The organism is Catellatospora sichuanensis (assembly GCF_007483665.1).
Taxonomy (GTDB): Bacteria; Actinomycetota; Actinomycetes; order Mycobacteriales; family Micromonosporaceae; genus Catellatospora; species Catellatospora sichuanensis.
Genome location: NZ_VIQO01000002.1, coordinates 457,608 through 515,278, shown reverse-complemented (window position 1 = coordinate 515,278; position 57,671 = coordinate 457,608). Strand labels below are relative to the sequence as shown.

The window sequence follows — 57,671 nt, the reverse complement described above, 5'->3', positions numbered from 1 at the left end:
TCCTGTCGATCCTCAACCACGACTGCGCGATCGCCGCGGCCGCGGCCCGCATGGTCACCGCGGCCCGGGGCCGCCCGCTGATCGAGATGGGCTCACGTCGGGCGCACGAGGAGGCCGCCGTGGCCTCGGCCCGCGCCGCCTACCTGGCCGGCTTCGCCTCGACCTCGAACCTCGCCGCGGGCATGCGCTACGGCATCCCCACCGCGGGCACCGCCGCGCACGCCTTCACGCTGCTGCACGACGACGAGAAGGCCGCGTTCGCCTCGCAGGTCGCGGCGCTGGGTGAGCAGACCACGCTGCTGGTCGACACGTACGACATCAGCCAGGGCATCCGCAACGCGATCGCGGTCGCCGGACCCGGCCTGCGTGCGGTGCGCATCGACTCGGGCGACCTGTCGGTGCTGGCCGCGCAGTCGCGCGCGCTGCTCGACGAGCTGGGCGCGCCGGACGTGAAGATCGTCGTCAGCGGCGACCTGGACGAGTACGCCATCGCCGCGCTGGCCGCCGAGCCGGTCGACGTGTACGGGGCGGGCACCGCGGTGGTGACGGGCTCCGGCGCGCCGACCGCGGGCCTGGTCTACAAGCTGGTCGAAGTGGACGGCCGCCCGGTGGTGAAGCGCTCCGAGAACAAGGCCACGGTGGGCGGGCGCAAGACGGCGTACCGCCGGCACAAGCCGACCGGCACCGCGGTCGAGGAGATCGTGCTGTCACAGCAGGCCACACCCCCGGCACAGCCCGGCGACCGGCTGCTGCAGCGCCCGTTCGTGCGCGGCGGCGAGTTCGTCGCGGACCTGCCGACCCTGGCCGACAGCCGGGCCCATCTGCGGGACTGTCTGATCACGATTCCATGGGAGGGCCTGAAGCTGTCCGCGGGCGACCCCGCGGTGCCGGTGACGGTGACCACCGCCACGTGATCGTTGCGGGACGGGCGTGACCGGAGCAGCATGATGAACGGTGCACAGGCACCACCGTTCGTCTTCCGGGGAGGCGGCCATGGCCCGCGCACTGATCATCGTCGACGTGCAGAACGACTTCTGCGAGGGCGGCTCGCTGCCCGTGGCGGGCGGCGCCGCGGTGGCCGCCGCGGTCTCGGCGCACCTGGCGCAGGACGAGGGCGCGACGCCGCGCCGCTGGGACCACATCGTCGCCACCAAGGACCACCACCAGGACCCGGGCGCGCACTTCGGCAACCCGCCGGACTACGCCAGCAGCTGGCCGGTGCACTGCGTCGCGGACACCTTCGGCGAGCAGTTCCACCCCGCGCTGGACACGGACCGGATCGAGGCGATCTTCCTCAAGGGCGAGTACGCCGCGGCGTACTCCGGGTTCGAGGGGCAGAGCAGCGGCATCGGGCTGGCGGCCTGGCTGCGGATGCGTGACGTGACCGAGGTGGACGTGGTGGGCATCGCCACCGACCACTGCGTACGGGCGACCGCGCTGGACGCGGCCCGCGAGGGTTTCGCGACCACGGTGCTGCTCGACCTGACCGCCGGCGTCGCTCCGGAATCGACGGAGCTCGCGCTGACCGCACTCCGCGAGTCCGGTGTGGAGATCACCAACGCGGCCTGAAACCGCTGGTCAGAGGTCCTTAAGGGATGTTTTAGGTAAACGCTCTTCCATTTTAAGGAAAGTTAACTTAATGTTTGGCCGCATCGGGGGGATAGGTGTCAATCATTAAGGGAGAGCCATGCTCAGAACACGGGCCCGCCTGATAGCCGCCACCGCAGCCATGGTCGTCGCCGGTTCCATCGGCGCCGTCACCATGGCGAACGCGGCCGGCACCGTCACCGCCTCCTACACCCAGACCTCCAACTGGGGAAGCGGCGCCGAGGGCAAGTACACGATCACCAACGGCACCAGCGCGGCGGCCACGTGGACCCTCGTGTTCACGCTGCCCTCGGGCACGACCGTCAGCTCCTTCTGGGACGCCAACCTGACCGGCACGGGCCAGACCCGCACCGCGACCGGCACCTGGAACGCCACCATCCCCGCCGGCGGCAGCGCGTCGTTCGGCTTCGTCACGGCGGGCTCCGGCAAGCCGACCGTCTGCACCATCAACGGCGCGAACTGCGCCACCGGCGCCAGCCCGTCGGTCGTCCCGACCACGCCCGGCACCAGCCCGAGCAGCTCGCCGTCGGCCCGGCCCAGCACCTCGCCGAGCACCTCGCCGCCGGCCAGCCCGTCGAGCAGCCCGACCAACCCGACCCCGGGCAAGAAGGTCATCGGCTACTTCACGAACTGGGCGCAGTACCAGCGCGCCTACCACGTGAAGAACATCGTGAGCAGCGGCTCGGCCGCGAAGCTGACGCACATCAACTACGCGTTCGGCAACGTGACCAACGGCCAGTGCGTGATCGGTGACTCGTACACCGACTACGACCGGGCCTACTCCGCGGCCGAGAGCGTCGACGGCGTCGCCGACACCTGGGACGCGGGCGCGCTGCGCGGCAACTTCAACCAGCTGCGCAAGATGAAGAAGCAGTTCCCGAACATCAAGATCGTATGGTCGTTCGGCGGCTGGACCTGGTCCGGCGGCTTCACCCAGGCCGCGGCGAACCCGACCGCGTTCGCCAACTCCTGCTACAACCTGGTCGAGGACCCGCGCTGGGCCGACGTGTTCGACGGCATCGACATCGACTGGGAGTACCCGAACGCCTGCGGCCTGTCCTGTGACAGCAGCGGCCCGCTGGCCTTCCGCAACGTGATGCAGGCCCTGCGCAACCGCTTCGGCGCGAGCAACCTGGTCACCGCCGCGATCACCGCGGACGGCAGCAACGGCGGCAAGATCGACGCCACCGACTACGCCGCCGCCGCGCAGTACGTCGACTGGTACATGCCGATGACGTACGACTTCTTCGGCGCGTTCGCCGCGCAGGGCCCGACCGCCCCGCACTCGCCGCTGAACTGCTACGCGGGCATCCCGCAGGCGGGCTTCTGCACCGAGGCGGCCATCGCGAAGCTGAAGAGCAAGGGCATTCCGTCCAGCAAGCTGCTCATCGGCATCGGCTTCTACGGCCGCGGCTGGACCGGCGTCACCCAGGCCGCCCCCGGCGGCTCGGCCACCGGCGCGGCCCCGGGCACCTACGAGGCCGGCAACGAGGACTACCACAAGCTGAAGACCTCGTGCCCGGCCAACGGCACCGTCGGCGGCACCGCCTACTGCTTCAGCGGCGGGCAGTGGTGGAGCTACGACACCCCGGCCACGATCCAGGGCAAGATGACCTGGGCCAAGAACCAGAGCCTGGCCGGCGCGTTCTTCTGGGAGCTGTTCGGCGACACGTCCAACGGTGAGCTCATCACCGCGATCAAGAACGGCCTTGCCTGATCCAGCAGGGCTGGGCGGCCCGCCGGAACCTCGGGGTTCCGGCGGGCCGCCGCCTTTTCCGCCCCCGGTGCTGCTGACCCGCGGGGTGCCGGAGGCGTCCGGTCCGCTGCGGGCGGTGACGGAGATAACCCGGGCCCGACCGTTGATCGCTACCGCGGTGTCGGGGGACTCGGGCAGGATGGCCGCGGAGGTAAAGACCGCAATGACCATCGAGCCTTACCGCAAGATCCTCGGACTCCCCGGCGTACGCGCGCTGATGCTGGTGGGGTTGGTGGCTCGGGTCCCGGTCATCGCCGCCGGCATCGTGCTGACGCTGCACGTCGTCAACACCATGCACCTCGGCTACGCCCAGGCCGGGCTCGTCGGCACCGCCTCCACCCTCGGCACCGCGATCGGCTCCCCGCTGGCCGGGCGTCTGATCGACCGGCACGGCCTGCGGCCGGTGCTCATCGTCACCACCGCCGCCCAGGCGCTGTTCTGGAGCATCGCCCCGCAGCTCAGCTATCACACCCTGCTGATCGGCGCGCTGGTCGCGGGCGTGCTCAGCCTGCCCGTGTTCAGCCTGGTCCGGCAGTGCATCGCCGCGCTCATCCCGGCCGACCAGCGCCGTCCCGGATTCGCCCTCGACTCCATGGCCGTCGAGATGTCGTACATGCTCGCCCCCGCGGCCGCCGTCGCCGCGGTCACCGCCTTCGGCAGCCGCCCCACCATGTACGCCGTCGGCATCGGCGTGGTCGGCGCGGGCCTCGCGCTGATCACTCTCGACCCGCCGACCCGGTCGGTCGCCGAGCAGGCGAACCCGCAGGCCGCGGTGCCTCGCCGACAGTGGCTGCGCCCGCGCCTGTTCGCACTGCTGTCGATCACCGCGGTACTGACGTTCGTGCTCACCGCCACCGACCTGACGCTCATCGCCACGCTCAAGGGCAGCGGCCAGGAAACCTGGATCGGCCTGGTCATCGCCGTGTGGTGCGGATACTCCCTGCTCGGCGGCTTCGTCTACGGTGCGCTGCACCGCAGCATCTCGCCCCTGCTGCTGGCCGCCGCCATGGGCGCGCTGACCATTCCGGTCGGCCTCGTCGGCGGCGGTTGGTGGTGGCTGCTGCTCGCGCTGATCCCGTCCGGCGTGCTGGCCGCGCCGTCACTGTCGGCCACCATCGACACGATGAGCCAGTGGGTGCCCTCCGCCGCCCGCGGTGAGGCGATGGGCCTGCACGGCACCGCGCTGACCGTCGGCGTCGCGGCGGGCGCGCCGTTCGCCGGAAGCATCATCGACGCGCACGGCCCCGGCTGGGCGTTCGCCGCCACCGGTGCCGCCGGCCTGCTGCTGACCGCCATCGCGCTCCCCTTCTGGCGCCTGGCGGGCGCGGGCAACCGCACGGCCGGAACGGCCCCGGTGGAGACGGCTTCGGCCGATCCGGTCGCGGAGGCGGCCTGGGACGGCGCGGTCATCGCCGACGCCGCGATCTCCGGAGCAGGCTCGACGGTGCCCGCGGCCGCCGACGCCACGACCACGGACGCCGCCCGCGCGACCGCCGCCCACCGCTGACCCGCCCGCGCGGGTCAGCCAGGTGGCGGCTGGCAGCGGGGGCACCAGTAGGTGATGCGCTCGCCGTCGCCGTCCTTGCTGATCGGGCCGTTGCAGCGGCGGCAGGGCTGGGCGCGGCGGCCGTACACATAGCTGGTCTCGCCGCGGCGCAGCGAGCCGGTGGTGGACTGGGTCCAGCGGCCCCGGTTGGCCGCCAGCAGCCGCTGGCCCAGCGTCACCATGCCGGGCAGGTCCGGCACGTCGCCGACCGGCGTCCACGGCCACACGCCGCGCAAGAACAGCAGCTCGCACTTGTAGAGGTTGCCGATCCCGGCGAGATTTCGCTGGTCGAGCAGCGCCTCGGCGGCCGGCCGCGCGGGGTCGGCGGACAGCCGGCGCACCGCCTCGTCGGGGTCCCAGTCCGGCCCCAGCAGGTCAGGGCCGAGGTGGCCGACCAGCTCCGGCTCCCGGGCGGTCGGCACGAGCTTGAGGTCGTGCAGGTGGTAGCCGACGGCGACCGACCTCGCGGTACGCAGCACGACCCGGATCAGATGCGCGGGCCGTCCCGTCCAGCGCTCGCCCGGGGCGTACACCCGCCAGGCGCCCTCCATCCGCAGGTGCGAGTGCAGGCTCAGCGCGCGGTCCTGCGGCGAGACCAGCCGCAGCAGCAGGTGCTTGCCCCGGCTCAGCGACTCGGCCACCCGGTAGCCCGCCAGGTCGACGGTGGCGAGCTGCGGCACCCGAAAGTCCGATCCGGTCAGCTCCGCGCCCGCCAGCCCGTCCCGCAGCACCTTGGCGGTGTTCCAGACGGTGTCCCCTTCCGGCATGGCTCCATCCTGCCCCACCGCCCCCGCCGCACCCCGCCGAGCCGCGGTGATCATGAGGTTAGGTGCACGACACGCCGTCGAACCTGCCCATAAGTTCATGATCACCGCGAAAGGAAGGGGCCCGGTCCGCGAAGCGGATCGGGCCCCTGACAGGCGGTGGAGGTCAGACCTCGTGGTCGCCGCCGTGGCGGCCGTGGGAGTAGCTGGGGGCCTCGATGACGGGGGCCTTGGTGCCGGTGCTGATGGCCAGGTGCGGGAACTTGGCGTCGAACGCGGGGCGCTCCGAGCGGATCCGCGGCATGCGGTCGAAGTTGCGCAGCGGCGGCGGGCAGCTGGTCGCCCACTCCAGCGAGTTGCCGTGGCCCCACGGGTCGTCGACGGTCACCAGCGGGCCGGTGCGGTACGACTTCCACACGTTGTAGAGGAACGGCAGCGTGGAGGCGCCCAGGATGAACGCGCCGATGGTGGAGAACGCGTTCAGGAACGTGAAGCCGTCCGACGGCAGGTAGTCGGCGTACCGGCGGGGCATGCCCTCGGCGCCCAGCCAGTGCTGCACCAGGAAGGTCCAGTTGAAGCCGATCACGGTCAGCCAGAAGTGGACCTTGCCGAGCTTCTCGTCGAGCATCCGGCCGAACATCTTCGGGAACCAGAAGTAGATGCCGGAGTACACGGCGAACACGATGGTGCCGAAGAGCACGTAGTGGAAGTGCGCGACGACGAAGTACGAGTCCGAGACGTGGAAGTCGATCGGCGGGCTGGCCAGCAGCACGCCCGACAGGCCGCCGAAGAGGAAGATCGCGAGGAAGCCGATCGCGAACAGCATCGGTGTCTCGAACGTGATCTGCCCTCGCCACATGGTGCCGATCCAGTTGAAGAACTTCATACCGGTGGGCACGGCGATCAGGAAGCTCAGGAACGAGAAGAACGGCAGCAGCACCTGGCCGGTGGCGAACATGTGGTGCGCCCACACGCTCATCGACAGGGCGGCGATCAGCAGGGTCGCGGCGACCAGACCGGTGTAACCGAAGATCGGCTTGCGGCTGAAGACCGGGATGACCTCGGAGATGATGCCGAAGAACGGCAACGCGACGATGTACACCTCGGGGTGGCCGAAGAACCAGAAGAGGTGCTGCCACAGCATGGGCCCGCCGGTGGCCGGGTCGAACACGTGCGCACCGAGGCGGCGGTCGGCCAGCAGGGCCAGCAGCGCGGCGGCCAGCAGCGGGAAGACCATGATCACGAGCAGGCTGGTGACCAGGATGTTCCACGTCATGATCGACATACGGAACATCGTCATGCCGGGCGCGCGCAGGGTGAGGATCGTCGTGATCATGTTGACCGCGCCGAGGATGGTGCCCAGACCCGACAGCACCAGGCCGGCGATCCACATGTCCGCGCCGACGCCGGGCGAGTTGATCGCGTCGTTCAGCGGCGCGTACGCGAACCAGCCGAAGTCGGCGGCGCCACCCGGCGTGATGAAGCCGGCGGTCGCCAGGCTCGCGCCGAACAGGTAGAGCCAGTACGCGAAGGAGTTCAGTCGCGGGAACGACACGTCCGGCGCGCCGATCTGGATCGGCACCACGAAGTTCGCGAACGCGAACACGATCGGCGTCGCGAAGAACAGCAGCATGATCGTGCCGTGCATGGTGAACAGCTGGTTGTACTGCTCCGGGGAGAGGTACTGCATCCCCGGCTGGGCCAGCTCCGCGCGCATGAACAGCGCCATCAGGCCGCCGATCAGGAAGAACACGAAGGCGGTGACCATGTACATGATCCCGATCTGCTTCGCATCCGTGGTGCGCAGCAGGCGCGCGATCGCGGAACCCTTGACCTGCTTGCGCACGGGGTAGGGCCGGGTCGCGATCGGCTGCGGTGCGACGGTGGTCACGTCTGGCCTCCTGTAGCTGGCCCGGCTGCTCGCGGCGCCCCATTCTCGCGCCGCCACCCGGATTGATCATTCGAGGCGTACCTCGGAGGCAGAATAATCCTTCGCAGGCGGCCCCGGAGCACGGGGTGCACCAGGCGCGCCGGACCATCTATCCGGATGGCCCGGCGCTGTGACGCCGGGCCATCCGCGATGGACGGTCCGCAGCTCAGCGAGTTCCGGCCGACAGGCCCACGTTGAACGCGATCGCGCCGGCCGCGACGGCGCCCAGGGCCAGCAGGATCACGCCCCAGGCGATGAGCCGGTCGGCGGCGTTGATGCGGTGCAGCCAGCGCGAGAACCTGTTGCCGTTGGTGGTGGCGGTCCCGCCCAGGGGGTCCGTCCCGACCGGGGTGCCGGCCGGGTCGGGGGTGAGCGTCTTGACCACGGTGACCGTGGCTCCGGCCAGGACGAGCAGGGTGCCCAGCACGGCCAGCAGGCCGGCGATCCATTCCTTCATGATCATCCTCCCCAGCAGGGATGTCGCCGGTCGGGGTGCCGGCGAACGACTCAGGTTAGACCTGCTCCGCACTCGGCGATGCACCGCGGACGTGAGATCGTTTGAGGTATGGCGAAGAAGCCCCCACGCGACGATGTCGGTGACCGGAATCTCACTGTGCGCGGCCCCAAGGCCGCGGCGGCGGGTCTGCCGGGGGTGGGGCACGGCCTGGCCGCCGCGGTGAACCAGATGGGCGTCCGCCGTACCGCGCTCACGCTGCTCAAGGTGAACCAGGCCGGCGGCTTCGACTGCCCCGGCTGCGCCTGGCCGGAGCCCTCGCCCGAGCACCGCCCGCACGCCGAGTTCTGCGAGAACGGGGCCAAGGCGGTGGCCGAGGAGGCCACCCTGCGCCGGATCACGCCCGAGTTCTTCGCCGCCCACTCCGTGGCCGAGCTGGCCGAGCGCAGCGACTACTGGCTGGGCCAGCAGGGCCGGCTGACCACCCCGATGGTCAAGCACCCGGGCGCGACGCACTTCCGGCCGCTCGGCTGGGAGCAGGCGTTCGCGCTGGCCGCCGAGCACCTCAAGGCGATCGAGCCGGACCAGGCGCTGTTCTACACCTCGGGGCGCACCTCGAACGAGGCCGCGTTCCTGTACCAGCTGTTCGCGCGGGCGTACGGGACCAACAACCTGCCCGACTGCAGCAACATGTGCCACGAGTCGTCGGGCGTGGCGCTGGGCGCGACCATCGGCATGGGCAAGGGCTCGGTCACCCTCGACGACGTCCACGACGCGAAGCTGATCGTGGTGGTCGGCCAGAACCCGGGCACCAACCACCCGCGCATGCTCACCGCGCTGGAGAAGGCCAAGCAGCGCGGCGCGAAGATCATCTCGATCAACCCGCTGCCCGAGGCCGGGCTGATGCGCTTCAAGAACCCGCAGAAGGTCGGCGGCCTCATGGGCTCCGGCACCGCGCTGGCCGACCTGCACCTGCCGGTCCGGGTCGGCGGCGACCTGGCCCTGTTCCAGGCGATCGGGGCGCTGCTGGTGGAGTGGGGAGCCGTCGATGAGGCGTTCGTCACGGCGTACACCTCAGGGTTCGAGGGTTATGCCGCCGCGGTGCGCGAGGTGGACGCCGAGCTGGTGGCCCGCGCGACCGGCCTGACCGCCGACGAGATCGAGGCCGCGGCGCGCCTGTTCGCCGCGTCCGAGGCGACCGTGGTCTGCTGGGCCATGGGCCTCACCCAGGGACGGGACGCGGTGGCCACCATCCAGGAAGTCGTCAACGTGCAGCTGCTGCGCGGCATGATCGGCAAGCCCGGCGCGGGCCTGTGCCCGGTGCGCGGGCACTCCAACGTGCAGGGCGACCGCACCATGGGCATCTGGCACGAGCCGCCGACCTGGCTCGCCGGGCTGGGCGACCGGCTGGGCCTGGCGATGCCCACCCGGCGCGGGCACGACACGGTCGAGGCGATCCGGGCCATGCGCGACGGGCACGCGAAGGTGTTCGTGGCGGTCGGCGGCAACTTCGCCGCGGCCAGCCCCGACACCGACGTCACCGAGGCCGCGCTGCGCCGGTGCACGCTCACCGCGCACGTGTCCACCAAGCTCAACCGCTCGCACGTGGTCACCGCGGACGAGCAGACCGTGCTGATCCTGCCCTGCCTGGGCCGCACCGAGCGGGACATCCAGGCCGCCGGGGACCAGTTCGTCACCGTCGAGGACTCCATGTCGAACGTGCACGCCTCGCAGGGCCGCCTCGACCCGGCCTCGCCCATGCTGCGCTCCGAGGTCGCCATCGTGTGCGGGCTGGCCCGCGCGGTGCTGCCGGACTCGACGATCCCGTGGGAGTCGTACGCGCAGGACTACCGCGCGATCCGGGCGCTGATCGAGCAGACCGTGCCCGGGTTCGACGACTTCGAGGCGAAGGTGCGCACCAAGGCCGGGTTCACCCTGCCGCACCCGCCCCGCGACAGCCGCAGCTTCCCCACCCCGGACGGCAGAGCGCGGTTCACCGTCAGCCCGCTCGAGGTGCTGACCGTGCCCGCCGGCCGCCTGCTGCTGCAGACGGTACGCAGCCACGACCAGTACAACACCACCATCTACGGCCTCGACGACCGTTACCGCGGCGTCAAGGCGGGCCGCCGGGTGGTCTTCGTCAACCCCGACGACCTGGCCGAGCTCGGCATCGCCGACGGGTCGACCGTCGACCTCGTCTCCGAGTGGGCCGACGGGGAACGGCGCGCGCCGCGGTTCCGGGTCATCGGATACCCGACCGTGCGCGGCTGCGCGGCCGCCTACTTCCCCGAGGCGAACGTGCTGGTGCCGCTGGACTCCACCGCGACCGGGTCGAACACGCCGACCTCGAAGCAGATCATCGTGCGGCTGCAGCCCGTCTGATGGGCCGAGCCAGCGACCGCAGGCAGGTGACCCGCATCGACCTCGGCGGGTCCGCCGCCGTACGCCGTGCCGACACCCTGGCCGCCGAGGAACCCCTGGAGATCCGCGTCGGCCACCGCACCGGCCCCCGCCCGCCCCTCGCCGTCACCATGCGCACCCCCGGCGACGAACTGGACCTCGCCCTCGGCTTCCTCCTCACCGAGGGCGTCGTCACCGCCCCCGCCGACGTCCTCACCGCGCAACTCTGCGCCGGCCAGAGCGAGCCGTCGAACACCTACAACGTCGTCGACGTGGTGCTCGCCGACCACGTGCCGCCGCCGGCCGCCGGGACCGAGCGCAACTTCTACACCACGTCCTCGTGCGGGGTGTGCGGCAAGGCCAGCATCGACGCCATCCGGACCCGCTCGCCGCACGACGTGAGCGCCGATCCGGTCACCGTCGACGCCCGGACCCTGACCCTGCTGCCGGACCGGTTGCGGGCCGCCCAGCGCACCTTCGAGCGCACCGGCGGGCTGCACGCGGCGGGCCTGTTCACGGCCGCGGGCGAGCTGGTCGCGATACGCGAGGACGTCGGCCGGCACAACGCGGTCGACAAGCTCGTCGGCGCTCAGCTGCGGGCCGGGCTGCTGCCACTGGCCGGGCACGTGCTGCTGGTGTCGGGCCGGGCCAGCTTCGAGCTGACCCAGAAGGCCTGGATGGCGGGCATCAGCGTGCTGGCTGCCGTGTCCGCGCCCAGCACGCTCGCCGTCGACCTCGCCGCCGAGGCGGGCATGACCCTGGTCGGCTTCCTGCGCGGCCAGACCATGAACGTGTACGCAGGCCCGCAGCGCATCGTGCCCTGATCAGGCTAGGGGCGGAGAGCGTGGGAGTGGTGGTAGTCGCCGTCGGGCGCGACGCGCCAGCTGTGCAGGGGGCCGTCGGCGACGAGGGCGGTGGTGGCGGTGAGGCGGCACAGGCGGGTGGCGAGTTCGAGCTCGCTGACCCCGGTCGCGCGGGCCAGGGAGTCGCCGGCGCTGAGCTCGCAGCCGTAGTCCGGGTCGCCCGCGTCGGGGTTGATCCACACCGTGGCGCGCACGTCGGCGGCGCCCATCAGGTCCTCGGCGGTGCCGGTGAAGACATCCGCCGGGTCCAGCCCGTACGCCTCGTGCAGCGCCTGCCGCAGCGCGGGCACCGGCGTCCCGGACGCGAAGGACACGCTGTAACTCGCCCGGCCGTCCTGCGCGGCCTGCCACACCTGGTCGATCGCCCTTCGCAGGTACGCCGCGACACCCTCGGGCTGCATGTTCAGCTCCCCGATCGCCTCCTCCGTGAACGGCACCCGCACCACGTCGTACGTGCCCTTGACCGGGTCGCCGAACTCCTCGCCATAGCGGTTCGCGGCGTCCATCGAGACCAGCCGGCACGCGAATAGGTGCTGGCGCTGCCAGAGGCCGTCCTCGCGCTGCGTGTCGACGAAGGTCAGCGGCACCGGTGCGGTGACCACCGCCCGCAGCTCCTCGTCGAGCTCACGGTAGAGCGCGGCGAGCAGGTTGGCGTCGTGCTTGTCCACGCCGCCGCCGGGCGTCGCCCAGTAGCGCCGCGGCACGCCGGGGCGGGTCCGTTCGAAGAGGATCATGTCGTCGCCGTCGAGAAGTACGGCGCGCACACGATGACGGTCGGGCACGGCAACCATGTCACCAGCCTCGTCGCCCGTGACGCCTTTGTCGACCGGAAGGCCGATTCCGCCGCCCGTCCGGGTAAGCCGCTCCCCCGCATACCGGCCCCACGAGAAACATGATTGAGTCTCGCCAAGCACGCGCGGTGCTGATATATGTGAGTGCCGTAAACCCCGGGTCACAGGAGGTGGTCATCATGGTGAGCTCAGCCGACCCCTCCGCGGGGGAGGAAGAGACCATCAACATGCTGTTCCACCTCTCGCGGCGCTCGCAGGCGATGGTCGACCGGCTGATCAGCTGTCTCGACCGGATGGAGCAGGTCGAGCCGGACGCGGACCGCATGAAGGACGTCTTCGAACTCGACTTCCTCGCCATCCGCATGCGGCGCAACGACGAGAGCCTGCTGGTGCTGGCCGGCGGCGAGTCCGCCCGGATCCGGCGCGAGCCGGTCTCCCTGGTGGACGTGCTGCACGGGGCCCGGTCCGAGGTCGAGGACTTCCGCCGGATCGAGTTCGGCGTCATCGACGAGGGTCTGGTGGTGGTCGCGCCGGCCGTGAACGACCTGGTGCACCTGCTGGCGGAGCTGTTCGACAACGCGGCCGCGTTCTCCCCGCCGGACAGCACGGTGCTGGTCGAGGCGCGCCGGGTGGCCGACCGGGCGGTGCTGCTGATCGAGGACCGCGGCATCGGCATCGGTGCCGAGCGGCTGCGCGAGTTGAACCACCGGCTCGCCCACCCGAGCCCGGTGACGGCCGCGATGTGCCGGCAGATGGGCATCGAGGTGGTCAGCCGCCTCGCCCAGCGCCACGAGATGCGCGTCGAGCTGGAGCCCGTCGGCGACCGCGGCATCGCCGCCTCCGTCGTCCTGCCCGCCCACGCCCTCGTCAACTGACCCGCCCGCCGCAAGAGCGTGGCGCGCCGCGCCAAGATCTGCCGACTTGCCCGGAAGGTGGGCGAATGGGCAGCCAAGATACGCACATGCGCCCGGCACGTCAGGCGATCTTGGCGGGCCTGCCGCGCCGCGGGTGACGGTGGGTAGGGGCGTCGGAAAACTCGCTGGGCCGATCCGGGAGAATGGGGACCATCTCGCTTCTCTTGGAAGGACGTGCCGATCGTGGCCGCAACCCCGGAGGCCGACTGGGTCTCCCGCTTCGCTGACGAGGTCATCGCCGAGGCAGAGCGTCGCGCTCCGGGCAAACCGATCGTCTGCGCGTCCGGCCTGAGCCCGTCGGGCCCGATCCACCTGGGCAACCTGCGCGAGGTGATGACCCCGCACCTGGTCGCCGACGAGATCCGGCGCCGTGGGCACGAGGTCGTGCACATCATCAGCTGGGACGACTACGACCGCTACCGCAAGGTGCCGGCGGGCATCGACGAGTCCTGGGCCGAGCACATCGGCAAGCCGCTGACCTCGGTACCGGCCCCGGCGGGCAGCGCGTACCCGAACTGGGCGGAGCACTTCAAGGCCTCGATGATCGAGTCGCTGGCGCAGCTGGGCGTGGAGTACCGCGGCATCAGCCAGACCGAGATGTACACCTCGGGGGCGTACCAGGAGCAGATCCTGCTGGCCATGCGCGAGCGCGCCAAGATCGACGCGGTGCTGGACCGCTACCGCACCAAGGGGCGCACCGGTTCGGGCGCACCGCAGCAGGGCAAGCTCGACGAGGACGAGGCCGCCGCGGCGCAGGAGGCCGCGGAGGGCTCCGGCGCGGCCGCCGAGGACGACGGCACGGGCGCGGCGGGCTATTTCCCGTACAAGCCGTACTGCTCGGTCTGCGAGCGCGACCTGACCACGGTGGTGGCCTACGACGACGATTCGACCGAACTGACCTACACCTGCCAGTGCGGGCACACCGAGACGGTGCTGCTGTCCGAGCACCACCGCGGCAAGCTGGTGTGGAAGGTCGACTGGCCGATGCGCTGGGCGTACGAGGGCGTGGTGTTCGAGCCGTCCGGCGTGGACCACTCCTCCCCCGGCTCGTCGTTCCAGGTCGGCGGCCAGATCGTCGGCGAGGTGTTCGGCGGGCAGCAGCCGATCGGCCCGATGTACGCCTTCGTCGGCATCTCCGGCATGTCGAAGATGAGCAGCTCGAAGGGTGGCGTGCCGACCCCGGCCGACGCCCTGCAGATCATGGAGCCGCCGCTGCTGCGCTGGCTCTACGCGCGCCGGCGCCCGAACCAGGCGTTCAAGGTCGCCTTCGACCAGGAGATCCAGCGCCTCTACGACGAGTGGGACACCCTGGGCCGCAAGGTGGCCGAGGGCACCGCGAACGCGGCCGACACCGCCGCGTACAGCCGGGCCGCCGGCACCGCCGCGGGCCCGCTCCCGGTGACGCCGCACCCGCTGCCCTACCGCACGCTGGCCTCGATCGTGGACATCACCACCGGCGACCCGGAGCAGACCCTGCGCATCCTGCGCGACCTGGACCCGGCCGACCCGGTGGGCTCGCTCGACGAGACCCGCCCGCGCCTGGACCGCGCCCAGCACTGGATCACCACCCAGGTCCCCGCCGAGCAGCGCACCCGCGTCCTCGCCGAGCCCGACGCCACCCTGCTGGCCAAGGTCGACGACGACCAGCGCGAATCCCTGCGCCTCCTGCTGGCCGGCCTCGACGACCACTGGTCCCTCGAGGGCCTGACCACCCTGGTCTACGGCGTCCCCAAAACCCGCCTCGGCCTTCCCCTGGACGTCAAGCCGACGCCCGAACTCAAGGTCGCCCAACGCGAGTTCTTCGCCCTCCTCTACCACCTCCTGGTAGGCCGCGACACCGGCCCGCGCCTGCCCACCCTGCTCCTGGCCGTGGGCCCGGACCAGGTCCGCAGACTCCTCACGTCCTGACCAGCCGCCGCCCTCACGCCCCGCCGTCTCAGGCCGGGCGGAAGCGGCGGCCCGGCAGAACCTCTCGTGGTGCCGTGCTCGTTTCGGGACGCTTTGGCGTCCCGAAACGAGCACGGCGCCGCAGGACCATGGACCCGAGGTCGCGACGGGCCGAGCGGGGCGGGGGGTGGCACGGCGTGACGCGGGAGTGCCCGGATCAAGGCTCCAGGAGGCCGGCGCGTAGGCGGGTCACGTAGGCGTCGTCGATGCCGAGGCGCTGTTCGGCGTAGCCGCGCAGGGAACCGTGGTGCTCCTTGGCCCAGGCCAGGAACAGGATCATCACGTCGACGGGGGCGCGGCCGTAGCCGGGCCAGGTCGGCGGGACGCCCATCAGGGCGGTGATGTCCGCGATCAGGCCCGTGGTGGCCAGTTCGGTGAGGGCGAAGTCCTCGACGATGGCCTCGTCGGGCACGTCGAGCAGGGTCAGCACCAGGGCGGCGAGCAGGCCGGTGCGGTCCTTGCCGGAGGCGCAGTGGAACACGACGGGCGAGTTCTCGGCGGCGACGATCACGTCCAGCGCCTGCCGCAACTCCACCACCCCGTCCTGCGCGACCTCGGCGTACTTGCCCGCGAGGAACGGCCCGGTGGCCACCTCCGGACCCAGCTCTGCCTGCCGGTAGGGCCGGTGCTCCACGCTGAGGTTGTGATACGCCAGCCCGTCGTGCTCGCGCACCCGCCCGCGACGGGCGATCTCGAACGGGTACCGCAGGTCGATCACGGTCTTGACACCCAGCTCGAGGAAACGTTCCCAGTCACCGTCGTCCATCTTGGACAACGCATCGGACCGGTATAGCCGCCCCCAACGCACGGTGCGGCCCTCGAATCCCTGGTAGCCGCCCAGATCCCGGAAGTTGTGCAGGCGCGAGAACACGATGTGTCTGTCCACGGAAGCACGCTAGCCCAGCCTGATCGCCTAGCCGAAGCGGTTGAAAACCACAATCTACTCAAACCGGCAATATCGCTATACAGTCATCCACAGCCGCGGCAACACCTGCACGTCATCGCCAGGAAAACGTCAGGAGACGGTGATGCAAGCGTTTGCCCTGCCCGACTTCTACCTGCCCCACCCGGCGCGGCTGAACCCGCACGAGCAGCACGCCCGGGACCACTCGAACGCCTGGGCCAAGCAGATGGGGATGCTCGACGCCCCCGGGCCGTCCGGCGAACCGGTGTGGGACCTGGAGAAACTGAGCAAGCACGACTACGCGCTGATGTGCGCGTACACCCATCCCGACTGTGACGAGACGGCGCTGGACCTGGTCACCGACTGGTACGTCTGGGTCTTCTTCTTCGACGACCACTTCCTCGAGTCGTTCAAGTACGACCGCGACCTCGCCGGGGCGCAGGAGTACCTGGACCGGCTGGAACTGTTCATGACCGAGCCGGGCCAGACTGCCCCGGAGCCGCAAAACCCGGCCGAGGCGGGTCTGGCGGACCTGTGGGCGCGCACCGTCCCGCACATGTCCGACGGGTGGCGCAGGCGCTTCACGGCCAGCACGCACAACCTGATGGTCGAGTCGATGTGGGAGCTGGACAACATCTCCCGGCACCGGATCGCCAACCCGATCGAGTACATCGAGATGCGGCGGCGGGTCGGCGGCGCGCCCTGGTCGGCGAACCTGGTCGAGTACGCCTGCGGGGCCGAGGTGCCCGACCGGCTGGCCGGGCTGCGGCCGCTGCAGGTGCTGCGGGACACCTTCGCCGACGCGGTGCACCTGCGCAACGACCTGTTCTCGTACCAGCGGGAGGTGGCCGAGGAGGGCGAGAACTCCAACGCGGTGCTGGTGCTGGAGAAGTTCCTCGACGTGCCCACCCAGCGGGCCGGCGACCTGGTCGGCGAGCTGCTCACCTCGCGCCTGCACCAGTTCGAGCACACCGCGCTGACCGAGCTGCCGGTGATGTACGCCGAGCACGCGGTCACCCCGCCGGAGCAGCTCGCGGTGGCCCTGTATGCGAAGGGGCTGCAGGACTGGCAGTCGGGCGGGCACGAGTGGCACGCGCGGTCCAGCCGGTACACGAAGATCACGCCCCGGGCCGAGGGACCCGCCGCGGTGCTGGCCCCGGGCCTGTCCACGCTGTTCGGGCAGTACGCCCACCTGCCGCTCGGCCGGCAGCCGGGCCACCTGCCGGTGCCCGCGCTGCACATGCCGTACCGGCCGCGCACCAGCCCGCACCTGGCCCGGGCCCGGCGGCAGACCGTGGCCTGGGGCCGCGACATGGGCATGCTCGACCCGGTGCCGGGCACCGGCGTGCACGGACTGTGGGACGAACAGGCGCTGGCCGGGTTCGACTTCCCGCACTGCGCCGCGATGATCCATGCCGACGCGGCACCGGAGGAGCTGGCGGTGTCCTCGAACTGGCTCACCTGGGGCACCTATGGCGACGACCTGTTCCCGGTGCAGTTCGGCCGCACCCGGGACTTCCTCGGCGCGAAGGCGGCCAACGCCCGGCTGGCGCTGTTCATGCCGCTGGACGGCGAGCCGGTCCCGGAACCGGCGAACCCGCTCGAACGCGGGCTGGCCGACCTCTGGCGGCGCACCGCGGGGCCGATGGCGCCGGTCGCGCGGGCGCGCTTCCGCAAGGCGGTCGAGGACATGACCGCGTCGTGGGTGTGGGAGCTGGCCAACCAGATGCAGAACCGGGTGCCCGACCCGGTGGACTACGTGGAGATGCGCCGGGCCACCTTCGGCTCCGACATGACCATGAGCCTGTGCCGGCTGGCCCACGCCGGCCAGGTGCCCGACGAGATATACGAGCACCGGGTGATGCAGCAGCTGGAGCACGCGGCGCAGGACTACTCGTGCTTCACCAACGACCTGTTCTCGTACCAGAAGGAGATCGAGTACGAGGACGAGATCCACAATCTGGTGTTCGTGCTGGAGCGCTTCCTGGGCTGTGACCGGTTCGCCGCCCGTGACCTGGTCGCGCGGCTGATGACCGAGCGCATGCGGCAGTTCGAGCACATCGTCTCGGTGGAGCTGCCGGCCATGTTCGACCAGCTGGGGCTGGACGAGGAGGTCCGGCGGCGGTTGACCGCGTACGCCGATCAGCTCAAGGACTGGATGTCGGGCATCCTGCGCTGGCACGAGGAGTGCGTGCGGTACTCCGCCGCCAGCATGTCGCTGCGCAGTCCCGGCATGTCCGGGCACGCACCCGCGATCCTGCCGCTGCCGTCGGGGCTGGGCACCTCGGCGGTGCGCGTGCTCGAACTGCTCGGCGCAGCGGGCGCGCACTGAGCCTCGCCCGGCGCACACTCGTGGCGCCGCATCCGGATCACCTCCGGATGCGGCGCCACCGTGCGCTCGGCCCCACCGGCGAGCTGCAAGCTGTGCCCGAAGCATTCAATGTATCGATGTTAATGGATTGTTTCAAGGCATCGCATCATATCGATATCTGACAGTCTATCGATCTATGGCCACGCTTAGTGTATCGGTGGTCGTCGAAGCGTGACTATCGGCGGCCATACCCGTCCCCTAGATCGGAGGCCCCTGGTGGTCCGACTCGTCCGTGTCGCACTCACCGCAATGCTGGTGCTCGGCGGCACCCTGATCGCCGCCGCACCGGCGAACGCGGCGGTGCTCGACGTGCAGTGCACCTCGCCGAGCAGCACCAACACCCTCACGTTCACCCCGCCGCTGACGCTGGTGAACCAGCCCACCGTCGTGGCCCGCAACACGACGTACAAGCCGTGTCGCGCGCCGCGCTGGCCCAACCTCGTCTCCGGCCTGGAGACCAAGACGATCACCATGCTCGACGACTGCACCATGGTGCTCGGCACACTGACCGTGAACTTCACGATCACCTGGAACACCGGCCAGACCACCACGGTCAACGCCGTACGCACCGCCTCGCTGTCCGGCTCGAGCCTCGTGGTGACCTTCAACGGCACCGTGACCGCCGGACTCTTCCTCGGCAGCAACGTCAACCAGGTGTTCGTCGGCTCCGGGGTCGACCTCATCAACTGCCTCGCCGGGCGGGGCGCGGTGAAGAGCATCGTGTCCCGGGTGAACCTGGTCATCTCGCACTGACACCCGCACCGGGGCCGTGCCGGCCGCAGCCCGAACCGCCGCCACGGCCCCACCCCGCCCACCGGACACCTCGCGCCCCCACGGATCACGCCGGCACTCGTACCGTGAGCAACATGCCCGAACCGACGGTCCGCAGCCGGTGGCAGAACGCCGCCATGGCGGCGGCCATGCTGGCGATGGGGATGGCCGGCGCACTGGGCTGCTTCATCGAGATCAGCCGGATCGCGCCGGATTCGACGCTCACCGCCCTGGCAGCCGCGACCGCGGCGGCGGCCTGCGCCACGGCCGGCTCGACGCTCGCCGTACGGGCGGTGCGGAGCGGCGTCACCGCCGAGCGGGACGTCCTCGTGATACGCGGCATGCTGAGCACGCGGCACGTCCCCCGCGCGGACGTTATCGCGGTGCCGGTCGTCGAGGCGCCCAACGGCCGCGGCGGCACCTACTTCACACCGGTGATCGTCTACCGGGCCGACCCGAAGCCGCCGGGCCGCGCAGCGCGGCGCGAGCTGCTCACCGCGGTCGGAGTGCCGGCCGAGGCCCAGACCGCGTCCGTGTTCCTGCTCCGGCTCGCGTCGCTGTCGGAGCGCGGCGCGCAGCGGCACGCCGACCGCATCCTGGTGATGGCCACCCGTGCCCCTTGAGCCCGGACAAAGAAAAACGCCCAGGTCTTTCGACCTGGGCGTTCATTCGGTGGAGCCGAGGGGACTCGAACCCCTGACCCCCACACTGCCAGTGTGGTGCGCTACCAGCTGCGCCACGGCCCCTTGTTCCTGGTAAATCCCCGTTTGGCGTTTCCGCCGCCCGGGCACCTGCGAAATATTACACGGCCCTGCTCCCCGCGCAAAAACGGGTATCCCCGCGAGTTGACCAGGCAGCGACACCCGACGCGACGATCGATCATGAATTCGGATTCATGATCGGCCGGAACGCGCCCCGGTCAGTTGAGGGAGACGTCGGGCGGGAAGTTGGCCACCGCGGCGGTCATGCCGCCCTGGCGGCGCAGCACCAGCGACCACAGCTCCTCCGGCTGGGTGCGGAACGGATCGCTGGGCAGGGCCTCGAACACCAGCCAGGCGTTCTCCTCGATCTCCTGCTCCAGCTGCCCGGCGCCCCACCCGGCATAGCCGTGGTAGACGCGCACGCACTCCAGCCGCTGGCCGACCCGCGCGGGGTCGCGACTGAGGTCCACCGTGCCGATCTGCCCCATCACCCGGCTGAAGCCGACGAAACCCGCCACGCCCGCGCGGGCACGGGCCACGCAGATCGCCGAGTCCGTGCCGACCGGGCCGCCCTCGAAGAGCACACCCGGCTCGCGCAGCAGCGGCTCCCAGCCCGGCAGGATGTCGCCCACCAGCGCCTCGGTGGGCCGGTTCAGCACCACCCCGAGTGCCCCGTCGGCCTCGTGGGCCAGGACGAAGACGACCGTACGTTCGAAGTTGGGGTCCCGGAGCGAGGGCATGGCAACCAGCAGGTGCCCGGTCAGTGACTCCACTGCGTGCCGCCCCGTGCCCTTCCCCGCATTGTCGTGCCGCGTGGTGTGCGGCTCTCCCGACGCCATGAATGGCACCCTATCCGTCCGGAGGCGGCGCGGTCAGGGTCTCGGCACGGCTTGTGCGGCAAACTTGCCCGACCCGGTGACAAGGACCGTTCTGACCTGCGCCCAATGGGTTACATGAGAGCTGTTCGACACGCCGCTAGAATTCGCGGGTGATTCTTACCGGCACCGTGACCCCCGACCGGCCGCTCATCGTCGTCGCGCTGCCGGAGGAGGCCGCGCATCTGGACACCGCACACCCGGTGCTGCTGACCGGCGTGGGCAAGGTCTGCGCCACGCTCGCGGTGTCGCGTGTGCTGGCCGCGGGCGTGCTGCCGCGCGAGATCGTGAACCTGGGCACCGCCGGTGCGCTGCGCCCCGGCCTGGCCGGCATCCACGAGATCAGCCGGGTGGTGCAGCACGACTTCGACACCGTCACCATCCACGCGCTGACCGGCCGCACGTTCGGCGGCCCGCTCGACCTGGCAGGTGCCGGGCCGGTGCTGGCCACAGGTGACGTGTTCGTCTCCGACCCGGTGCTGCGGGCGGCCCTGGCCGAGCACGCCGACCTGGTCGACATGGAGGGCTACGCCGTCGCGGCGGCAGCGGACGTGTACGGCGTGCCGGTGCGGATGGTCAAGCAGGTCAGCGACGAGGCGGATGGCGAGGCCGTCACCGGCTGGGCCGAGTCCGTCGACGCGTGCGCCCGCATCCTCGCCGCCTGGCTGACCGACTGGCAGGACACCGCCGGCGTGCGCTGACGCGGCGGAGCACGGGTCAGGTTTCCCCACCGAGGTCGACGCCGTACGCCTGGTGCAGCACGTCGGCCGTGCGCTGGCGGTAGGCGGTCAGCCGCTGTGCGAGCTGGTCCTCGGCGTGCTGGTCGGCGGCCCTTGACGTCACCGCGTCCAGCAGCGCGCGGCGATCGGACTCCAGCGCCTGCACGCTGTGTGTCAGCCGCGGGGCGTCCGCGATCACGTCGCCGAGTCGGCCTGAGGGGCCCAGCACGGCGTTCGACAGCTCGTCCAGTGAATCGGTGGCCATACCTCACCCCCGGACCGCGAAACGTCCTTGGGTTCGATGGTCACGCGGTGGAGGCCCGAAGTCCATACCTTTGCCCAGGTTTGAACGTACGTTCAGTCGGTCATTAGTGCAGCGATCAGGGCATATGCGGCGAACGGCCCCGGTCCTCGTGGACCGGGGCCGTTCGCTGTCTGGTGGAGGTGCCGGGAATCGAACCCGGGTCCATCGCCGGTTTGACAGGGCTTCTCCGAGCGCAGCTCACTATGCCTCTACTCGACCCCACCGATCACGTGAGCAAGACGGTGTGACGGGCCCAGTCGCGATTGATCTCGCCTCAGCAGCCCCGCGACGGGACTGAATCGGCCAGCCTACTAACTGATGCCGGTACACGGGCCGTAGGCACTCCCGGACCGACAGACTTGCTACTCGCCTCAGGCGGCGAGAGCGAAGTCGCGCTTGACGTTAGTCTTGGCGCTTATAGTTTTCCGACGATGATTTTCGAGACAACGTCGGCTTCCTCGGCTCGCTTCTCCTGCCGCGACGTACGATGTCGAAACCTGTCACCCCCTGGTCGCGCGTGAGCGCACGCACGGTGACGATCACCGCGCCTGTAAAGAGTAACGTCCGGGACGGCCAAAGTCATTCCGGTATCGGTCAACTTCCCGTGCAGGCGATCCCGTCCACGGTGCAAGCGGTGATCGCCTGGCCGAGGGCCAGCAGTGCCGGAAAGCGGATGATGAAGGTCACCGATCCGTTCGCGGCCACCGTGCGGGCCGGGCCGACCGGCGTCACGGTGACCTTCGTGCCGTCCTGCGTGAAGTTCACCGCCGAGGTGGATCGGTTCTCCACCGCCCGGTCGGCCGGCATGGTCAATACGACGGTCCAGTTCTCCCGAGGGGTCGTGCCGGGATTGCGCACCGTCACCTCGGTGTCGAAGCCGCCGAGCCCGAGCAGCGCGATCGTGCGGTAGTTCGCCGTCAGCGGCATGCCCGTCGGCGGCGAGGCGGTCGCCTCCACCAGTGGCGAGGCGCCGGGCGATCCGGACACCCCCGGCTGGGGTGAATTCCCGGGCGCGCCCTGCCGCGGGCTGCCGGAGGCAGCCGCCGCGGGGTCCGTCGCGATCACGCCCGGCTGCACGCCGGAGCCCAGCCCGTACACCGGTTCGGTGTCGGCGCCGGGCGCGCCGCCGCTGTTACCGCCGATCATCACGGCCACCGCGGTGCTGATCAGCACCACCAGCACCACCGCACCGGCCAGCGAGAGCAGCCGCAGCCGCTTCGAGCCGCCCGCGGACGGCAGCTGTGCCGGCGCCGGGTCGAGCGCGACCGTCTCCCGCCGGCGCGGGATCGCGGTGTGCAGGTCCGCCCGCACCCCGCCCAGGTCGACCTCCCCGGAGGCGAGCCGGTCCAGGGCCGCGGGCAGCTGGTCGCCGAACATGAACTGGTACGACCGGCGCAGCTCGCGCCGCCGCTGGGTGCCGTCGACCCCGAAGAACCCCGTTTGCAGCACGGTCAGCCGGCAACCGGCCTCCGTATCGGCCAGCGACCAGTCGACCTCGGTGTGCGTATGGTCGTCGCGCCAGTGCATGGCCAGCCGTTCCTGCGCCGACACCGCCACCACGTCCAGATCGAACGGTGTCGCGAGCCCGGCGAGGCCCGGCGGCGGAAAGGCGCGGAAGGTGTCCCCCGCGGTCGGCGCCAGATCGGTGGGCACGAACCACTCGCGCAGCAGTCGCTGCTCGGTGAGCGCCCGCCAGACCCTGGCCCGGGGATGGGAGAGATCGACGTCGAGTCGCAGCTCGGTCACGGACCGACTATAGGGTCGTCCCACGACCCGCGACATCCCCGAAATCGACCATGGTCACGACACGGGTGTCCGTTGCCGGACAGACACGCTACCGGTTCGTGCAGCTCACGCCCTCGACGACGCAGCCTTCCGGCCTGGTCGCCCCGGACGGATCACCCACCTGGAAGGCGAACACGAAGTCCTTTCCCGCGGGCAGGCGGCGATGCACGTCCTGCGGGGTGAAGGTCACCCGCGGGCCGTCCTGGCGGAAGTCGATGCGGTCCCACGCGCTGGTCACCTCGGCTCCCGCGGGCAGGGTGACGGCGGCCGTCCAGCCCTCCGACACGGCGGCGGGCCGGATGGTGATCTCGCCGATGTAACCGCCGCTCCAGGTCTCCAGTGTCCGGTACGAGACGGCCGGGGCGGAGACGGCGGCCTCGGTCGGACCGGGGCCGCTCGGTGCGGACGCTGCCGCCGCCGGGGAGGCCGCCGCCGGCGCGCTCGGCGAAGCGGCCGGGCTCGCGGAGCGCACCCCCGGCGAGGGTGTCTCGGACTCACCCGCCTGCACCCCGGACCAGGGGCCGCGAGCGCTGCCGATCGGGTCTGCCGCTGGGCCGGGTGAGCGCAGCACCAGCGTCGCCACCGCGGTGACCGCCAGCACGGTGAGCACCATCGCGCCCGCCGCCGACAGCAGCCGCAGCCGCCGGTCCACCGGCATGTGGAACACCCTGCCCAGCAGCCCGCCGACGATCGGCGCGTCGTCCCCGTCCGGGTCGGCCGGGAGGTCCGGACCGGAACCCGCCGCGAGCGGCGCGCCCGGGTCGAGGTCCGTGGCCCGCGCACGCGGGTCAGGGCTCGCTGCAGGCGGTGTACTCGGGCCGAGGTCCACGGTGGGTCGATCGCCCGGTGCGAGGCCCGCAGTGGACGCCCCAGCGGTCTGCCCGGCGTGCCCTGTCGCCACGGACATGGTCGCCACGGCCGTGGGCCGTCGGGGCATGTCGGCGGCGTCGTAGATGTCCTTGCTGCGCCGACGGCGGGCCGGCAGCGCCTCCTGCTCCTGCCGGGCCAGCAGCGCGGGGAGCCGCTGCTCGAACATGGTCGCGTAGGCCCGTTGCAGCTCGGCGCGGCGCACCTGGCCGGCGATGCCGAGGAAACCGGTCTGGCTCACCCGCAGTCGGCTGCCGCCCGCGACGGTCGACAGCTCCCAGACCACGTCGGCATGCAGCTGCTCACCGCGCCAGCGCAGCGCCAGGCGGGTCGGGCCGACCACCTCGATCACGTCCATGTCGAACGGCGCGGTGAACCCCGGCAGATCGCCTCCGGGGTAGGCGCGGTACACGCCACCCGGCACGGGCATGAGGTCGGTCTGCAGGAACCACTCGCCGAGCAGCCTGCGATCGGTCAGCGCCTGCCACACCAGCTCCACGGGGTAAGGGAGCTCCACCTCGAGCCGCAGCACGGTCACCGGCCGAATATAGAGCCGGTCCGGCCGAACCGCCGCCCGGTTTAGGGCGGAGTTAAGCCACTGCTCAGTCAGCCTGGCACGGGACGCCGTCGACCGTACAGGTGACCTTGAAGTCGGCCTCCCCCCGCCGGCCGAGGAAACCGAAGGTGACCGATGCGCCAGGAGCGAGGTCGCCGCGTTCGGGAGTGAAGACCCAGACGCCGTCCTGACCTGACCGGTCGGCCTCCCAGTCGCCGTCGACGGTGCTGCCCGCCGGCAGCTGGATGCGTACCTTCCAGGCCAGCGGGGTGGAGCCGGCGTTGCGCACCCGTACGGCGATCACGTATCCGCCGCCCCAGGCGTTCACGTCGTAGGTCGCCGAGGCGGCGCCGGCGGCCGGCGGCGCGACAGCGGGCGGGCGCGACGGCCGGGGACCGCTGCTGCCGGGAGCCGGGCTCGCGACCGGGGAGGCCGACGCGGAGGCGCTCGGACGCGCGGGTGCGACCTCGGGCGGAGGGGCGGCGCTGGGCGTCATCACGCCGAAGCCGTCGGTGAAGCCGGCACCCGACTTGGACGGTCCGCCGCTCGGCAGCGTCAGCGACGGCTGCGGTGCGGGTTTCGCGAGGGCCCAGGCTGCCGCGCCCGACACCAGCAGGCACATGGTCGCGACACCGATCACCAGCGGCTGCCGTCCGATCCGGCGCCGGGCAGGTTCGTCCGCAGGCTGCCGCTCGGACCCTCGCGCGGCGGGTTCCACCGCCGCCGGGTCCTCGACCGCACGCGGCAGCAGGGTGGTCTCGTCGTCCTCGTGCAGCCGATGCTTGCTCACGAACCGCGAGGCTACCGCCCCGACGCTCGCGTCCGCGATCGGCCATCCGACTGTGCCATGGCGACCGCCGTCTCGAGTGCGGCTGCCATGGCGGCCGGATGCGGCCGGTGTGCGACGTCACTCCTGGCCGGCGCTGGCCCTAGCGCATGCCCTTGGCGCGGCGGCCGAGCTCACGGCTGATCTCCCGGTCGGAGTCCCGCTTGGCGATGTCCTGGCGCTTGTCGTAGGTCTTCTTACCGCGCGCCAGCCCGATCTCGACCTTGGCCCAGCCGTCCTTGAAGTACATGGACAGCGGGATCATGGTCAGGCCGCCCTCGCGGGTCTTGGTGAGCAGGTGAATGATCTCCTTCTGCTTGAGCAGCAGCTTGCGGGTACGCCGCGGCGCGTGGTTGGTCCACGTGCCCATGGCGTACTCCGGAATGTGCAGCGCGTGCAGGTAGATCTCCCCGTCACGTTCCTGGCCGAACGCGTCGACCAGCGACGCCCGCCCGGCCCGCAGCGACTTCACCTCGGTGCCCATCAGGGCGATACCCGCCTCGAAGGTCTCGAGGATGGTGTAGTCGTGGTACGCCTTGCGGTTCGACGCGATGACCTTGCGGCCCTTCTCCCGCGGCATGACGGCCCTCCTCTCCTCGATCACGGCAACCCGACAATGCTACCGATGACCAAGACCGAACCGCGATCGAGATAGCGCCTCACCCCGCGACCGCGAAGGCGGACGCCGGCAGCACAGGTCAGCAGAGGCAGCCGGGGAGCCAGGTGAGGGGTTGGACGGGGTTGCCGTTCTGGCGGACCTCGAAGTGGAGGTGGTAGCCGGTGGAGGCGCCGGTGGTGCCGACGCGGCCGATGAGCTGGCCGCCGCGGATCTTGTCGCCGACCTTCACCAGGATCTTCGACTGGTGGGCGTAGCAGGTGGAGATCACCTTGCCGCCGGACTTGCCATGGGTGAGGCAGGTGTAGTTGCCGTATCCGCCGAGCCAGCCGGCGCTGCTGACCGTGCCGCCCGCCGCCGCGAAGATGGGCTGGCCGCCGCCCGCGGCGATGTCGACCCCGGCATGCAACTGCCAGACGCCGTAGTACGGGTCGAAGCGGTTGCCGAAGTCACTGGACTTCCAGCCCTTCGTCGGCATGAGGAACTTCGCCCCGGGGCGAAGGATCGGCACGAACTTGCCGTACTGCCCCTCCCAGACCCGCAGTTCGTCGGCGATGCGCTCGCTCTGCTCCTTGACCTCCTGGTAGTGCCGCTGGACCTCGGCCTTCTCGGCCTTCGCCGCCTCCATCGCCTTCTTCTGCCGCGCCGCGAGCGTGTCGAGGTCGCGGCGTGCCTGCTCGGCGTCCTGGCGCGCCTTCTCCGCGGCCAGCAGGGCGGCGCGGGCGATGCGGGCCGCGTCGGCGGCTTCCCGGCGCTTCAGCTCGGCCTCGCTGGTGATCTGCTTCGAGGCCCGGCGGGCGGCGACGAAGCCGTCGATCGCGTCGCGCCGGATGCGGGCGATCTGTTCGATGTAGTTGCCGCGGTCGAGGAACTCCTGCGGCCGGGTGGCTGCCATGAGCACGTTGAACTCGGTGAGGTTGGAGCCGTGCAGGGTGGCCACGGCGAACCGGGCGAACCGGTCCCGGCCCTCCTGGACCTGCCGGACCGAGGCCTGGTACGCCTGGTCGGTGACGGCCCAGGCGGCGGTGGCCTGGTCGGCGCGCCGCTGGGCGGATGCCGCCTTGGTCTCGGCGACCACCACGGCCGACCGGGTCTTGGCGATCCGTTCCTGGGCGGCGGGCATGGCCGCGTTGGCCTCGGCGAGTTCCGTGGCGGCGGTACGCGCCTTGGCGGACAGCGCCTCCAGCAGCGCTCCGGTCTTGGCCAGTTCGGCGTCGACGCGCTTCTTGTCCTGCTTGAGGTCGTCGGGGGCAGCGTGCGCCGGCAGGCCGACCGTTACCGCGGTCAGCAGGGCGCACACCACCTGTACGAATCGCCAGCGCACGGGACCTCCCTCGCCTGTCCCGATCACCCTACTGCCGACATATGCCCTGATTCCAGGCAAAACCGACATTCAACCAGGGTGGCGCAGAAAAGGTGACGGCCCGCCCCCGAAGGGACGGGCCGTCGACGTGCGTCGCCGCGACTAGACGCGGATGTAGAAGCGCAGGGTCACCCAGGCGGTGACGGCGCTGACCACCGAGCCGATGCCCGCCAGGATCGGCAGCATCAGGTTGACATTGCCCCAGCTCACCGGTAGCAGCAGGTCGGTCAGCGCGGCCAGCTTGCCGTCGATCAGCACGACCTTGCCGACGACCAGCATCACCCAGGCCAGGATCGAGCCCAGCAGGGCGGCGAAGACCGCCTCGAGCACGAACGGCGCCTGGATGAACCAGTTCGACGCGCCGACCAGCTTCATGACCGCGACCTCGCGCCGCTTGCTGTACGCGGCGACCTGGATGGTGTTGGCGACCAGCAGCAGTGCGGCAAGGCCCATGAAGCCCGCGACGACCAGCGACAGGTTCTGGATGGAGCCGAGGATGTCGAAGATCTTCTGCAGCAGCTTCTGCTGGTCCACGACCGTGTCTACGCCGGGCAGGCCGGCGTAGGTGGCGTTGATCTGGTCGAACTTCTTCGGGTCGTGCAGCGCGACCCGGAACGACTCCGGCAGCTCGTCCGCGCCGATCGCGTTGACCAGGTCGGGGGCGTCGCGGAACTGCGCCTTGAAGTTCTCGTACGCCATCTCCTTGGTCTCCCAGAGCACGTTCTTGACCAAGGGGTCGCTGTCGAGCTTCGACTTGATGTCGGACCGCTCCGCGTCCTGGATCGACTTCTCCAGGTAGATGGAGACCTCGACCTGCTCGTAGTAGTGGCCCTTCATCTCGTCGACCTGCATGTACATCAGCAGGCTGGCGCCGAGCATGGAGAGCGACACGATCATCGTAATGATCATGGCGATGGTCATCGTGACGTTGCGCCACAGCCCGACCAGCATTTCGGCCAGGACATACTTCGCACGCATCGGGGGAAATCCTCCGGGGGAGACGGTCAAGTCGTCAGGGACAGGGGCTCAGTGGCACGTCGGCTCAGCCGTACACACCACGGGCCTGGTCGCGGACGATCCGACCGCCCTCGATCTCGATGACGCGACGGCGCATCTGGTTGACGATGTTCGAGTCGTGGGTGACCATCACGACGGTCGTGCCGGTCCGGTTGATCCGGTCCAGCAGGCGCATGATCTCGATGGAGGTGTCCGGGTCGAGGTTACCGGTGGGCTCGTCGGCCAGCAGGATCAGCGGCCGGTTCACGAACGCGCGCGCCACCGCGACGCGCTGCTGCTCACCACCGGACAGCTCGTGCGGGTAGCGGTGCTCCTTGCCGCCGAGGCCGACCAGCTCCAGCACCTCCGGCACCACGCGGCGGGCGACCGCCTTGGACTTGCCGATGACCTCGAGTGCGAACGCGACGTTCTCGTAGGCCGTCTTGTTCGGCAGCAGGCGGAAGTCCTGGAAGACGCAGCCGATCGAGCGGCGGAAGCTGGGAATTTTCCACGACCGCATGGAGCTGATCTCTTTGCCGTTCACGATGACCTTGCCCTTGTTGGGCTTGATCTCGTGCAGCATGAGCTTGACGATGCTTGATTTGCCGGAGCCGGACGGACCGATGAAGAAGACGAAGTCCCCCTTCTCGATCGAGACCGACACGTCGTCCAGTGAGGGCCGGGACGCCTTAGGGTAGGTCTTGGTCACGTGCTCAAGTCGAATCACGGCGGAGAGTCTACGCGGTGTCGCCGTTTCGCCAAGCCCGCAGGGGTTGAGATGCCGGTATTGCCGTGAATGTTCCCGGAAAATTCCGTGATCTGCCCGTGATCAACTGTCACCGACAGTAGTCACTTCACCCGGGCGGGCGATGCCGCAGAGATGTCCATACATGAAAGAAACTCCGCCCGGCTGCGAGGACAGCCGGGCGGAACAGGACTCACTCAGCCGATCAGGCGGCGGCTTCCAGCTCGTTCTGCTTGCGCCAGCGGATGCCGGCCTCGACGAAGCTGTCGATCTCGCCGTCGAAGACCGCCGACGGGTTGCCCGTCTCGAACTCGGTGCGCAGATCCTTGACCATCTGGTACGGGTGCAGCACGTACGAGCGCATCTGGTCGCCCCAGGAACCGGCCGCGTCGGTCTTCAGGCCCTCCATCTTGGCCCGCTCCTCCTGGCGCTTGCGCTCCAGCAGGCGGGCCTGCAGCACGCGCAGCGCCGAGGCCTTGTTCTGCAGCTGGGACTTCTCGTTCTGGCAGGTCACCACGATGCCGGTCGGGATGTGCGTGATGCGCACCGCCGAGTCGGTCGTGTTGACGCTCTGCCCGCCGGGACCGCTGGAGCGGTAGACGTCGACCTTCATCTCGTTCTCGGGGATGTCGATGTGGTCCGTCTGCTCCACCACCGGCAGCACCTCGACCCCGGCGAAGCTGGTCTGGCGGCGGCCCTGGTTGTCGAACGGGCTGATGCGCACCAGGCGGTGGGTGCCCGACTCGACCGACAGCGTGCCGTAGGCGTACGGCGCCTTCACCGCGAACGTGGCCGACTTCAGACCGGCCTCCTCCGCGTACGAGGTGTCGTAGACCTCGGTCTGGTAGCCGTGGCGCTCGGCCCAGCGCAGGTACATGCGCAGCAGCATCTCGGCGAAGTCCGCCGCGTCCACGCCGCCCGCGCCCGCCCGGATGGCGACCAGTGCCTCACGGGAGTCGTACTCGCCGGAGAGCAGGGTGCGCACCTCCAGCTCCTCGACCGCCTTGGCCAGCGAGGTCAGCTCCGTGCCGACCTCGGCCATGGAGGAGGCGTCGTTCTCGTCCTCGGCCAGCTCCATCAGCACCGCGACGTCGTCGATCCGCCCGCGCAGCTTGGTCAGCCTGTTGATCTCACCGGTCGCGTACGCCAGCTGGGAGGTGACCTCCTGCGCCTTGGCCTGGTCGTCCCACAGGTCCGGGGCCGAGGCCGCCTCCTCGAGCCGCTCCTTGTCCCGGCGCAGCCGGGCGATGTCGAGCACGGACTCGATGTTGCGCATGGTCGCGTCAAGGTTCTTGAGCTGATCGGCGTAGTCGGCAGTCACGACAACAAGACTAGTGGCACCGGCCGCACGGTTTTCCGGGGCGCTCCCGCGACTTGACAGCGGCCACTGTCGCAGCAATAGTAAACCTACTTTCCTATTATGCGAGGAGGGCACGTGGCACGGCTCGCCGGTTCGTCCAAGCTGCTCCGGGCCATGAACGAGAGCGCGACCATGGCGCTGCTCATAGATCGGGGCACGCTCACCCGCGGCGAGCTGCGGGAGCTGACCGGCCTGTCCAAGCCGACCACCTCCGACGTGCTGCGCACGCTCACCGAGGCGGGGCTGGCGGTCGTCGTGGGCCACACCAGCGGCGGTCCCGGCCCCAATGCGGAGGTTTACGCGGTCAACCCGGCCGCAGCGACGGTGCTGGCGATCTCGGTACGGGACGTGAGCGAGACGTTACACGCCCCGTTCGAGGCGGCGCTGTGCGATCTCAGCGGAGCGGTGCTGGCCCGCGCGGCGTACCCCAGCGACCCGGCCGACGGCGACCCGGTCGGCACGGTGCGGGCGATCGCCGGCGACCTGTGCGCCCGCGCCGGGCTGAGCCGCGACCGCGTCACCCACCTGCACCTGGGCGTGCCCGGCTCGTACGACCCCGGCACGGGCGCCATCCGGCACATCGACGTCACCGGCTGGGGCCGCCCAGGGGTGGTCCCCGAGCTGGCCGCCGCGCTGGGCGTGACCGTCGAGGCGGACAACGACGTGAACCTGGCGGCGATCGCCGAACGGCACCGCGGCGCGGCCGCGGGCAGCGGCAGTTTCGCCCTGCTCTGGCTGGGCGCGGGTCTGGGCTGCGCCATCGACCTGGGCGCGTCGCTGCTGCGCGGAGCGACCGGCGGGGCGGGCGAGATCGGCTACGTGCCGCTCGGCCTGGCCGCCCCCGGGCAGCCCCGCGACCTGCAGAGCCTGGCGGGCGGCCCGGCCGTGGCGGCGCTCGGCGCGGCGCACGGCTTCACCGGGGCCACCCCGGAGGAGATGGTCGCCGACGCCGTCGGCGCGGACTCCCCCGCGGCGGCCGACTTCCTCGCCGCGCTGGCCGACCGGATCGCGGTCGTGCTGGCCGTGGTCGCCGCGCTGGTCGATCCGCCGCTGGTGGTGCTGGCCGGCGAGGTCGCCCAAGCCGGCGGCGCGCGGCTGCGCGACCTGGTCACCGAGGCGTTCCACCGCAACACCCCGCTGCGCACCCCGGTCGAGGTGACCGCGCTGACCGACGACGCGGTGCTGCTCGGCGCCATGGACTCGGGCCTGCGGTCGGTGCGCGAATCCCTGGTCGACTCGCTGAACGCCCGGCCGATCCCCGGCACCGCCCCGCGCTCCGCCTGAGCCCGCGACGCCACCCGCCTGAACCACCCGTCCCCTCACCGGAAGAGCAGCAATGAAGATCGCAGTCGTGGGTGGCGGTTCCACCTACACGCCCGAGCTGGTCGACGGGTTCGCCCGGCTGGCCGGCAGCCTCGACGTCACCGAGCTGTGCCTGATCGACCCGGCCGGGTCGCGGCTGGACGTCATCGGCCCGTACGCCCGCCGCCTGATGGCCCACCACGGCCACCCCGGCACGCTGACCTGGACCACCGACCTCGACGCCGGGCTGGCCGACGCCGCCGTGGTCGTCATCCAGCTGCGCGTCGGCGGGCAGAACGCCCGCATCAGCGACGAGACCTTCCCCCTCGAATGCGGCTGCGTCGGGCAGGAGACCACCGGCGCGGGCGGCCTGGCCAAGGCGCTGCGCACGGTGCCGGTCGTGCTCGACGTGGCCGAGCGGGCCGCGCGGCTGGCCGCACCCGGCGCGTGGATCGTCGACTTCACCAACCCGGTCGGCATCGTCACCCGCGCCCTGCTGGACGCCGGGCACAGGGCGGTCGGCCTGTGCAATGTGGCCATCGGCTTCCAGCGCCGGTTCGCCGCGCTGCTGGGCGTCGAGCCGGGCGCGGTCACCCTCGACCACGTCGGCCTGAACCACCTCACCTGGGAGCGCGCCGCGTACGTCGACGGCGTCGACCGGCTGCCCGAGCTGCTCGCCGGCCACCTGGCCGAGCTGGCCGGGCCGGTGCAACTGCCGCCGTCGCTGCTGCGCCTGCTGGGCAACGTGCCGTCCTACTACCTGCGCTACTTCTACGCCCACGACGAGGTCGTGCGGGAGGAGCGCGACGCCCCGACGCGCGGGCAGAAGGTCGCCGAGATGGAGACCGAGCTGCTGAAGATGTACGCCGACCCGGCCCTGACCACCAAACCGGACCTGCTCGCCAAGCGGGGCGGGGCGTTCTACTCCGAGGCCGCCGTCGGCCTGATCACGTCACTGCTCACCGGCGACGGCGCGGTGCATGCGGTGAACCTGCGCAACGGCGGGCACCTGCCGTTCCTGCCCGACGACGCGGTGATCGAGGTCAGCGCCCGGGTGGACCGCGACGGCCCGGTGGCGGTCCAGGCCCCGCCGGTCGCCCCCGAACTGTCCGGCCTGATCTCCGGCGTCGCCGCGTACGAGGAACTGGCCGTACGCGCCGCGGTGCACGGCGGCCGCGACCGCGTCTACGCCGCGCTGCTCGCCCACCCGCTGATCGGCCAGCACGAGCACGCCGAGGCGCTGACCCTGCGCCTGCTCGCCGCCAACGCTCAGCACCTGGCCTGGGCCCGATGAGCACCCGGACCGGCCGCGCCGACCAGCGCAGTGAGGCGAAGGCATGAGCCCGGCAGAGCTGTTCATCGCCGTCGACGGCGGGAACTCCAAAACCGACGTGGTGCTCGCCGACTCGGACGGGCACGTGCACGGCTACGTCCGCGGGCCGGGCTCGTGCCCGCAGGTCATCGGCCTGGACACGGCGGTGGCGCTGTTGGACCGGCTGGTCGGCGCGGCGCTGCGGGCGGCCGAGATGCCCCCGTCCGTGCCCATCACCCGCGCCGAGGTCTACCTGTCCGGTCTCGACCTGTCCGAGGAGGTCGAGGCGGCGGCGAAGGCGGTCGCCCTGACCGGCTGGGCGGAGTCGTACCGGCTGGACAACGACACGTTCGCGTTGCTGCGGGCGGGCACCGACAGCCCGGACGCGATCGCGGTGGTGTGCGGGGCCGGGATCAACTGCGTGGGCCGCAGCGCCGACGGGCGCACGGCCCGGTTCCCGGCGCTGGGTCCGATCTCCGGCGACTGGGGCGGCGGGCTGCACCTGGCCTCGCTGGCAATGTGGCATGCGGCGCGGGCCGAGGACGGTCGTGGGCCGGCCACGGCGCTGGCCGGGGCGGTGGCGGCCCACTTCGGGCAGGCCTCCGTCAACGATGTGATCACCGGCTTGCACCTGGGCAGCCTCGGCGAGGACCGGATGATCGGGCTGAGCGAGGTGCTGTTCGCCGCCGCCGGGCAGGGTGACGAGGTCGCCCGGCGCGTGGTGGCGCGTCAGGCGACCGAGATCACGTCATTGGTGACGGTTGCCGCGGACCGGCTCGGGCTGAGGGAGGAACCGTATGCCGTTGTCCTGGGCGGTGGTGTGCTGCGCGCCCGGCATCCGTTGCTGCAGGACGCCGTGGACGCGGGGGTGAAGGCCCACTCGTCGAAGGCCCGGTTGACTGTGCTGGCACAGCCACCGGTGGTGGGAGCGGGCCTTTTCGCACTGGACGCGCTCGGCGCGGCGCCTGCCGCCGCGGCCGCGTTGCGTTCCGCGCTGGAGGAGGCACGACCGCACCTCGCCCAGCGTTGAGGCGCTACTTGGCGATGGCGGTCTTCAGCCAGTTCAATGCGGCCTTGTGGTAGGCGACGGCGAACTCCAGCCCTGCGGCGGTGAAGTCGTCGCCTTCCTTCTTGGCCTCCTTGGCCTGCTCACGGGCTTCCGCGAGCGCCTCGGTGTGATGTGAGTTGGCGCTGTTGAGCAGCGAGTCGAACTGGTTGGTCGCGTGCGTGGATCCGAACGCGACACGCAGTGCATACGGGTTGCGCACCAGCTCGCGGCCGGGCTCCTCGTTCAGCCAGCGGGCGAAGGCGCGCTTGCCCGACGCGGTGATCGCGTAGGGCTGGCTTGCCCGCGGGCCGGGCTTGCCGAGCTTGACGTAGCCGAGCTCGGCGAGGACCGGCAGTTCACGGTAGACCTGAGACCGGGTCATGGACCAGTACGGGCTGAGCCGACGTTCGGCCGCCGCCATCAGTTGGCCACCGGTCATGGGGCCGTCGTGCAGCAGGCCGAGCACGGCCGCCGCAGTAGCGTTGATTCCTACCTCTGCCATGACTCAACGCTGCCACTTTCACAGCCTTCTGTCCAGGATATCGGCCCATCCACAGTGCACATTCCCCGCCGGACAGTCCCTTTCCGACTGTCTGATCAGACAGGAATATGTCCGTTTCCTGCCCTAGACGTCCCGCCTGACGGGATAACACAAACCGCCCGATATCTCTCCCCTCGGCGTGTCGCCCCATTCACCCCCCTCCCCACCCCGCACCCCCTCACCCTCCGATCACCCCAAACCCGACATATCCACAGCTCAGTCCACAACCTCCCCCGTGAAGATCACGATTTCGTGTCAGAAGGCTGAGTCCGACCCGAGCTATCGGCACGAAATGGCGATCATGCGCCGACATCGGACACGCGACCGGCGCGGCGGGAGCGGAGCGGGCGCGGCGGTCAGAGGGCGGCGCGAAGGGCCCAGAGGGCGGGGTAGAAGCGGGTGTCCAGGCGGGAGCGGAGGTAGGGGCTGCCCGCGGAGCCGCCGGTGCCGGGTTTCGCGCCGATCTGGCGTTCGGCCATCAGCACGTGCCGCGCGCGCCACAGCGACCACGCCTGGTCGTGGGCGATCAGCGCCTCGGCCAGGTCCCACAGCGCACCGTGGCGCTCCCGGTCGCGCGCGATGGACACCAGCGCCGCCAGCACCTCCTCGTCGGAGCCGACGGCGAAGCCGTGCGCGGCCAGCAGCGCCAGGTAGCCGTCCCAGAGGGTCGGTTCGGCCAGCCGGCGGCGCAGCCGCTCCTCCTCGGCCGGCGCCAGCCCGCGCAGCCGCTCCAGGAATCCGGGGTCCTTGAGGCCGGAGATGAACTCGATCTCGCGGAACTGGGCGGACTGGAACCCGGACGCGGGCGCGAGCAAAGTGCGGAAGGCGAGGAAGTCCTGCGGGGTCATCGTGTCGATGACGTCGACCTGGCCGACCAGCAGCATCTCGACCGCGTGGCAGCGCTCCAGGCGCACCCGGGGCAGGTAGCTCTCCCCCGCCAGCATCCGGTCCCGGGCGTCGGCCAGCTCGTGCAGCAGCAGCTGGAACCACAGCTCGTACGCCTGGTGGATGGTGATGAACAGCAGCTCGTCGTGGGCGGCCGGGGCGGACTGCGGCACCTGCTGGGCCAGCAGCTCGGGCACCCGCAGGTAGGTGCCGTAGGTGAGGCGTCCGCCCTGCTCCCCGAAGCTCTGCACGCAGTCACGGTAACCCAGACATATACGAAAGAAGGGACCGTATCCCTCGATACGGTCCCTTCTTGATCAGCGTGTCACGAACGCGGGTGGTCGGTGTCCATGTGCGGGTAACGGTGGTCGGTCGGCGGGACGAACGTCTCCTTGATGGTCCGCGGGGACATCCAGCGGATCAGGTTGTGCCAGGAGCCCGCCTTGTCGTTGGTGCCCGAGGCCCGGCCGCCGCCGAACGGCTGCTGGCCGACGACCGCACCGGTCGGCTTGTCGTTGAGGTAGAAGTTGCCCGCCGCGAACCGCAGCTCGTGCGACATCCACTCCAGTGCCCGCCGGTCCTGCGCGAAGATCGCACCGGTCAGTGCGTACGGCGCCACGCTCTCCATCTGCTTGACCACGGAGGCGAAGTCGGCGTCGTCGTAGACGTACACGGCCAGGATCGGCCCGAAGTACTCGGTGGTGAACACCTCGTTGGCCGGGTCGGTGCAGACGATCACGGTCGGCTGCACGAAGTAGCCGACGCTGTCGTCCGCCTCGCCACCGGCGATGATCTCGCAGGACTCCGACGCCTTCGCCTTCTCCAGCGCGGCCGCGTGCCGGGCGAAGGCCCGGTCGTCGATCACCGCGCCGCCGAAGTTGCGGAAGTCGGTGACGTCGCCGTAGGTCAGCGACTCGGTGTCGGCGACGAGCTGGTCGCGCACCCCCGCGTCCCACAGCGAGCGGGGCACGTACGCCCGCGACGCGGCGGAGCACTTCTGCCCCTGGTACTCGAACGCGCCCCGGACCATGGCGGTGACCAGCGCGGCCGGGTCGGCCGACGGGTGCGCGACGATGAAGTCCTTGCCGCCGGTCTCGCCGACGATGCGCGGGTACGAGCGGTAGCCGGCGATGTTGTCGCCGATCTGCTTCCACAGGTGCTGGAAGACCCGGGTGGAGCCGGTGAAGTGGATGCCGGCCAGGTCCGGGTCGGCGAGCGCGACCTCGGAGACGGCCAGGCCGTCGCCGGTGACCATGTTGATGACGCCCGGGGGCAGGCCCGCCTCCTCGAACAGCCGCATCAGGAAGTGCGCCGAGAACTGCTGGGTGTGCGCCGGCTTCCAGAGCACCGTGTTGCCCATCAGGGCCGGGGTCGCCGGCAGGTTGCCCGCGATGGCGGTGAAGTTGAACGGCGTGACCGCGTAGACGAAGCCTTCGAGGGGGCGGTGGTCGAAGCGGTTCCACACCCCGGCCGAGGAGACCGGCTGCTCGGCCAGCAGCTTGCGGCCGAACTGCACGTTGAAGCGCAGGAAGTCGATCAGCTCGCAGGCCGAGTCGATCTCCGCCTGCTGCACGGTCTTCGACTGGCCGAGCATGGTGGCGCCGTTGAGGGTGTCGCGCCACGGGCCGGAGAGCAGATCGGCGGCCTTCAGGAAGATCGCGGCGCGGTCGTCGAACGACATATCACGCCAAAGAGGGGCGGCTTTCTTCGCGGCCGTCACCGCCGCCACCGCATCGGCGTTGGTGGCATTGTGGGTGACTCCCAGCACATGCGCGTGCTTGTGCGGCTGGACGACGTGGATCGCGTTGCCGCCACCCATACGTTGCTGCCCGTCGATGGTCATCGTCAGCTCGAGCTGCTCCGAGGCGAGCTCCCCGAGGCGTTTGTGCAGACGGGATCGCTCAGCGCTGCCCGGTGCGTAGGTGTGCACCGGCTCGTTGTGCGGCTCGGGCACCACGGATACGGCGTCCATCGATGGCTCCTCCGGTCGGAAGGTTCGTCAACGTTCTTTGCATACTTGCACGCAAAGTACCGCCACAGCCCGGCCCGGCGGCAGACATGTGATCCGTTCGACCATGACCGGCTCGGCGACCATCGGGTCGGCCGCGATCCGGGCCAGGTCACCGGGCTCGCCCTACCGCTCCAGCCTACCCACCCCTCCGGCCTGGCTAGGCTAGGTCGCCGGACCATGGAGCCCCGCTCGTCCAGGCCTGCCGCGCGATCGGCGGGCCGGGCGGCCGGACCGGTTCCACCGGTGGCCCCGCGCCAGCCGTCCAGGCCCTTCCGACACGGGGCCGCCGCGGCGAGCACCACGCCGTCGGCAGGCCCACTGTCGCCCAACAGGAGACCACGATGACCGAGCCCGCGATCGCCACGTCCGCCCACCCTCAGCGCAAGGCCGGCACGAAGCTGCCCGCCGCGCCGGAGGCGCCGCGTACGCCGTCCACGACCGGCTGGCTGGCCTTCTCGGCCCTGGCCTGGCTCCTGGTGACCCTGCTCTTCTACCGGACCGCGTTCACCGGCGAGGCGGGCGACTGGAGCCTGGTGATGGCGGCCATCCTGCTGCCGCAGGTGATCCAGGCCAACCTGCTCGCCGGGGCGGCGGTGGGGCTGTGGTCCACGCTCGTGCTGGGCCGCCGCAAGCCGTGGGCGGAGCGGGGCATCGGCCGCTGGGTTGTGGGAACGGCCGCCGGTCTGCTCACCGGCACGCTGGCCAGCGGTGCCGTCCTGCTGGCGTACGGCATGTCGGCCCGTGCCGTCGGTGTGGTCGCGGTCGCCGTCGGGGTGGCCGGGGCGCTCGGCGGGGCACTGGGCGCGATCCGCCCGGCCCGCATCCTCGCCGCGGGCCTGTCCGCCACGCTGCTGGTGCTGGTCTTCCTCAACGTGGTGGCGCTGTTCTCCACGCCGCTGCTGGACGCGTTCGGCAGCGGAGACACCGCGGCCGAACGCTACTCGGCGAACGGGCTGCTGGCAGGCACCACCGCGATCATCGCGGGGCTGCTCGCCGGACTCGTCGCGTACTGGCGCATCCGGCGTGCGGCGGCGCGCAGCGGGGACACCCCGAAGTGGCCGGTCTACCTGGCCGCGGGCGCGTCCGCCGGGCTGCTGCTGATCGTCGCCCACTTCTGCACCCGGCTGGGCGTCGCCCAGCTGCTCTCGCTGGCCGAGGGCGAGATCTCCGCGGACACCGAGATCCTGTCCTTCATCGCGGCGTCGCGCCTGAACACCGGCCTGGTCGTGCTGTTCGTCGGCGCGATCACCACGACCATCGCGTACGGCCGGACGCTGCCGAAGGCCGTCCGGGACTGACTCCGGCTCACCGGAGGAGCTCGTCGAGCTCCTCCGGGGCGTACCACAGCAGGTCCAGATCCTCGGCCGAGTCGACGGTGAACTGCGCGTCCGGGTCGCCGCCGGCGGCCCGCTCGACGACCTCGGCGGCCTCGGCCACCACCGGCTCCGCCTCGGCCTCGTCCACATGGAACGCGGCGATCGCAGCGCGGCGCACCGCGCCGTTCAGCCGGACCGTGCTGGTGCCCAGGTCGCGGTTCTCGACGGTCACCTGGCTCGCGGGCACGTCGGCGGAGATCACCACACGTCGCCGGGGGGCGGACGGGTCGTCGCGCAGCAGGCGCAGCGCGTCCTGGGCGGCCCGCATGAACGCGACGTACTCCAGCTCCTCCTCGTCGCCCTCGGCGTACCACTCGCGCAGGGCCGGGGTCACCGTGTGCGCGGCCACCCCGGGCAGCTCACCGGCCTCGCGCAACGCCGCGACCAGCCGCACCGTCGCCGGCAGGTACACCCTCACGAGATCGTTCGCCACGTCGGACCCCTCCGTCCCCGTTCCACTGCGCACAGTCTCGCACGGCGACACCGGACTCCCCGCGCCACACCATCCGATGGCAAACTGAAGCAACCGCACGAATCAGCCCCTCTTCAGGAGATCCGCCGCCATGACCCAGCCGCTGTCCCGCTTCCTCACCCTGGAGCAGGTCGCCGAGGAGCTCAGCACCTCCACCGCGCAGATCTACGCGCTGGTCCGGCGAGGCGAGCTGCCCGCCATCCGGCTGGGCGGCCGGGGTCAGTGGCGGGTGGAGCGGGCCCGGCTGGAGGACTTCATCGCCCAGCTCTACGACGAGGCCCAGCAGTACGTGAAGGACAACCCGCTGTCCGGCGGCGAGGACTGACACCCCGACCCGGGCATCCACCGCATCAAGATCGCAAGATTGGCATTGACCGATCCCTCGTTCGCCAGCTACAAATGTCAAACGGAGGCAAACTCAAGCAAACTCAAGATCAAAGGTGGTGGTCCCGATGACGGCGCTCGCCGTTCCGGCCGGATCCGTCCGCATCCATCGCGCACCCCCGCTCGATCCGCCGTTCGACGACGAGCTGCGCCCCACCACCTACCGGCCGGTGCGGCCCGAGCCATGCGAGATCATCCCGCCGGAGGCCGTCGCCGGGGCCTCGCCCGAGTGCCACACCGCGGCCCTGCGCTTCCTGAACCTGTGCCTGGAGCTGTTCAACGGCTTCCGCTCCCCCGGCCAGCTGCGCCCGCTGCTGCGCGTCACCGAGGCCAACGACGTGCTCGAGGAGCTGGCCCGCGGACTGCGTCGGCTGGCCGCGCTGCGCCGCGCCGTGCCGTCGGGAACGCCACGCTGCCCGGTGCGCCGCCGCCAGCTCAGAACCTGCGAACCTCGCCCCGGCGTCGCCGAGGTCGCCGCCGTGCTCAGCGACGGACGCACCACCTGGTCGGTGGCGTACCGCCTGGAGCGCGACACCACGGGCTGGCGCTGCACCGCTCTGCTGGTGCTGCTCTGACTCCCGGGGCGGGCGGCTGCACCCCTGACACCGCGTCGTCCGTCCCGGGCTCCACAGCGAAGAAGGACCGGCCGACGGCCGGTCCTTCTTCGCTGTACCTCGACGATCTTGCCCGAATGGCCCCTTCGCGGGGGGTCAGCCGCGCAAGATCGTCGTCAGGGTCAGGCGGCGCCGTGGCAGCGCTTGTACTTCTTGCCCGAGCCGCAGGGGCAGGGGCTGTTGCGGGACGCGGGGGCGGCCACCGCACCGCGGGCGGCGCTGCGGGGAGACGGCTTGCGGCCGCCGTCGCCGCCGCTGTTGCCGATGCCGAGTGCCGGAGCCTGCTGCACCTGGGGTGCGCCCGAGCCGGCGGCGCCGTCGATCGTCGGCGAGGTGTACTGCACCCGCTGCGGCTGCTGCCGCTGGCCCAGGCCCTTGGCCCGGACCTCGACGTGCGACTCGCCGTCGGGCAGCGGCACACCGGGCGTGGACGGCTCGGCCGGTGCCTGCTCGACCTGGACCTCCAGGTTGAACAGGAAGCCGACGGCCTCCTCCTTGATGCCCTCCATCATCTGGGCGAACATGTCGAAGCCCTCGCGCTGGTACTCGACCAGCGGGTCACGCTGGGCGTAGGCCCGCAGGCCGACGCCCTCCTGGAGGTAGTCCATCTCGTAGAGGTGCTCGCGCCACTTGCGGTCGATGACGGCCAGCAGCACCTGGCGCTCCAGCTCGCGCATCGCCTCCGGGCCGAGCTGCTCCTCGCGCCGGTCGTACGCGTCGTGCGCGTCCTGCTTCATCCGCTCCACGAGGAACTCGTGGTCGAAGGTGGTGCGCTCGGCGCCCGCCTCCTCCTCCAGCTCCTCGATCGTGACGGTGACCGGGTAGAGCTGCTTGAGATTGGTCCAGAGCTGGTCGAGGTCCCAGTCCTCGGCGTACTCCTTGCCGGTGCCGACGGTGCCGCCGGAGACGTACGCCGCGACCACGTCGTCGATCATGGTGTCGATCTGGTCGTGCAGGTCCTCGCCGTTCAGCACGCGCCTGCGCTCGGCGTAGACCACCTGGCGCTGCTTGTTCATGACCTCGTCGTACTTGAGCACGTTCTTGCGGATCTCGGCGTTCTGGGCCTCGATCTGCGTCTGCGCGCCACGGATCTGACGGGTCACCATCTTCGACTCGATCGGCACGTCGTCCGGGATGTTGAAGCGGTCCATGACCGCCTCGACCGCACCGGAGCGGAAGCGCCGCATCAGGTCGTCCTGCAACGACAGGTAGAAGCGCGACTCGCCCGGGTCGCCCTGGCGGCCGGCGCGACCGCGCAGCTGGTTGTCGATCCGGCGGGACTCGTGCCGCTCGGTGCCCAGCACGTAGAGGCCGCCGGCGCCGGTGACCTCCTCGGCCTCGGCCGCGCAGGCCTCCTCCCAGGTGGGCAGGATCTCCTCGAGCGCCTTGTAGTAGTCGTCGCCGTGCTCCTCCTCGGTGAGGCCGCGCTGGCGCAGCTCCGCCGCAGCGAGGAACTCGGGGTTGCCGCCGAGCAGGATGTCCGTGCCACGGCCGGCCATGTTGGTGGCCACCGTGACGCCGCCCTTGCGGCCCGCCTGCGCGATGATCTCCGCCTCGCGGGCGTGGTACTTCGCGTTGAGGACCGCGTGCGGGATGCCCTTGCGGCGCAGCAGCTGCGACAGGATCTCGGAGTTCTCCACGGAGACCGTGCCGACCAGCACCGGCTGGCCGGTGGCGTGGCGCTCGGCGATGTCCTCGACGACCGCCTGGAACTTCGCCTTCTCGGTCTTGTAGATGACGTCCGACTTGTCCTGGCGGACCATCGGGCGGTGCGTCGGGATGCTCACCACGCCGACGTTGTAGACCTTGTTGAACTCGCCCGCCTCGGTCTGCGCGGTGCCGGTCATGCCGGAGAGCTTCTCGTACATGCGGAAGTAGTTCTGCAGGGTGACCGTGGCCAGGGTCTGGTTCTCCTGCTTGATCTCGACGCCTTCCTTGGCCTCGATCGCCTGGTGCATGCCCTCGTTGTAGCGGCGGCCGTGCAGGATGCGGCCCGTGAACTCGTCGACGATCAGGACCTCGCCGTCGGAGACGATGTAGTCCTTGTCCTTCTTGAACAGCTCCTTGGCCTTGATGGCGTTGTTCAGGTAGCCGACCAGCGGGGTGTTCACCGACTCGTACAGGTTGTCGATGCCCAGGCGGTCCTCGACCCGCGAGACGCCGCGCTCGGTTACGGCGACCGTGCGCTTGGACTCGTCGACCTCGTAGTCGCCCGAACCGTCCTTGCCGCGCTCCAGGCGGGCCACCACCGCGGAGAACTCGCCGTACCACCGCTGCGACTGCTCGGCCGGGCCGGAGATGATCAGCGGCGTGCGGGCCTCGTCGATGAGGATCGAGTCGACCTCGTCGACGATCGCGAAGCCGTGGCCGCGCTGCACCATGTCCGCGGCGGACCAGGCCATGTTGTCGCGCAGGTAGTCGAAGCCGAACTCGTTGTTCGTGCCGTACGTGATGTCGCAGTCGTAGGCCGCGCGGTGCTCGTCGGACGGGCGGTTGGGCAGCACCGTCCCGACGGTCAGGCCGAGGAAGCGGTGCACCCGCCCCATCCACTCGGCGTCACGCTGGGCCAGGTAGTCGTTGACCGTGATGACGTGCACGCCCTTGCCGGCCAGCGCGTTGAGATAGGCCGGCAGGGTGGACACGAGGGTCTTGCCCTCACCGGTCTTCATCTCGGCGATGTTGCCGAAGTGCAGCGCCGCGCCGCCCATGATCTGCACGTCGTAGTGACGCTTGTGCAGCACCCGCTTGGCGGCCTCGCGCACCGTGGCGAACGCCTCGGGGAGCAGGTCGTCCAGGGTCTCCCCGTCGGCGAGGCGCTCCCGGTACTGGTCAGTCAGCGCCCGCAGCTCGGCATCGCTGAGGTCGACGTAGTTCTCCTCGATGGAGTTGACGGCGTCGGCGATGGCCTTGAGCCGACGGAGCATCCGCCCCTCACCGGCACGGAGGATCTTCTCGAAAATCGACACGGGTGTTCAACGCTCCCTAGACAGTCTGCCGACCCATCGTAGGCGCATCGGACGGCGAATCGTCACCCCCAGGGAAGCGATCCGGCAGAATCGGGCACGAAGTCACAAACCTCCAGGCCCGGAGCCCGGCCGTACGGAGTCGTTCGCGGGCGCCCGGACCACGGTCGCCGGGGAGACGGCCGCCACGACGTCAGCACGCCGAGCCGGCCGCCCCCGTACCCCCTGACGCCGGGCCGGGCCGCACCGCTCACGATCACCATGGTGGTCACCCCAGCCGCCGCCGCGCTGCCGCTATGCTGCCGACTGCTGCGCTCCGCCTGCCGTGATCACGTCGGTCCAGGTCAGCAGCATGCGGGCAGGTACGCCTGCCTGCGGTCGCCCGCGTTAGCCGACTGGAGGGGACCGTGACCGACCGGCCGCCGCGCTTCGAACTGCTGGGCCCGCTGCGGGCGTGGCACGGCAGCACGGAGCTCGACCTGGGGCCCGGCAAGCAGCGGGCGGTGCTGGCGATGCTGGTGCTGCACGCCAACCGGCCGGTCGCCCCCGCCGCCATCATCGACGCGGTGTGGCAGGACGACCCGCCGGAGAACGGCCCGAACGTCGTGCAGAAGTACGTCGCCGGCCTGCGCCGGGCGCTGGACCCCGCGCACTCGCCCCGCAACCCGGGCGGCCTGATCACGCTCACCCCGGCCGGCTACCTGCTCACGATCCCTGCGGGCAGCCTCGACACGGACGTCTTCGCCCGGCAGGTGTCCCGCGCGCAGGCGCTGCGCGGCGAGCGGCGACTGCTGGAGGCGGTCGCGGTGCTGCGGGAGGCGACGTCGCTGTGGCGGGCCGAACCGCTGGGCGGCCTGCCCGGCCCGGCCTTCGACGCGGCCCGCGAGCGGCTGCTGGAAAGCCGCGCCGCGGCGCTGGAGACGATGGTCGAGCTGGAGCTTGAGCTGGGCCGCCACGTCGACGCGGCGACCCGGCTGGTGGGGCTGGTGGCCGAGTTCCCGCTCCGGGAAGGGCTGCGCCACCTGCTGATCCTGGCGCTCTACCGGTGTGGCCGGCAGGCAGAGGCACTGGCCGCGTACCGCGACGCCCGCGCGCTGCTGGCCGACGAGTTCGGCGTCGAGCCCGGCGAGCGGCTGCAGCAGCTGCACCGGGCCATCCTGCAGGGCGACCCGGCACTGCTGCGCCCCGCCGCGTTCGCGCACGCCGGGGCGCCGGCGCCCGCCATACACGCCGGACCGCCGGGCGGCTTCGCGCCGCCGCCCTACCCGCTACCGCTCCCACCGACGGGGCACCCGGGCGCCGTGTACGCGCCACCCGGCGCTTGGACGCCGTACAGCATGCCGGTCTGGGCGCCCTACCCACAGCCCCCGGCCCGGCCGGTGGACACGGCCGGCACGCTGCGCATCGTGCTCGCCGCGATCGGTGGTGCGGTGCCCCTGCTGTCCTGCGGCTTCGCCAGTTTCGCGGTGATGGGATTCTTCGCCGCGTACCGGCGCAGCTGGCGGATCGGCCTGTGCGCCGCCGTCTACCTGGCCCTGGCCGTGGTCGCGTGGACCACCGTCGACACCGACTCCGAGCAGGTCACCGCCAGCGACGACATCTCGATGCTGGCGGTGCTGGTGATGTGGGTCGGCGGCATCGCGCAGGGCGTGTTCCTGGGTCTGGACAAGCCGCGCCACCGGCCCTCGCCCACCGCGGTGCAGGCCATCGAGCTGCGGGTGCGCCGGGAGCAGGCGCGCCGGCTGATGACCCAGCATCCCGACATCGCCCGGCGCCTGCACATCGGCCGCCCCGACCTGGCGCCCGCCTACGACGACGGCGGTCTGGTCGACGTCAACGGCGTGCCCGCCGAGGTGCTGGCCCGGGTGCCGGGGATCAGCCCGGAGCAGGCCCGGCGCATCGTCGAGCACCGCACCGCGGCGGGTCCGCTGCTTACCGTCGACCAGCTCGTCGACCACCAGCTGCTGCCCCGACAGCTTGTCGACGAGCAGCGGGACGTACTGGTCGCGCTGGTCTGACGGGGTAATCCGCGTGCCGGTCCGCGGACGGATATGCCAGGGTGAGGCCCATGACCGACCTGTACGACGACCCCCAACCGGTCCTGCACACCGTCACCGACCGGGGCGCCGCGCTCGCCCTGCGCCCGGCGCAGCTCGGCGACGCGCCGGGCGTTCTGGCCGCCTGCATCGACCCGGAGACCCTGCGCTGGACCACGGTGCCCCTCGAATACGACCACGAGAAGGCGCTCGGCTTCGTGAACGACTACGCCCCCGGCTGGTGGCTGCGCCGGCAGGGCGCCGCGTTCGTCATCGCCGACGCCCACGACGCCTACGTGGGCCAGATCGACCTGCGCGTCTCCGGTGACCCGCAGGTCGCCGACGTCGGATTCCTCACCGCGCCGCACGCCCGCGGCCACGGCTACATGAGCGCCGCGCTGCGCGCCGTCGCCGAGTGGGGCATCCGCGAGCTCGGCCTGGCCCGGGTGGAGTGGAAGGCGTACGTCGGCAACGACGGCTCGCGCCGCGTGGCCGAGAAGGCGGGCTTCGCCTACGAGGGCGTCCAGCGCAACGGCTGCGCCCACCGCGGCGAGCGCCGCGACGCCTGGGTCGCGGCCATGGTCCGGGAGGACCTGGTCACCGGCGAGGGGAAGGCATGAGCGAGTGTCGCGAGCGAATCAGCAGGCTCGGTGATGCCGCCGACGAGCGCAGCGAGGAGAGGGCATGAGCGAGTGTCGCGAGCGAATCAGCAGGCTCGGTGATGCCGCCGACGAGCGCAGCGAGGAGAAGGCATGAGCGAGTGTCGCGAGCGAATCAGCAGGCTCGGTGATGCCGCCGACGAGCGCAGCGAGGAGAAGGCATGAGCGAGTGTCGCGAGCGAATCAGCAGGCTCGGTGATGCCGCCGACGAGCGCAGCGAGGAGAAGGCATGACCGGGCCGCGTGAGCCGCTGACGATCGACGGCGGCACGGTGCGGCTGCGGCCCTGGCGCATCCGCGACGCCGATCAGCTGCGTGCGGCCTGCGACGATCCGGTGACGGCGCACTTCATGGCGGCGATGCCCGCGCCGTACACGATGGAGCATGCCCGGTGGTGGATCACCGAGGGATCGCCGGAGAACTGGCAGACGGGTGGGGCGTCCTGGGCGGTGGTCGATCCGGTCACCGACGAGGTGCTGGGCGGGGCCGGGCTGAGCCACCTGCTGGAGGACCGCCGCCAGGCCGAGGTCGGCTACTGGGTCGCGCCGTGGGCACGCCGCCGGGGCGTGGCCACCGCGGCCGCCCGTGCCATCACCGACTGGGCGTTCGGCACGCTGGGCATGATCCGCATGGAGCTGTTCACGGTGCCGGACAACGCGGCCAGCCAGCGGGTCGCGCTGGCGGCGGGCTTCACCCGCGAGGGTGTACGCCGTGGCGCGTCCACCCGCCGCGACGGCTCCCACGGCGACTACGTGGCGTTCGTCCGGCTGGCCGGCGACCCGCCCGGCCCGGTGCCGCCCGGCCTGCCCGAGCTCCCCGGCGGCGAACTGACCGACGGACGGGTGCGGCTGCGCCGGATCACAACGGCCGACGCCGAGGACTACTTCGCGCTGGCTGAGCTGCCGGAGGTGGCCCGCAGCAACGTCGGCGGCCCGATCACCCTGGACGGGGTGCGCGAACGCTGCGCCTGCGCCGAGGCCGACTGGCTGGCGGGCACCCGCGCCACCTGCGTCATCCTGGACGCCGACAGCGGTGCGTTCGCCGGTGAGATCGGCCTGTACTACCACGAGCGTTTCCTGCAGCAGGCGATCCTCGGCTACGCCCTGCGCCCGGAGTTCCGCGGACGGGGTTTCGCCACCGCTGCCGCCCGGCTGCTCAGCGACTGGGCGATGGAGCAGGCCGGTGTGGTGCGTGTGGTCGCCGGGACGTTTCCCTACAACGAGGCGTCGCGGCGGGTGCTGGAGCGGGCCGGATTCGAGCTCGAGGGAACGCTCAAGGCGCGGCTGCCCACGCGGGACGGCACGCGCGTCGACGACATCCAGTACGTGCGGATCGCCGAGAAGTACCGCTGACACGAAGGATCGGCCTGTCCCATCCTCGGGATGGGACAGGCCGATGCCTGCCTATCGGTTCACCAGGCCAGCGTCAGGAGGCCGTAGTCGTACGCCTTGCGGCGGTAGACGACGCAGGGCCGGCCGCTGTCCTTGTCGTGGAACAGGTAGAAGTCGTGCCCGACCAGCTCCATCTGGTACAGGGCGTCGTCGACTGTCATCGGCTCACCGGAGAACTCCTTCTCCCGCACGATGTGCCACGGCTGGTCCTGGTCCTCCAGGGCGTCCATCGGCCCGCCCGCGCCGTTGGCGGAGCGCGCGAGCGTGGCGGTGGCCGTGCCGCCCGTGGGGGGTTCGAACAGGGCCAAGTTCGCGGTGGCCTCGGCGACGGAGAGCGGGGCGCGACGGCCGCGGTGCACCCGGCGGCGATCAGCGGCCTTGCGCAGGCGGCGGTCGAGCCGCTCCACAGCCTCGTCCAGTGCGGAGTAGAAGTCGCTGGCGGCACCGCAGGCGCGGATGACGGGGCCGCGGGTCACGCAGGTGATCTCGATGTGCTGGCAGGAATCAGCTTGGCGCGGGTTGCGCTCGTGGATTAGCTCGACGTCGAATTCAATGATCTTCTGGTCGTAACGCTCAACTTTTTGCAGCTTGTCGGCTACATGTACCCGGAAATGATCCGGAACCTCGACATTACGACCCTTGACCTCGATGTCCACGCCTGACCTCCCACGGTCTGTCCGAGTGCGGAACACCCCGGCAACTGGTGTCCGGGGCGCACTTCTGTAAGCCCCTTCCGACGCTCTCGTTCACCGCTGAGCGGTGACCTCCATCAGGTGGTTGGCTTCTGACGCTAGCCTCTTGTCAGCCACTCGTCATCCCTTGTACCAAGACTGTTTTGACGAGATTCGCCCTTTCGGTACCGCGCGTCACGGAGCCGTCACCCAGCATCGATCCAGCCATTATCCGAAGATTACGGCTATATTGCGCGCTGCGGCAGGTAACGGCGTGTCGCGGCCAGCGCCACGCACGCGTCGACCCGCAGGCCCGCGCTGTCCAGCAGCACCGATGCGGCCGCCAGGGTCGCCCCGGTGGTCACGATGTCGTCCAACAGGACCGTCACGGACCCGGGCGCGGCGCGCCGGGCCCGCTCCACCGCCCCGCCCCGCAGCACGAACGCGCCCGCCGCGCCCGCGGCCCGCTGGGCCGACGACAGGTGCGCCGAATCCGCCTTCGGCAGCGCGCGCAGCGGGGCGGCGACGCCGGCCTGCCGACCGGCCTCACGCAGCCGCTGCGCCGCGGCACGGGCCAGCCGGAGCATGTGGTCGCCGTGGCGGGCCCGGGCCGCCTCGGCCGTGTCCGGGACGTAGAGCAACAGCAGCGGGCGCCCCGGGGCCGCCGTGGCCGCGACCGCCTCAGCCAGCAGCGCGCCCAGCGGCCGGGCCAGCCGGTGCCGGCCGCGCTCCTTGAAGCCGAGGATCAGCTCCCGCAGCCGCCCGTCGTAGGCGCCCAGCGCCACGCAGGCGGGCAGCCCGTCCGGGGCGGGGTCAGGGCGGGTCGGTGCCGCGCGCAGCGACTCGACCACCCGTGCGCAGTCCGCGCACACCTCATAGCGCAGCGGCTGAGCGGATTCGCCGCACCCGGCACAGGACGCGGGCAGCACCAGGTCGACCAGTGCCTGCAACAGCGCCCCGACCGGCACGGCTCACCCCTCGTAGCAGGCGGCCGACGCGATGACTTCCGGCGCGGGCTGCGGCGATCCCGACACGGCCGGCGAGGGCGTGACAGTCGGCTCCGGCGCCGGAGGCAGGATGAGACCGGCACTGAGCGGTGCCAGCAGCGCGCCCTCGAACGCCTGGTGGGCCTCGCCGTCGACGTCGAGAAGCACGTTGCCCGTACGCTCCGGCCGCCGGGCGTCGGGCACGTATCCCACGAGGTTGGAGACCTCCGCCTTGACGTTGGTCGTGAGGACCTCCTCCACGACGCCGTCCACGGAGACGTGGGCGAGCTGGATCTTCGATCCCGCGCTGGCGACGACGAGGGTGTCCTCCCGCAGGAACCCGACGCCGCGCAACTCGGTCAGGCTGGTGTGCAACTCGCGCGCCTGACCGATCGCGAACGTGCCCACCGCGTTCGCCTGCCGCAGCAGCGGGGCGATGTACAGCTTGTTGCGGCTCACGAAGGCGATCCGCCTGCCGTCCGGCGCGACGGAGGCAGCCGTGATCGGCTTCCCCCCGCTCCCGACCTTGACCGCCTTGCGGTCGTCGATCCTGGCGGCCCAGAGGCTGCCCTTGCCCAGCACCAGCACGACCTCGGCGGACCGGTCCAGCCAGAACGGCATGCCCAGCGGCGCGCCATCGATAGCGATGTCGACCGGGTGCAGCTCGCTCTCTTTGCGCCCGACGTACAGCCGGTCCCGGCCCTTTTCCTGGCGCACCAGAGCGAACGCCGCCTCCCGCGCGGCCACCCCGGCAGACTTCACATTTTTGTTGGACTCGGTGTGCAGGGGCAGCGCGCCCCTCTCCTCCGGGCTGCTGATGCGCCGGAGCACACCAGCGTCGCGGTCCACCGCATAGCGGCCCGGATCACGAATCTCGCCGGTGCCGACCGCCCGGTTGGCGGCCGTGAAGTTGCCCGAGGTCGGGTAGACCCGCGACTCGACCTTCAGCTCCAGCTGACCCTTGGGCAGCAGCGTCCAGTAGAGCTGCGCGGCAAGCGAGTCGCGCACGGCCACCTCGGCCATGTCGGCGACACCGGCCAGGCTGACGACCAGTTTCTGATCGTCCTTCACGATGTTGTTCAAGCGCCTGGTGCCCTCGGGCAGGGGACGGACCGCCGGGCTGAGCCAGTCCGCGGGTCCCTTCAACAGCCAGTCGAGCAGCCGGTTCTCCCGCTGCTCCAGCGCCTTCGGGATGTAGCGCAGATCCGGCACCAGCGAGGTGCCGTCCTTGTTCCAGAAGTAGATCTGCACCTGGTCGTAGTACCCCAGCAGGCCGGACCGCGACAGCAGGAGGTCGGCCGGCAGATCGGTGATGAACAGACCCTGCTGGCCTATCTGCTCGACCTTGAACGTGAGCGTCTTCTCGCCGCCCTCATGCGGGTTGATGCGTCCGTCGACGGTGAGGACACCGAGGTAGCGGACTCTGACCCGGACGATGTGCTGAGACGACACCTCCGTCGGATCCTCGATCAACTGCACGAGGGTCAGGTCTCCGTCACCGCTCGGCTTCCACTCTTCCCGCGTGGCCGGGCCGAGGTAGCTCCGTACGACGTTGTCCATGATGTTCTCGTGCGTGGCGGGCAACCCGTGGTCACCGGCCGCCGACTCGAGGAAGTCCTTGACGAGCTTGCTCGGCTTCTGCTCGTCGGCGTCGCGCGCTTGTGGCCCCGAGCTCCCGGGCGGCGCCTGCCCCGGAGCGGCCGTCGGTCCGGCGCCGTCGCGCACCACGCCGGAGTCGACGCCGATACCGCAGCCCGCCAGGGCGGCCGCCGCGAATCCGGCCACCAGCACACCCGCCAGCCAGGACGTGCCCGTACGGGCACGTTCGGTCCGCTCCTTCATGCCCGCTCCTCGGTCAGACCGGCCGGGACCGGCGGCCGGGCCCGTGCGCGCCACCCGCCACGTGTGCCACCTCATGCCGGCACCTCCGGACGGTCCGCGCGCTGGCGCACCACCACCTCGTCGGCAGGGACCAGCGGCAGCGGCGAACCCGACAGCCGGCCGCCGGCCCGGACCGGCAGCGTGAGCCGGAACTGGGCACCGTGGCCCGGCACCCCCCACGCCTCCAGCCAGCCGCCGTGCAGCCGGGCGTCCTCCAGGCTGATCGACAGCCCGAGGCCGGTGCCGCCGGTCTGCCGTGCCCGGGACGGGTCGGCCCGCCAGAACCGGTTGAACACGAGCTTGTCCTCGCCTGGCTTCAGGCCGACCCCGTGATCGCGCACGGTGATCGCGACAGCACGTGCGTCGATACCCAGCGTGATCGTCACCGGCCGCGCCTCGCCATGGTCGACCGCGTTGCCCACCAGGTTGCGCAGGATCCGCTCCACCCGGCGCGGGTCGATCTCGGCGATGATCGGCGGATCCGGCGACACCAGCTCCAGGCTCACCCCGACCCGCTCGGCCACCGGCGCCAGGCGTTCGGTCACCCGGCGTACCACGGTGACCAGGTCGGTCGGCTCGGAGTCGAGCATCGCGAAGCCGGCGTCGAACCGGCTGATCTCCAGCAGGTCGGTGAGCAGCTCCTCGAACCGGTCCAGCTCTGCCTGCAGCAGTTCGGCGCTGCGCGCCGACGCCGGGTCGAAGTCCTCGCGCTGCGAGTAGAGCAGGTCGGCCGCCATCCGCACGGTGGTCAGCGGGGTGCGCAGCTCGTGCGACACATCCGAGGTGAACCGCCGCTGCAGCCGGGACATCTCCTCCAGCCGCACGATCTGGCGCTGCAGGTTGGCCGCCATCTGGTTGAACGCGTCGGCCAGCAGCGCCATCTCGTCCTCGCCCTTGACGACCATCCGCTGGTCGAGCAGGCCGGCGGAGAGGCGCTGGGCGGTGCGGGCCGCCACCCGGACCGGACTGACGGTGGCTCGGGTGACCAGCGCGGTGACCATGCCGAGCAGCAGCACCAGCGCGACACCGACGAAACTCACGGTCGACCGGATGTCTTCGGCCACCTCGACCTCGGTGTCCACCGGGAAGAGGTAGTACAGCTCGACCGAGCCGTTCGTCCACTTCGGCGCCGGCACCGGGGAGCCGTAGACGAGGTAGGTGCGGGTCCTGCCGTGTCCGGTGTCGGGGTCTTTCAGGTTGGCCGAAACGTACTGGTGGTAGTAGTCGCCGGTCTTGGTGATCGAATCCTTGAGCTCGTCGGTGATCACCTCGTCGAGGTTCGGGCCCTGCGGCCAGGACAGCCCGTCGCCTCCACCCGGCAGATTCACCCGCTCCTTGCTGAACTGCATGGACACCACGACACTGCCCTGTCCCGGGCCCGCCAGGGTGCCCAGCAGGCCGACCACCTGACGTGGCATGTCCGGGCTCTCCGCGCTCGGCATGGACTTGAGCTGGTCGGTGGCGTCCCGGACGCCCTTGAGGAACTGGCCCTCCGCGTCCTCCTCCGCCCCGGTCAGCAGGCTCGTCGTGCTGCTGTCGGCGATCAGGTAGCCGAAGCCGCCGACCAGCACGCTGGAGCAGAGCAGGGTGATGGTGACCATCCGCAGCTGCAGCGAGCGCCGCCAGATCCGGCGGGCCTGACGCAGCCCGGGGGCCAGCCGCCGCGCCGTGGGCCGCAGTGCGGGCACCCGGGCCGTCTGCTTCACCAGCCGCTTGAGCGTGGTGCGGGCCTGCGCGGCCCGTCCGGGCACGCCCGAAGGCTGCCCGTCGTGCCCCGCCTCGCGGGGTTCGGGCAGCTCAATGGGGGTGGGGGTGGGGGTGGTCACGGTCAGGCAAGGTTAGCTGGTGCCGGCCTTGTAACCCACGCCGCGCACGGTCAAGATGATCTCCGGGCGCTCGGGGTCCGGTTCGATCTTGGCGCGCAGGCGCTGCACGTGCACGTTCACCAGGCGGGTGTCGGCCGAGTGGCGGTAGCCCCAGACCTGCTCCAGCAGCACCTCGCGGGTGAACACCTGGCGCGGCTTGCGGGCGAGCGCCACCAGCAGGTCGAACTCCAGCGGGGTGAGCTTCACCTCGGACCCGTTGCGGGTCACCGTGTGCGCGGGCACGTCGATGATGATCTGGTTGTCCGGCGGCCCGATGGTCAGCAGCTCGGGGGTCACGTCCTCGCCGCGGCGCAGCCGCGCCCGCACCCGGGCGACCAGCTCCTTGGGCTTGAACGGCTTGACCACGTAGTCGTCGGCGCCGGACTCCAGGCCCAGCACCACGTCGACGGTGTCGCTCTTGGCGGTCAGCATGACGATCGGCACGCCGGACTCGGCCCGGATGGCGCGGCACACGTCCAGCCCGCTCATGCCGGGCAGCATCAGGTCCAGCAGCACCACGTCGGGGCGCGCCTCGCGGAAGGCGGCCAGGGCCCGCTCGCCGTCGGCCACGAAGGCGGGCACGAAGCCCTCGCTGCGCAGCACGATGCCGAGCATCTCGGCGAGCGCGGGATCGTCGTCCACCACCAGGACACGCGCCCTCATGCGGTAAACCTCGGCATCATCGGCTCGCTCATGCCGTCCAATATCCCATCCCACCCGCCGAGACACGAACCCGCTTCACCGATCTCGTCCGATCGGCCAGGGTAGGGGCCACGTATGTGGCCACGCCGTGCCAGGATGGCGGCGGCCTCCGCCACCCCCCGGAACACGGCTGGTCCCGGCACGCCGCGCCTGTCGCGCGTCGCTCCGGGGTCTGCCCACGTTCCGCCGACACCCCCTCGGAGCGACGATTGGAACGCGCCGCGCCCTCGGCCGCGCGCCGGCTGCCGCGTGACGAAGCGCTGCCGCTGCGCCCGCTGACCCTGGGCGAGCTGCTGGACACCGCTTCCGAGCTGGTGCGCCGCCGTGCCGTCGTGCTGCTGGCGACCGCTGCGGTGCTCGCGCTGCTGGAGCAGGCGGTGCTGGTGCCCGGGCGGCTCACCCTGGGCATCCACCTCAGTGCGGGCCCGTCCGGTCTGAGCAGCGGTTACTGGCTGTTGCTCGCGATCGGCGCGGGCCTCGAAGCTTTGATCATCAGCTGCCTCGGACCGGCGGCGGGCCGGGCGGCCGTCTCGGCGGTCACCGGCAAGCCCGTACCGCGGTTCCGGTGGCGCGACCGGCTGCGGGAGGTCGAGGCGATCGCCCTGGTGGGCCTGGTCGCAGCGGTGCCCGCCGCGCTCGGGGCGTTCCTGGGCCCGGTGTGGCTGCTCGGGTATCCGCTGTTCGGCCTGGCCGCGGTCGCGGTGACGATCGAGCGGCGCGGGCCGTTGAGCGCGCTGAAGCGGGCGGCCGGGCTGGCCTTCCGCGGTGGCATGCGCGCGGCCTCCGTCCGCGTCGTCGGCTACTTCTCCTGGCTGCTCATCCGCTTCGCCTTCTACCTGGGCCTGCTCGCCGGGGTGACGTATCTGGACCTGCCGGGCGACGTGGCGGAGTGGCTGCTGGTGCCGATGATCGTCGCCGCCAATGCACTGGCGTACGCCAGCCTGGCGGCGCTGGACGCCGCGCTGCTGATCGAGTCGCGGGTGCGGCTGGAGGGCCTCGACCTGTGGCTCACCGGCGCCGCCCGGCACCGCGAGCCCAGCCCTGAGATGCTGGCGGCACGCTGATGCGATGGTGGAACGAGACGGTCGCGATCTTCGACGACGTCATCCCGTTCGGGCTGGCCGCATTTCTGTTCCTGCTGCTGGCGGCCATCGTCGGGGTGCTGTGGTACACCTTCCCGGCCTGGTTGCCCACGCGCTGGCGGGTGGGCCGGAGCCGTCGAGCCGGCGAGCCGGTGCGTGACGTCGAGCAGGCCGACGACCGGCCTGCCGCGGAGGACGACGGCGGAGCCGAGGAACTGCCCGCCCTGGCCCCGGAGGTCTACCTCTCCCAGGCCGACCGGTACGCCGCGGAGGGCCGCTGGGCTGAAGCGGTCCGCGAGCGGCTGCGCGCCATGGTGCGCGAACTCGTCGACCGGGGCGTGGTCGAGCACGTGCCCGGCTGGACGGTGACCGAGCTGGCCGGTGCCGCCGGCGGAGCCCGCCCCGAGCTGGGTCCCGCCCTGCAGGGCGCGACGGGGATCTTCTCCGGCATCTGGTACGCCCAGCGCCCGGCGACCGCCGGGGACGACGAGCGGATGCGGGGCCACCTGGCCACCGTGCACGAGCTGGTGCGAGGTGGGCGATGACGACCCGGACGCAACGCCGCCGGCGGTGGCGGCTGGTACTGCCGATCCTGCCGGTGCTGGCACTGATCGTGTACTCGGTCAGCGTGCACATGATCGAGGAGCCGTCGCCGTCCGAACCGGCGTACCTGGCCCCCGCGGGCGACGGGCCCGACGGCGCGGCCGGGCTGGCCGAGCAGTTGCGCGCCCGGGGCGTGACGATCCGTACGTTCACCGACAGCGACGAGGCCTTCCGGGCGCTCGGGCCGACCCGCGGCGACACGACACTGTTCGTGCCCAGCCCCGGGTTCCTCTACCGCGGCCAGCTCGGCTGGCTGCGCTGGCTGCCCGACCGCGTCCGGGTGGTGCTGGTCGAGCCCGACGCCGCCCAGGTCGCCGAGGCCGTCGAGTCGGTCGGGACGAGCGGGCGGCGCTGGGCGACCGGGGTGGCCGCGCGCGGCGCGGACTGCAGGCTGACCGACGCCGGGCCCGCCGCGGTGGTGCGCACCCGCTACGGGCAGCTGGAGGACGCCACCGCCGCGGTCGAGAGCTGCTACGACGGCGGGCTGGTCCGGGTGTACGAGCACGGCAAGGAGTTCGTGCTGGTCGGTAGCGCCGATCCGTTCCGGGCGGAGCGGGCCGGTGAGCACGACAACGCCGGGCTCGCACTCGACCTGCTCAGCGCGAAGAGCACCCTGGTCTGGCTGGACCTGCACGAGCGCGAGCCGGTCCCGCCGAAGCCGTCGAAGCCACCGGTGGCCGAGGACGACTACGACGACTACGTCCCGCCCAGCGGCAACGAGGCCAAGTCCGCCACGGGGCCGAGCCCGTTCCCGGACTGGCTGTTCTGGGTGGTGCTGACGCTGCTGGCCGCGACGCTGACGGTCATGCTGGCGCGCGGCCGCCGGCTGGGCCCGCCCGTGCCGGAGGCGCTGCCGGTGGTGGTGCCCGGTGCGGAGACCGCGGCCGGGCGGGGCCGGCTCTACCGGCGGGCCCGGGCCCGCGGCCCGGCGCTGGAGACGCTGCGGGCCGCCGCCCGGCGCCGGTTGGCCGCGGCGCTGAACCTGCCCGCCACCGCCGGCCCGGAGGCGCTGCTGCCGGCGCTGCAGGCGCGCACCGGCGACCATCCGCAACGCCTCGGCGAGATCCTCTACGGGCCGCCGCCGCAGACCGACGACGAACTGCACGACCGCGCCGTCCAGCTGCGGCACCTGGTCGAATACGTGACCGCACGACCTGTCAACGAAGGAGAGCCCCGGTGACCTACCCGTCGACTACCGAGACCGCCGAGCCCGCCCGTGAAGCGCTCGGCCGGCTGCGCGCGGAGGTGGGCAAGGCGGTGGTCGGCCAGGAAGGCGTCGTCGCCGGGCTGGTCATCGCGCTGCTGTGCCGCGGGCACGTGCTGCTGGAGGGCCCGCCCGGGGTGGCCAAGACCCTGCTGGTACGCAGCCTCGGCGCGGCCCTGGACCTGGAGATGAAGCGCATCCAGTTCACCCCGGACCTGATGCCCGGTGACGTGACCGGGTCGGTGATCTACGACCCGCGCAGTGCCGAGTTCCAGTTCCGGCCCGGCCCGGTCTTCACCAACCTGCTGCTGGCCGACGAGATCAACCGGACGCCGCCGAAAACCCAGTCGTCACTGCTGGAGGTGATGGAGGAGCGCCAGGTGTCCGCGGACGGGGTGACCCGGCCGCTGCCCGAGCCGTTCATGGTCGCCGCGACGCAGAACCCGATCGAGCACGAGGGCACCTACCCGCTGCCCGAGGCGCAGGTGGACCGCTTCCTGCTGAAGCTGACCGTGCCGCTGCCCGCCCGCGACGAGGAGCTGGGCGTGCTGCGCGCGCACCACGGCGGCTTCGACCCGCGCGACCTGGGTGCGGTCGGCATCAAAGCGGTCGCCGGCCCGATGGAGCTCGCCGCGGCGAGGGAGGCGGTCGGCCGGGTCACCGTGACCGAGCCGGTGCTGGGATACATCGTGGACGTCTGCCGGGCCACCCGGGCCACCCCGTCGGTGGAGCTGGGCGCGTCGCCCCGCGGCGCGACCTCGCTGCTGGCCACCGCGAAGGCGTGGGCCTGGCTGGGCGGCCGTGACCATGTGACCCCGGACGATGTCAAGGTCATGGCGCGGCCCACGCTGCGGCACCGGCTGCGGCTGACGCCCGAGGCGGAGCTGGAGGGGGTCACCGCAGAGTCGGTCCTCGACTCCGTGCTCGCCTCCGTGCCCACCCCGCGGTAGCG

At 71.3% G+C, this 57,671-nt stretch carries 50 protein-coding genes, 1 tRNA gene and 1 other RNA gene (1 of these 52 only partly in view); 25 read left to right on the top strand and 27 right to left on the bottom strand.

All coding sequences use genetic code 11. The annotated features are described in order from the left end of the window. The 4 genes from FLL47_RS19940 to FLL47_RS19925 all read left to right on the top strand — a co-directional run. A protein-coding gene (locus tag FLL47_RS19940) for a nicotinate phosphoribosyltransferase (protein ID WP_144122020.1) crosses the window boundary here: on the top strand, positions 1-914 show its 3' portion. 379 nt of this gene lie to the left of the window's left edge; 914 of the gene's 1,293 nt are visible here — the last part of the coding sequence; the start codon falls outside the window, past its left edge; the stop codon is at positions 912-914. A gap of 79 nt (positions 915-993) precedes the next feature. Beyond that, on the top strand, positions 994-1,569 hold the full coding sequence (locus FLL47_RS19935) for an isochorismatase family protein (RefSeq protein ID WP_144122019.1): 576 nt from the start codon (positions 994-996) through the stop codon (positions 1,567-1,569). 118 nt (positions 1,570-1,687) lie between these two features. Next, entirely contained in the window at positions 1,688-3,325 is a 1,638-nt protein-coding gene (locus FLL47_RS19930; protein ID WP_144122018.1) for a glycosyl hydrolase family 18 protein, read from the top strand. 202 nt (positions 3,326-3,527) lie between these two features. Beyond that, a complete protein-coding gene (locus FLL47_RS19925) occupies positions 3,528-4,871 on the top strand; it encodes an MFS transporter (RefSeq protein ID WP_144122017.1) in 1,344 nt (447 codons plus the stop codon). A 14-nt stretch (positions 4,872-4,885) separates the two neighbouring features. Here the strand turns inward: FLL47_RS19925 and FLL47_RS19920 are convergent, their stop codons facing one another. From FLL47_RS19920 to FLL47_RS19910, 3 genes are all read right to left on the bottom strand, one after another. After that, complete coding sequence (locus FLL47_RS19920) at positions 4,886-5,677, bottom strand: DNA-formamidopyrimidine glycosylase family protein (protein ID WP_144122016.1); 792 nt, start codon at positions 5,675-5,677, stop codon at positions 4,886-4,888. A gap of 163 nt (positions 5,678-5,840) precedes the next feature. Then, a complete protein-coding gene (ctaD, locus tag FLL47_RS19915) occupies positions 5,841-7,565 on the bottom strand; it encodes an aa3-type cytochrome oxidase subunit I (protein WP_144122015.1) in 1,725 nt (574 codons plus the stop codon). A gap of 205 nt (positions 7,566-7,770) precedes the next feature. Next, entirely contained in the window at positions 7,771-8,061 is a 291-nt protein-coding gene (locus FLL47_RS19910; protein ID WP_144122014.1) for a hypothetical protein, read from the bottom strand. Positions 8,062-8,169: 108 nt separating this feature from the next. Here FLL47_RS19910 and FLL47_RS19905 point away from each other — a divergent pair, with 108 nt between their 5' ends. Together FLL47_RS19905 and fdhD are read left to right on the top strand one after the other, a co-directional pair. Next, positions 8,170-10,440: an FdhF/YdeP family oxidoreductase gene (locus FLL47_RS19905; protein ID WP_144122013.1), complete on the top strand. Its 2,271-nt coding sequence runs from the start codon at positions 8,170-8,172 to the stop codon at positions 10,438-10,440. After that, positions 10,440-11,282, top strand: a complete 843-nt coding sequence (gene fdhD / locus FLL47_RS19900; RefSeq protein WP_144122012.1) for a formate dehydrogenase accessory sulfurtransferase FdhD — start codon at positions 10,440-10,442, stop codon at positions 11,280-11,282. Before FLL47_RS19905 ends, fdhD begins: the two co-directional genes overlap by 1 nt. A 5-nt stretch (positions 11,283-11,287) precedes the next feature. On the opposite strand, the gene FLL47_RS19895 is transcribed toward fdhD, so the two are convergent. Next, a complete protein-coding gene (locus FLL47_RS19895) occupies positions 11,288-12,085 on the bottom strand; it encodes an NUDIX domain-containing protein (RefSeq protein WP_222106115.1) in 798 nt (265 codons plus the stop codon). 206 nt (positions 12,086-12,291) lie between these two features. Between FLL47_RS19895 and FLL47_RS19890 the strand changes: the two genes are divergently transcribed. Then, the gene (locus FLL47_RS19890; protein WP_425457728.1) at positions 12,292-12,987 is read left to right on the top strand and encodes a sensor histidine kinase; all 696 of its coding nucleotides are present in this window, start codon (positions 12,292-12,294) and stop codon (positions 12,985-12,987) included. Positions 12,988-13,209: 222 nt separating this feature from the next. Beyond that, a complete protein-coding gene (gene lysS, locus FLL47_RS19885; RefSeq protein WP_222106114.1) occupies positions 13,210-14,934 on the top strand; it encodes a lysine--tRNA ligase in 1,725 nt (574 codons plus the stop codon). A 196-nt stretch (positions 14,935-15,130) separates the two neighbouring features. Here lysS and FLL47_RS19880 read toward each other — a convergent pair whose 3' ends face one another. Beyond that, a complete protein-coding gene (locus FLL47_RS19880) occupies positions 15,131-15,859 on the bottom strand; it encodes a tyrosine-protein phosphatase (RefSeq protein WP_144122008.1) in 729 nt (242 codons plus the stop codon). 142 nt (positions 15,860-16,001) lie between these two features. Here FLL47_RS19880 and FLL47_RS19875 point away from each other — a divergent pair, with 142 nt between their 5' ends. The 3 genes from FLL47_RS19875 to FLL47_RS19865 all read left to right on the top strand — a co-directional run bounded on the left by FLL47_RS19875 (position 16,002) and on the right by FLL47_RS19865 (position 19,642). Next, positions 16,002-18,209 (top strand): terpene synthase family protein, encoded by a 2,208-nt coding sequence (locus tag FLL47_RS19875; protein WP_144122007.1) that lies wholly within the window; start codon positions 16,002-16,004, stop codon positions 18,207-18,209. Positions 18,210-18,464: 255 nt separating this feature from the next. Further along, entirely contained in the window at positions 18,465-19,001 is a 537-nt protein-coding gene (locus FLL47_RS19870; RefSeq protein WP_144122006.1) for a hypothetical protein, read from the top strand. A 113-nt stretch (positions 19,002-19,114) separates the two neighbouring features. Then, on the top strand, positions 19,115-19,642 hold the full coding sequence (locus FLL47_RS19865; RefSeq protein WP_144122005.1) for a hypothetical protein: 528 nt from the start codon (positions 19,115-19,117) through the stop codon (positions 19,640-19,642). A 50-nt stretch (positions 19,643-19,692) separates the two neighbouring features. On the opposite strand, the gene FLL47_RS19860 is transcribed toward FLL47_RS19865, so the two are convergent. Beyond that, positions 19,693-19,765: transfer RNA gene (locus FLL47_RS19860), tRNA-Ala, on the bottom strand. Positions 19,766-19,938: 173 nt separating this feature from the next. Continuing rightward, on the bottom strand, positions 19,939-20,559 hold the full coding sequence (locus FLL47_RS19855) for a YqgE/AlgH family protein (protein WP_144122004.1): 621 nt from the start codon (positions 20,557-20,559) through the stop codon (positions 19,939-19,941). 149 nt (positions 20,560-20,708) lie between these two features. Between FLL47_RS19855 and FLL47_RS19850 the strand changes: the two genes are divergently transcribed. Further along, positions 20,709-21,296 carry a nucleosidase gene (locus FLL47_RS19850; protein WP_144122003.1) on the top strand — a complete coding sequence of 196 codons (588 nt, stop codon included), beginning with the start codon at positions 20,709-20,711 and terminating at the stop codon, positions 21,294-21,296. 16 nt (positions 21,297-21,312) lie between these two features. Here the strand turns inward: FLL47_RS19850 and FLL47_RS19845 are convergent, their stop codons facing one another. From FLL47_RS19845 to prfB, 10 genes are all read right to left on the bottom strand, one after another. Next, complete coding sequence (locus FLL47_RS19845; protein WP_144122002.1) at positions 21,313-21,579, bottom strand: hypothetical protein; 267 nt, start codon at positions 21,577-21,579, stop codon at positions 21,313-21,315. Between the two features lie 171 nt (positions 21,580-21,750). Then, positions 21,751-22,126: a transfer-messenger RNA gene (gene ssrA / locus FLL47_RS19840) on the bottom strand. Between the two features lie 86 nt (positions 22,127-22,212). Then, a complete protein-coding gene (locus FLL47_RS19835) occupies positions 22,213-23,364 on the bottom strand; it encodes an SRPBCC domain-containing protein (protein ID WP_186315799.1) in 1,152 nt (383 codons plus the stop codon). Between the two features lie 88 nt (positions 23,365-23,452). Beyond that, entirely contained in the window at positions 23,453-24,808 is a 1,356-nt protein-coding gene (locus FLL47_RS19830; RefSeq protein WP_144122000.1) for an SRPBCC domain-containing protein, read from the bottom strand. Between the two features lie 64 nt (positions 24,809-24,872). After that, complete coding sequence (locus FLL47_RS19825) at positions 24,873-25,616, bottom strand: cellulose binding domain-containing protein (RefSeq protein ID WP_144121999.1); 744 nt, start codon at positions 25,614-25,616, stop codon at positions 24,873-24,875. Between the two features lie 139 nt (positions 25,617-25,755). Beyond that, positions 25,756-26,232, bottom strand: coding sequence for an SsrA-binding protein SmpB (gene smpB / locus FLL47_RS19820; protein ID WP_144121998.1), 477 nt, complete (start codon positions 26,230-26,232; stop codon positions 25,756-25,758). Positions 26,233-26,350: 118 nt separating this feature from the next. Next, positions 26,351-27,592, bottom strand: coding sequence for a M23 family metallopeptidase (locus FLL47_RS19815; RefSeq protein WP_144121997.1), 1,242 nt, complete (start codon positions 27,590-27,592; stop codon positions 26,351-26,353). Between the two features lie 141 nt (positions 27,593-27,733). After that, positions 27,734-28,609: a permease-like cell division protein FtsX gene (gene ftsX / locus FLL47_RS19810; RefSeq protein WP_144121996.1), complete on the bottom strand. Its 876-nt coding sequence runs from the start codon at positions 28,607-28,609 to the stop codon at positions 27,734-27,736. 64 nt (positions 28,610-28,673) lie between these two features. Then, positions 28,674-29,354 (bottom strand): cell division ATP-binding protein FtsE, encoded by a 681-nt coding sequence (gene ftsE / locus FLL47_RS19805; RefSeq protein ID WP_144121995.1) that lies wholly within the window; start codon positions 29,352-29,354, stop codon positions 28,674-28,676. 223 nt (positions 29,355-29,577) lie between these two features. After that, positions 29,578-30,693: a peptide chain release factor 2 gene (gene prfB / locus FLL47_RS19800; protein WP_425457727.1), complete on the bottom strand. Its 1,116-nt coding sequence runs from the start codon at positions 30,691-30,693 to the stop codon at positions 29,578-29,580. Between the two features lie 114 nt (positions 30,694-30,807). Between prfB and FLL47_RS19795 the strand changes: the two genes are divergently transcribed. Genes FLL47_RS19795 through FLL47_RS19785 form a run of 3 tightly spaced genes read left to right on the top strand, consistent with a single transcriptional unit; the run spans position 30,808 to position 34,376 of the window. Then, the gene (locus FLL47_RS19795) at positions 30,808-32,016 is read left to right on the top strand and encodes an ROK family transcriptional regulator (RefSeq protein ID WP_144121994.1); all 1,209 of its coding nucleotides are present in this window, start codon (positions 30,808-30,810) and stop codon (positions 32,014-32,016) included. Positions 32,017-32,068: 52 nt separating this feature from the next. Further along, the gene (locus FLL47_RS19790; protein ID WP_144121993.1) at positions 32,069-33,328 is read left to right on the top strand and encodes a 6-phospho-beta-glucosidase; all 1,260 of its coding nucleotides are present in this window, start codon (positions 32,069-32,071) and stop codon (positions 33,326-33,328) included. Positions 33,329-33,371: 43 nt separating this feature from the next. Next, on the top strand, positions 33,372-34,376 hold the full coding sequence (locus tag FLL47_RS19785; protein WP_144121992.1) for an N-acetylglucosamine kinase: 1,005 nt from the start codon (positions 33,372-33,374) through the stop codon (positions 34,374-34,376). Positions 34,377-34,380: 4 nt separating this feature from the next. On the opposite strand, the gene FLL47_RS19780 is transcribed toward FLL47_RS19785, so the two are convergent. From FLL47_RS19780 to pruA, 3 genes are all read right to left on the bottom strand, one after another. Beyond that, positions 34,381-34,896, bottom strand: coding sequence for a PadR family transcriptional regulator (locus FLL47_RS19780; protein ID WP_120316849.1), 516 nt, complete (start codon positions 34,894-34,896; stop codon positions 34,381-34,383). A gap of 395 nt (positions 34,897-35,291) precedes the next feature. Next, positions 35,292-36,071, bottom strand: coding sequence for a tryptophan 2,3-dioxygenase (locus tag FLL47_RS19775; RefSeq protein WP_246158249.1), 780 nt, complete (start codon positions 36,069-36,071; stop codon positions 35,292-35,294). Between the two features lie 74 nt (positions 36,072-36,145). Then, the gene (pruA, locus tag FLL47_RS19770) at positions 36,146-37,792 is read right to left on the bottom strand and encodes an L-glutamate gamma-semialdehyde dehydrogenase (protein WP_144121990.1); all 1,647 of its coding nucleotides are present in this window, start codon (positions 37,790-37,792) and stop codon (positions 36,146-36,148) included. A gap of 380 nt (positions 37,793-38,172) precedes the next feature. Between pruA and FLL47_RS19765 the strand changes: the two genes are divergently transcribed. After that, the gene (locus FLL47_RS19765; protein ID WP_144121989.1) at positions 38,173-39,129 is read left to right on the top strand and encodes a hypothetical protein; all 957 of its coding nucleotides are present in this window, start codon (positions 38,173-38,175) and stop codon (positions 39,127-39,129) included. 7 nt (positions 39,130-39,136) lie between these two features. Here the strand turns inward: FLL47_RS19765 and FLL47_RS19760 are convergent, their stop codons facing one another. Continuing rightward, positions 39,137-39,640 (bottom strand): DUF6912 family protein, encoded by a 504-nt coding sequence (locus FLL47_RS19760; RefSeq protein ID WP_144121988.1) that lies wholly within the window; start codon positions 39,638-39,640, stop codon positions 39,137-39,139. Positions 39,641-39,770: 130 nt separating this feature from the next. Between FLL47_RS19760 and FLL47_RS19755 the strand changes: the two genes are divergently transcribed. Together FLL47_RS19755 and FLL47_RS19750 are read left to right on the top strand one after the other, a co-directional pair. After that, entirely contained in the window at positions 39,771-40,004 is a 234-nt protein-coding gene (locus tag FLL47_RS19755; RefSeq protein ID WP_144121987.1) for a helix-turn-helix transcriptional regulator, read from the top strand. A gap of 127 nt (positions 40,005-40,131) precedes the next feature. After that, positions 40,132-40,638 (top strand): Rv3235 family protein, encoded by a 507-nt coding sequence (locus FLL47_RS19750; RefSeq protein WP_144121986.1) that lies wholly within the window; start codon positions 40,132-40,134, stop codon positions 40,636-40,638. 161 nt (positions 40,639-40,799) lie between these two features. Here the strand turns inward: FLL47_RS19750 and secA are convergent, their stop codons facing one another. Continuing rightward, positions 40,800-43,643: a preprotein translocase subunit SecA gene (gene secA, locus FLL47_RS19745; protein ID WP_144121985.1), complete on the bottom strand. Its 2,844-nt coding sequence runs from the start codon at positions 43,641-43,643 to the stop codon at positions 40,800-40,802. Between the two features lie 404 nt (positions 43,644-44,047). On the opposite strand from secA, the gene FLL47_RS19740 reads away from it, so the two are divergent. The 3 genes from FLL47_RS19740 (at position 44,048) to FLL47_RS19730 (ending at position 47,686) form a co-directional block, all read left to right on the top strand. After that, a complete protein-coding gene (locus FLL47_RS19740; protein WP_144121984.1) occupies positions 44,048-45,658 on the top strand; it encodes a BTAD domain-containing putative transcriptional regulator in 1,611 nt (536 codons plus the stop codon). Positions 45,659-45,708: 50 nt separating this feature from the next. Next, on the top strand, positions 45,709-46,296 hold the full coding sequence (locus tag FLL47_RS19735; protein WP_144121983.1) for a GNAT family N-acetyltransferase: 588 nt from the start codon (positions 45,709-45,711) through the stop codon (positions 46,294-46,296). A gap of 268 nt (positions 46,297-46,564) precedes the next feature. Further along, complete coding sequence (locus tag FLL47_RS19730; protein WP_144121982.1) at positions 46,565-47,686, top strand: GNAT family N-acetyltransferase; 1,122 nt, start codon at positions 46,565-46,567, stop codon at positions 47,684-47,686. A 59-nt stretch (positions 47,687-47,745) separates the two neighbouring features. On the opposite strand, the gene hpf is transcribed toward FLL47_RS19730, so the two are convergent. From hpf to mtrA, 5 genes are all read right to left on the bottom strand, one after another. Then, entirely contained in the window at positions 47,746-48,381 is a 636-nt protein-coding gene (gene hpf, locus FLL47_RS19725) for a ribosome hibernation-promoting factor, HPF/YfiA family (RefSeq protein WP_144121981.1), read from the bottom strand. Between the two features lie 260 nt (positions 48,382-48,641). Continuing rightward, positions 48,642-49,364 (bottom strand): ComF family protein, encoded by a 723-nt coding sequence (locus FLL47_RS19720; protein WP_144121980.1) that lies wholly within the window; start codon positions 49,362-49,364, stop codon positions 48,642-48,644. A gap of 3 nt (positions 49,365-49,367) precedes the next feature. Further along, the gene (locus tag FLL47_RS19715) at positions 49,368-51,224 is read right to left on the bottom strand and encodes an LpqB family beta-propeller domain-containing protein (RefSeq protein WP_186315798.1); all 1,857 of its coding nucleotides are present in this window, start codon (positions 51,222-51,224) and stop codon (positions 49,368-49,370) included. 71 nt (positions 51,225-51,295) lie between these two features. After that, the gene (gene mtrB / locus FLL47_RS19710; RefSeq protein ID WP_144122071.1) at positions 51,296-52,864 is read right to left on the bottom strand and encodes an MtrAB system histidine kinase MtrB; all 1,569 of its coding nucleotides are present in this window, start codon (positions 52,862-52,864) and stop codon (positions 51,296-51,298) included. 237 nt (positions 52,865-53,101) lie between these two features. Continuing rightward, positions 53,102-53,791, bottom strand: a complete 690-nt coding sequence (gene mtrA, locus FLL47_RS19705) for an MtrAB system response regulator MtrA (protein WP_144121978.1) — start codon at positions 53,789-53,791, stop codon at positions 53,102-53,104. A gap of 248 nt (positions 53,792-54,039) precedes the next feature. Between mtrA and FLL47_RS19700 the strand changes: the two genes are divergently transcribed. The 4 genes from FLL47_RS19700 to FLL47_RS19685 are packed head-to-tail and all read left to right on the top strand — an operon-like array spanning position 54,040 to position 57,669. Beyond that, entirely contained in the window at positions 54,040-54,894 is an 855-nt protein-coding gene (locus FLL47_RS19700) for a hypothetical protein (RefSeq protein WP_144121977.1), read from the top strand. Next, positions 54,894-55,457, top strand: a complete 564-nt coding sequence (locus FLL47_RS19695; RefSeq protein ID WP_246158247.1) for a DUF4129 domain-containing protein — start codon at positions 54,894-54,896, stop codon at positions 55,455-55,457. Before FLL47_RS19700 ends, FLL47_RS19695 begins: the two co-directional genes overlap by 1 nt. Next, positions 55,454-56,695 carry a DUF4350 domain-containing protein gene (locus FLL47_RS19690; protein WP_144121975.1) on the top strand — a complete coding sequence of 414 codons (1,242 nt, stop codon included), beginning with the start codon at positions 55,454-55,456 and terminating at the stop codon, positions 56,693-56,695. Before FLL47_RS19695 ends, FLL47_RS19690 begins: the two co-directional genes overlap by 4 nt. Beyond that, a complete protein-coding gene (locus tag FLL47_RS19685; RefSeq protein ID WP_144121974.1) occupies positions 56,692-57,669 on the top strand; it encodes an AAA family ATPase in 978 nt (325 codons plus the stop codon). The genes FLL47_RS19690 and FLL47_RS19685 overlap by 4 nt, the downstream gene beginning before the upstream one ends. Positions 57,670-57,671 lie beyond the last annotated feature (2 nt).

Bases quoted from the DNA above. Each gene is read 5' to 3' on its own strand.
- FLL47_RS19935 (WP_144122019.1), top strand. From the start codon at position 994: ATGGCCCGCGCACTGATCATCGTCGACGTGCAGAACGACTTCTGCGAG.
- FLL47_RS19930 (WP_144122018.1), top strand. From the start codon at position 1,688: ATGCTCAGAACACGGGCCCGCCTGATAGCCGCCACCGCAGCCATGGTC.
- FLL47_RS19925 (WP_144122017.1), top strand. From the start codon at position 3,528: ATGACCATCGAGCCTTACCGCAAGATCCTCGGACTCCCCGGCGTACGC.
- FLL47_RS19920 (WP_144122016.1), bottom strand. From the start codon at position 5,677: ATGCCGGAAGGGGACACCGTCTGGAACACCGCCAAGGTGCTGCGGGAC.
- FLL47_RS19910 (WP_144122014.1), bottom strand. From the start codon at position 8,061: ATGAAGGAATGGATCGCCGGCCTGCTGGCCGTGCTGGGCACCCTGCTC.
- FLL47_RS19905 (WP_144122013.1), top strand. From the start codon at position 8,170: ATGGCGAAGAAGCCCCCACGCGACGATGTCGGTGACCGGAATCTCACT.
- fdhD (WP_144122012.1), top strand. From the start codon at position 10,440: ATGGGCCGAGCCAGCGACCGCAGGCAGGTGACCCGCATCGACCTCGGC.
- FLL47_RS19890 (WP_425457728.1), top strand. From the start codon at position 12,292: ATGGTGAGCTCAGCCGACCCCTCCGCGGGGGAGGAAGAGACCATCAAC.
- FLL47_RS19875 (WP_144122007.1), top strand. From the start codon at position 16,002: ATGCAAGCGTTTGCCCTGCCCGACTTCTACCTGCCCCACCCGGCGCGG.
- FLL47_RS19865 (WP_144122005.1), top strand. From the start codon at position 19,115: ATGCCCGAACCGACGGTCCGCAGCCGGTGGCAGAACGCCGCCATGGCG.
- FLL47_RS19855 (WP_144122004.1), bottom strand. From the start codon at position 20,559: ATGGCGTCGGGAGAGCCGCACACCACGCGGCACGACAATGCGGGGAAG.
- FLL47_RS19845 (WP_144122002.1), bottom strand. From the start codon at position 21,579: ATGGCCACCGATTCACTGGACGAGCTGTCGAACGCCGTGCTGGGCCCC.
- smpB (WP_144121998.1), bottom strand. From the start codon at position 26,232: ATGCCGCGGGAGAAGGGCCGCAAGGTCATCGCGTCGAACCGCAAGGCG.
- ftsX (WP_144121996.1), bottom strand. From the start codon at position 28,609: ATGCGTGCGAAGTATGTCCTGGCCGAAATGCTGGTCGGGCTGTGGCGC.
- FLL47_RS19790 (WP_144121993.1), top strand. From the start codon at position 32,069: ATGAAGATCGCAGTCGTGGGTGGCGGTTCCACCTACACGCCCGAGCTG.
- FLL47_RS19785 (WP_144121992.1), top strand. From the start codon at position 33,372: ATGAGCCCGGCAGAGCTGTTCATCGCCGTCGACGGCGGGAACTCCAAA.
- FLL47_RS19780 (WP_120316849.1), bottom strand. From the start codon at position 34,896: ATGGCAGAGGTAGGAATCAACGCTACTGCGGCGGCCGTGCTCGGCCTG.
- pruA (WP_144121990.1), bottom strand. From the start codon at position 37,792: ATGGACGCCGTATCCGTGGTGCCCGAGCCGCACAACGAGCCGGTGCAC.
- FLL47_RS19765 (WP_144121989.1), top strand. From the start codon at position 38,173: ATGACCGAGCCCGCGATCGCCACGTCCGCCCACCCTCAGCGCAAGGCC.
- FLL47_RS19755 (WP_144121987.1), top strand. From the start codon at position 39,771: ATGACCCAGCCGCTGTCCCGCTTCCTCACCCTGGAGCAGGTCGCCGAG.
- FLL47_RS19750 (WP_144121986.1), top strand. From the start codon at position 40,132: ATGACGGCGCTCGCCGTTCCGGCCGGATCCGTCCGCATCCATCGCGCA.
- FLL47_RS19735 (WP_144121983.1), top strand. From the start codon at position 45,709: ATGACCGACCTGTACGACGACCCCCAACCGGTCCTGCACACCGTCACC.
- FLL47_RS19730 (WP_144121982.1), top strand. From the start codon at position 46,565: ATGACCGGGCCGCGTGAGCCGCTGACGATCGACGGCGGCACGGTGCGG.
- FLL47_RS19715 (WP_186315798.1), bottom strand. From the start codon at position 51,224: ATGAAGGAGCGGACCGAACGTGCCCGTACGGGCACGTCCTGGCTGGCG.
- mtrB (WP_144122071.1), bottom strand. From the start codon at position 52,864: ATGGTCACCATCACCCTGCTCTGCTCCAGCGTGCTGGTCGGCGGCTTC.
- mtrA (WP_144121978.1), bottom strand. From the start codon at position 53,791: ATGAGGGCGCGTGTCCTGGTGGTGGACGACGATCCCGCGCTCGCCGAG.
- FLL47_RS19695 (WP_246158247.1), top strand. From the start codon at position 54,894: ATGCGATGGTGGAACGAGACGGTCGCGATCTTCGACGACGTCATCCCG.
- FLL47_RS19690 (WP_144121975.1), top strand. From the start codon at position 55,454: ATGACGACCCGGACGCAACGCCGCCGGCGGTGGCGGCTGGTACTGCCG.